The organism is Paraburkholderia sp. SIMBA_054, assembly GCF_046534875.1.
GTDB lineage: Bacteria > Pseudomonadota > Gammaproteobacteria > Burkholderiales > Burkholderiaceae > Paraburkholderia > Paraburkholderia hospita.
Window position 1 is genome coordinate 1 of sequence record NZ_JAWRXV010000040.1, and the last position, 57,671, is coordinate 57,671.

Here is a 57,671-nt window from a genome sequence, read left to right on the forward strand (position 1 = left end):
GGGCTACGGCTCATGCAAGGATGGCACTCTTCATATACGACATTAGACTGCGCAACTAATTTTATGACACAGTCAGACTAGGCAACGCCTAAGCATCAAGCATCCCGCGGGAACCCAGTACGTCACATGATCGTCGCAGACGTGAGCGTTCATCGTCGCGGACTGGAGTGGCCGTTTTTGGTGCGGAGCAGACCTCTGAGCGTCCGAGCAACGGTAGGAGCGAATGGCTCTTCGTGGCCGACTGTACTCATTCACAGAAGTCGCCGTAGAGCTGCCGTTGAAATCTTCAACGGCAGCTCTACGGCACCTTCATTGCACTGGACAACCTGCCGTTCAATGATCAGCGAAACATGCCGTTGGAGCGGCTGGAATACTAGCGGAAGCTGACGGATGAACTACGTAGACAATTCGGCTCGCCGAGCCGCCAGCGGCCGCCATATTCGTTTCCGAAGCAAGCCTAACAGCAAGACCAATAAGCCGCGCGCAGCCCTTGATTCATCTTCCGCGCGAATGATTCTTGTGAAAACGGCTCGTGAGCAAGGCGGTGCTCCCGTCGTCTACAGCCCACAGGCTGCTCACCCGTGCTGGGGCACCCGCTTGCAGAAAGCCGGCTGGTAAACCCAGATATTCATCCGGCGACTTGCTCACGTCGGTAATTCGTAAGCGACCGGCAATCCCGTCTTGACGCGGCGGCAAGACCTCGCCGCCACTGCTCGTGGTCCATAGCAGGACGGCGAGCGGAGCCGATAGATTCCCAGCATGTTCACTTTTCGTCCGCGATGGAAGGAAGGGCCTGGGAAAGCAATTGAACGCGAAGTTGCCGGTCTTCGCTATCCGGGGCCGGTGGAACTCAGAACAGACCGGCCCGCTGCTGGCGCCGGCCGCCGCCCTGGCCCTGCGCCAGCTTGCGCGCCTGCTCGATCTTGCGTGCGGTCTGAGTGAGCTCCGTGGTCGCCTTCATGTTCAATTCGAAGATGAACTTGCCCTTGTCGATGTCGGCGAAATCGATCATGACGATGTTGGGCATGAAGACCTTCAGCGCGACACCGTTCGTGTAGTCGGTCGACGAGACGTAGGTCGGCAGCCGCGATTCGATCGCCTCGCCGAAGCCGGCCATCCACAGCTCGGTGAGCGCGGTCGGACGGTTGTCCGGCCCCCACATGGTCGAGTTGCGCTCCCGGATGCTCCGCTTCAGGCCGGTGGTCGTCCAGTACATCATCCCCATCACCTCGGGGTCGGAGTTGAGGGCGCCGATCTGCATCAGCCCACTCTGCTTCTCGATGTTGGACGCGATCTTACCCATGTCGCTGTCGCCGTTGAGCGCGTTCGTGCCGCCCTTGCCGACGTATTGCAGGCCGTCGTAGCCGCTGCTGTAGCCGGTGCCGTCCGCGAGGCGCTTACAACCCCAGATCCCGGTCGACGAAAGGTAGCCCTGGCCGGCGACTTCGTCGATGCCCTTTTGGGTGAAGAGCACGACGACGTGCTTCTTCAGCTGGTCGAGCGTCTTCTCGTTGAGGCTGCCCGTGCCCGTGAAGAGAGCGGCGCCGAGCTCCCGCACGCAGATCTCCGCGATGATGGCCCAGTTCGTGCATTTGTCGAACTTCAGGAGCAGGAATTCGCTGGTGTTGTATTTCACGAAATCCTTCGCCTGTTGCAGCATGTCCACGAGCCGCATGCCGAACGCGCCGTCCAGCGGCAGCTTGGTGGTGGTGACGTCAACCTTCCTGCCGCCCAGGTCGAAGACGGTCTTGTCCTTCTTATCCTTCTGGTGCATCAGCTTCGGGTCGGCATGGAAGGCCTTCAGCATCACCGGCGAGGAGGACAGAGTCGAACTCTTGGTTGCCGCGATCCGCAGGTCGAATAGGCGCACGCCGGCCTTAGCCTGCTCGAAGATTTCGAGGTCCTGGGTCTGGACGTTGGCGTCGCCGCCCGTGATGCCCGCGTCGTGGCTGCCGGCGAAGACGATGTCGCAGAGCCGCTTGCCGCCGCCCAACGTGTGGTAATTGATCATGGCCGTCGTACCTCCGATAGAGAGAGTGCGCATTCCACGCAAACCGAACGCTCATTCCATGTGTAAGCGACCGTGCAATCCACAGTTATCCGAACGCGCATTCCACGCGTGAGCGAACGTCGGACGTGGCGATGCGGGTCTGAGCGTTTTTACTCCGACACTTCCTTGCTGGTCAAATCATTTCGGCGTTAGCTTGCCTCGGATTCACTGCCAAGATATTCGAGGACCTGCATTGCGAGATCGCCATGAGAGTCCGCTGAGTTTCGCACAAGAGGCTGGAACAAAATACCGCGAAAAGTGGGAACAAAATCGTGCACCAGCAACGTCACCACCACTGGTACGAAAGACCAGATGGCCGTTGCACTTTTGGAAGCAGTCATTGATACGGCGCTTGGTCTAGCGGCCGCTAAGGTTCGGTTTGGTCTGTTCGCCGTCGGCCCGGGGGCGGCGATTTCAGCCCGGTCGCTGCCCGATGATTGCAACTGCCCGGCTCCCCCCGAGTCGGGTGGTAGCCAAAGGCGTCACTGAGCGAAGTGGCGGCTCTCCGGTTGCAGCAGTATCGCTTTGATAACGTAACGGATCTGCACGCCGCTCGGTGGTCGGCACACTACGGTCTGCCCACATCGTGCACCCAAAAGTGAAATGCCGGCAGGCGACAGCACCGACAGATGTCCCATCCGATAGTCCGCCTTGTCGGGATAAACCAGCGTCCAGCGATGTGTGTCGGCACCGTCGAGTACCGCGCATTCAATCATCGTGTTCATCGTAACGACGTCAGGCGGTATCTGCTCGGGGGCGACAAGTAGAGCGGTGGCCTCAATCGTCTCCACCATCGCTCGCTGCTGCGATGTCGCCGTCGGCAGATTGATGCACGCTTTCAGTTGAGCCAGATCGCTTTCGGACACGATGCGCTCATTTTCCGCAAGCGTCTTCATATCAGTGAGAGAACAGGTTTGGGGGAACAGCACGATTGCCTCCGGCAAGAATAAAGATTGCAGATGTCTGAGCATCGACTGTCATCCCATATCTCCAGCCAGGACTCATCTTGAAAGATCAGCCGTGTGGCCGTGCCCGATCGATGCACGCGGCGCACGACATCCCGGTTCACGAACGCGCCAGGACGCTCATCTGAAAAGACCACCTGCATCAGTGGAGCCAGGCGCCGGGTGACCTCGGCAAAGCTCGCGTACGTCGAAGGCTTCGCGGCACCGAGCCAGTAGAGTAGTGCTGCTGTCGGGTTGCCTGCGTCCCGCAGCACAAAGCGAAGCGGCCGCGCGACCGACAGTGAGGTGAACGTTTGCATGAGGACTACTCCCCGCTTCCGCGAGCGGTGTCAGGTCTGCCGTCCATGATGTCGGTACCCATGGCTCGCTCCACCACTTTTTGCAGTCGGTGATCGACCCATATCCTTCCCCATCGTGTCGCATACCCTAGCGCCTCCGCCGCCGTGTAGAAATAGTCCAGGGCGCGAAATTTACATGATGAGGAGTCCGACTGTTCAATAACAAGGTCGGCGGCGTATAGATCGGTGTTCGCACGCCGCGCATGGACTGAAAGGCGGTAGCCCTTATATGTCGAGCAGTAACCCAATGGGGCGATGTGTCGCGCCTGCGGCGCAGGCCCCTGCATATCTGCAGGCCGATTTGCGAACTCGATCGCGAGTGTCTTCCCGGCTTGAACAGCCTGCAATGGATGCTTCGCTTGCATTCTCATGGCTTTCCCAGTTTTCCAGCACGTGGTTAGCCCCGCCGCAATCGCAGCGCGGCAGCAGGCCGCGTTAGCAGCGTGACGGGAGGCTGTTGGACGCGACACACGACTGCGCGCTACTTGCCTCGCCTGCCAGGAAAGGCGCGAAGCAATGGCGTCGTGTACCGTCAGGTCTGGTAGGAGGCCCGGCTCTTCGCTCTTATTCGAAGCGCCGGGCGAAGGGAAGTGCTGACTTGTCCGCGGGAAGAACGCGGCTCCGTGTGCGTTTCACAGTCCCCGGGTCTCGTTGCCCGCACGTCTCCTCTTCGGCTAGGCCCCGAGAACGGAAACACACCAGGACAGGAAGACTCAGGAAGAAATGCACTGTTATGGCCTCAATAGGATCGCTCGTAAGCGACCGAGGATGTAGACAGCCTCATTAAAACCCGACTGTCAGGAGTTTGCAAGCTTTGATTCGACTGCTCAATCACCGCTCAGCGTATCCGGCGGCGAATTTCGTTTGCGCGCTTCATCTTCTCTGCCAGATCAGCTTGCAACGATTCGGCCTTGAACGACAGTTGCGGAAACAAAGTTTGCACAACAGTTCTCCATCAATAAGTCACTGAGCCGCCTCGGACCCTATTGTTGCGGCTACGACGGGCTGAGAGGCTGAACGGATCGATCCGAGTCGGGCGCATGAGGCACAGTTCGGCCAGGAAGGGACGGTCGACGGCCTGCTCGAGATCGTCGACAATCCGACATTCTTGGATCAATAGGTAATGGAAAGATGCGGGTTATCGTTGCGCTGGTTGCTTTCCTGACCAGCGGCCTTGCCTGGGCCGGCTACGACGTGCACATAACCCGGAAGGCTTTCTGGGGGGATACGTCGGGCACGAGAATCACACTCGATCAATGGAAGGCGTACGTCCAAACCGACCCGCAAGTGGCGAATGATCCTGCGAATGGACCGGCGCTTTTGACGTAGAAAAATGGTTCAGGCCACACGCCATTTCATATCGCAATGCAACGAACCCGCCTGCAATCAAACCCTTACAGGCCTTCCACTACAAGTTGTCCACAGCTTCATCCACTTTTTCTGTGCACAACTTTCATCGAAGTGTCATGTGATAGGGAAAAATCCGGGCGAAACAGCTAGCTGCCAGCATGAAGTCAATGGAGATAACCTGGAAAGCCCGGCTCACGGCGGATCCCGGCCACAACGGCCGACACCGCATTCAAGATCTTCTTGATCTCAGTGGCGAATCCAGCTCCAGCCCTGCGCCACGAAAAAGCGAACACGCCAGTGCCGGGCGGTCCAGACATCCGGCTCGCAAAGGGCCGAATTGCGGGCGGAGTCCAGTGTTTTTCGAAGCTTCGCTTCGCCGAATTGAGGCCTAAGCTTTGGCTCAATTTCTGCACCGAAACAACGAAAAAACAGCGATGTCCAAACGACTTCACCGGGTGTCTCGCACGGTCGGTTTTGCCCTTGCCGCCGCGACATTCGTCATGTCTGGCACGGTGCTAGCCAGACATCCCACCCGGCTCTCCCCGTTTTCCGCCGACGATCAGATTTTCATCAAGTTGCATGATGCCGCCCGCGACAACGATCCCGCGCGTGCCGCGCAACTGGCGAGCCTGATCCAGAATTATCCGGCGCCGGCTTATCTCAGCTATTACCAGATCAAGCCGCGTCTGTTCAACGGCGCAGGGCATGCGAATCTCGACGCGCCGGACGCACCGGTGCTGTCGTTTTTGCAACGCTACGACGGACAGGCGATTGCCGACCGTCTGCGCAACGACTACCTGCGCGTGCTGGGCGCACGCCACGACTGGCACGATTTCGATTCGCAATATTCACAGTTCGTCCTGGACGACGACACGCAGGTGAAGTGCTATGCGCTCGAGTCGCGCGCCGCGCGGGGTGTGAACGTGGCCGATGCGGCGCGCGCGCTGCTCGTCGAGCCGAAGTGGTACGGCGACGGCTGCGTCGATCTGATCGCCGCGCTCGACCGTAACCAGCAGTTCACTTCGGAGGATGTCTGGCAGCAGATTCGCCAGGCCTATGAACAGGGCGCGACGACGACCGGCCGCAGACTGGTCGATGCACTGGGCGCGGCGCGCCCGGATCCGCTGCTCCTCGAGCAGGCGACGAACCAGCCGCGTCTGCTGCTCGCGAAAGGCGTCCAGCTTGACGCAGCGTCCCATCAAATCGCGCTGCTCGCCATCACGCAGGTGGCGGCCAGCGATCCGGCGGCGGCCGCGGCCACCTTCACCGCGATCGCACCGGCGCTTACCCTGGCGGAACGCGGTATCGGCTGGGGCACGATTGCCTATCAGGCGGCGGCCCGGCAGTTGCCAGGCGCGGTGGACTGGTACCGGCTGTCGGCGAACGCGCTCCTGTCGAGTCAGGCCTACGAGTGGCGCACGCGCAGCGCGCTGCTGGCCGGAGACTGGACGATGGTGCGCTGGTCGATCGAGCAGATGCCGGCCGCGCTGCGCGCGCAACCCGCGTGGGTCTACTGGTACGCGCGCGCGTTGAAGGAAAGCGGGGATGCGGCCGATGCCGCGGCGGCCAACCAGGCATTCGGGAAGATCTCGGGAACCTACACCTTCTATGGCCAGCTGGCATCCGAAGCGCTCGGCCAGAAGATCGTGGCGCCACCACAGACCAAAGTGACCGACGAGGAAGTTGAGAAGGCCGGCCAGACACCGGGCTTCGAGCTGGCAAGACGCTTTTATGCGCTGCAACTGCGCACGGAAGGCAACCGTGAGTGGAACTGGCGGCTGCGCGGCATGACCGACCGGCAACTGCTCGCAGTCGCCGAGTACGCACGCCGCATCGAGCTCTATGACCGGGCTGTGAGCACCGCCGACAGGACGCAGACCGAGCATGATTTTTCGCTGCGCTACCTGGCGCCGTTCCGCACGATTGTCGAGCGCGATGCGCAGTCCACCGGGTTCGGTGTCGAATGGGCGTATGGCCTGATTCGCCAGGAGTCGCGCTTCATCATCAATGCGCGCTCGGACGTTGGCGCAGGCGGCCTGATGCAGGTGATGCCGAACACCGCGGAGATGGTCGCGAGGAAGATCGGGCTCGGTACGATCTCGCGGGCGAGGATGAATGACATCGACACGAACATCCTGCTCGGCACGTATTATCTGTCGATGATTTACAACCAGCTTGACCGTTCTGCCGTGCTCGCGACCGCCGGCTACAATGCCGGCCCTGGGCGCCCGCGTAAGTGGCAGGCCAACCTGCCACGTCCGGTGGAAGGCGCGATTTTCGCGGAGACGATTCCGTTCAACGAAACCCGCGACTACGTCAAGAATGTGTTGTCGAACACGGTCTACTACGCGGCGCTGTTTGATGGCCGCCCGCAATCGCTGACGGAGCGCCTTGGCCATATCGAGCCCCGATGACATCGTGCGCAACGCTGCCGCGCTGACCGCACGTGCGCGGTGGTTGCGGCTACATACGCGACACTGAACAACGATCCATCTATCTCTTGATTGCCTTTCAACGGGGAACCGAGAAAGTGAAGTTGAATTCCGCGAGCCGCGACGTTGCGATACGGTATAGCCAGCGGTCTTTATATCAAGTGGCCGCATCCGACTCGCCACGCCCACCCTCCCCGGCGTCACCCGCAATGCCCGCTGGTCGGCCTTATGTAAAGCTTCCCATAAGGCCGAATCCCGGCCGCCCCTCGGAAAGACGGTAGGCTGGCGCACAGACTATCCGCCCGAGCCAACAGAGAATGGCCTTGACGGGGGCGTGCTTACATCCGCGTCTGGAGATCCCTGAGGTTCGTGGCCACGAAAGGAAAAATCATGAACCGTCGACTGATTGCCGCTGCTGTCTTTGTCATCCCGTCGGTGTCGCAAGCATTCCAGCCAATCCCTGTTCCCGAATGTCACGCGGCAGGCCGGGATGCTCCCGCTCAGGAGACGATAGACGCCGCAAAGTGTCGGGCTCGATGGCTGATTGCGGGGGCGTATAACCGAACGGAAGGCAATGCGATGAATGCCGTTTCAGAGTGCGCGGGCACATTCGACGAGGTTCTCAACCATCGTTTGACAGAGGGGGTGTCCCACGACGAACTGGTCGTGATGTGCGTCGACACTGCCATGCACATGGGCATCATAAAACCCGAGCAGTGAAGCAGATACCACCGCCCGGCGAGGTCGGTCAAATGCTGGATAAGCGTGACCAACGCTGCGAGAACATCGCCATCAAAGAGGCCCAGACACGGGAAATGGGCCGAAACCCCGGGTCATCCGGCAGTGGAGGGTCCGTCTCAGCACAAGTGTTGCCCAGCTCAGTTGCCCATCGACCGAAACAATGAGCCCACGTTGAAAACGAAATGAACCATCCCGCGAAACCGATTGATCCATTTCACGACGTCGATTTGAAAGAAGGCAAGTTCAACAAGACCACTGCCGCCGACGTCCGCAATGCCTTCAGAAATTTCAAAAATCACGGTCCATCTCGACACCTGTGCGTGTTTTTTCATGGCGGTCTCGTATCGGAAGCTGATGGCCTCAACGTCGCCAATCAGTTGATCGCTAACTACACGAGCAGTGACGCATACCCGTTCTTCTTCATCTGGCAGTCCGATCTCGTTACTACAATCAAAGCGATGCTCGAGACCTACAGCGACGATCCCGGTTTCGTGAACGCCGTTAGTCGCACCGTAAAGACGGTAGCCCTGAAGGTCACCGTCGCGCTCGACACTGATCGGTCGCTCAAGAATCGCAGGCCTTCGACCAAGGCTCGCGAGCGGGTGCCGATGACGCTCAAGGAGTCGGCTGCGTTCGCCAGGCCTTTCGATACCGCGTGGGAAAGACGCGCGGGCGCCCAACTCGCCTGCTCAAGTAGCGAACTGGATCAATTCGCACAATGGTTGGCGGAAGAAGGAAAGTCAGTCCAGCACAAGCGGCCGTTATTTCCCGTCAAGCGTCTTGGTGGCCCGCAAAATCCTCTTGCGAGGATCATTCGACGGCTCAATTCTGGACACGGTCACGGCCTGTACACGACGGTTGTCGAAGAACTCTTCGTTGCAGCGGGAGTCGCTGATGAGCTTGGCGCCCCGATCTGGGGGGAGATGAAGCGATTCATCGACAGTTCTTTCTCGAATGACGTCGAGGCTGGCGGAACCACATTTCTAAACCACCTATGCAAGGCGTGGGACGATAATCCGAAGCTGCGCGTTACTCTGATTGGTCACAGTGCTGGCGCGATATACGTGCAGAGATTCATTGAGGCGCTCGATGCGCGACTCGCGGCATCATCACCGCGACAAGTGCAAGTGATCCTTCTCGCTGCGGCCATTACATTCGAACGAATGAAGGCCGGATTACCGGCACTTCACAGACGAGTGAGTGGGCTTCGACTCTTCGGACTCGACAGCAAGACGGAGGGATCGTATTGGGAAGTGCCGCCGATCTACAACAAGTCGCTACTCTATATAGTCTCATCGCTCTGTGAGACGGACCCGAATGCGGATAAGCCACTAGTCGGAATGCAGCGATACTGGAGTGGGACTGCGCCCTACACGGACTCGGATATCCGGGATGTGCTCGAATTCGTACGCGTAAGAAAAGTCTGGTCGCCCACAAGCTCCGACGCGAAGCCAGGCTATCAGTCAGGGGCTAAAAAACACGCGGGGTTTCCCCTTGACAGTGAAACCAACAGCAGCATCTGCTTCATTTTGAAGAACGGTTTCTGATCGCTGCCGGAGCATGGAACCGCGCATATCCGCATGGCGCTGTTATCGCCCTTGACAGAAAACTTATGCGCTATGCCAGTACACCAAGCAAGCGGCTCCGTGTAAATGGAAGTACGCTGCCCCCAAGCGCCGGATCGATACGGTGCGACTCATCCAATTCAATGCCAGTTGCACTTTCTGACAGGCCTTATCGGCTTCGTCAGCGCCATTTATCTTCGTCACTTTCATTTTCGAACGCTCGTGGCCGGCCTCGGCGTGACCTGCGAGTTTCACCTGCGCGCCGCGGAAACGGCTCGGGGTCCCTTCGGTCGCCGCGCATGGCGCCGCTCTCCAGATGGTCCGCCTGCACGGTCCTTTTGCCTGGGAAATTCCGGAGAGCTTGCTCCGTCGGCGTCGTCGCTGCGGACGACCTCTCCCATGCCGCGTGGAGAACAGTGCGACCTGACCGAAGCAAAAGGCACTGACAAGCCCCCGCTTGCAAGCGCTTCGGCTTTGGCGAACCGCTACTGCGCATTCTGCAAATCCGCAATCGTCGCGGCCAGGAAGCGCGCCGCCTCGCCGCCAGTGACGACGCGGTGATCGAACGTCAGGCTGAGCGGCAAGATCCTGTGCACGGCAGGTACGCCGTCTGCCGCCACGACCTGCTCATGGATGCGCCCCGCGCCGAGTATCGCGACCGTCGGCGGCACGACAATGGGGGCTGCGTATTTCCCCGCGATCATCCCGAAGTTCGACAGCGTGATCGTGTTGCCGCGCATTTCCTCCGGTGGAATCTTGCGCGCGCGGATGTCGGCGCGCATCCGGTCGAGACCGCCGCGCAGATCCGCTGCATCGCGATGCGCCACGTTGCGCAACACCGGGACGAAGAGCCCGTCGGGCAGATCGACGGCGATGCCGAGATCGATCTTCTCCGGCACGTGGCGCCGCCCCGTATGTCCGTCGAACCACGCGTTCAATCCCGGCTCCGCGCGGCAGCCCGCGACCAGCGCGCGTATCAGCCGGATCGTAACGTCGGCGTGCGGCGGCCATGCGTGGATGTCGGCATCGTCGATCACGGTGGCCGCGGCGACTTCGTTCTGCGCGCGTGCCATGTTCTGTGCCATCGCGCGCCGCACCCCGCGCAGCACTTCAGGCGGCCCGAGCTCGCCGAGTATCTTCGCGACGCGCTGCACGTCCGCCGCCGTGATGACGCCTTCCGTTCCCGATGGCGTCACCATCGACAGATCTACGTCCAGCTTTCTCGCAAGCGCCCGCGCCGCCGGAATCGCCTTGATCACGCCACCCGCGCCCACGCCCGTGCCGAGCGCCGCGGGCGTTTCGTGCACGACGTGCTGGCCGACTTCCATATGGCCGACCACGGTGCCCGCGTCGGCATCGCCGCCCTCGCCTTCGAACGCGACGAGCGGCGCGCCCAGATGCACGATGTCACCCGTCTGGCCGAACAGCTTCGCGATGCGGCCGGATTGCGGCGACGGAATGTCGACGATCGCCTTCGCCGTTTCGACCGACAGCAGCGGTTGATCCGCACTCACCTCGTCGCCGCTCTTGACGTGCCACGCGACGATCTCCGCTTCCTGCAAGCCCTCGCCGAGGTCGGGCAGTTTGAAGATTTTCATGGCTTCACGACGCCTCCAGAGCTTGCCTGACCGCAGCGACGATGCGCGCGGCGCTGGGCATGTATTGATTCTCGAGCCGGTACAGCGGCACGACGACGTCGTAGCCCGTCACGCGCTGCACGGGCGCTAGCAGCGAGTAAAGCCCGCGCTCGGCGATGTTGGCGGCGATCTCCGCTCCGACGCCGCCCGTGCGCGAGCCTTCGTGCACGATCACACAGCGGCCCGTCTTCCCCACCGACGCGAGTATCGTGTTCATGTCGATCGGCTTGAGCGTCGCCACGTCAATCACTTCGGCCATCACGCCGTCCTGCGCCAGCAGATCGGCAGCCGCCTGAGCATCCTGCACCGCGCCGCCCCAGCTCACCAGTGTTACGTCGGAGCCGTCGCGCAACGTGAAGCAGGTGTCGAGCGGCAACGCTTCGCCGTTGTCATCCACCGTCTGCCGGAACAGACGATACAGGCGCGTCGGCTCGAAGAAGATCACCGGGTCGGGGTCACGAATCGCGGCAAGCAGCAGACCGTAAGCGCGCGCGGGCGACGACGGCGTGACGACGCGCAGGCCGGGAATGTGCGCGAACAGCGCCTCGGGACTTTCGGAATGATGCTCCGGCGCGTGTATGCCTGCGCCGCACGGCGCGCGGATCACGAGCGGGCATGAAAGGCGTCCGCGCGTGCGGTGCCTCAGACGCGACGCGTGGTTGAGCACGTGATCGATCGTCGGATACAGGAAGCCGCTGAACTGGATCTCGGCGACGGGTTTCAGGCCCATTGCCGCCATGCCGATTGCCGTGCCCGCAATCGCCGTTTCGGCAAGCGGCGTATCGATTACGCGTTGCGTGCCGAAGCGCGCCTGCAATCCGGCCGTCGCGCGAAACACGCCGCCGTTCACGCCAATGTCTTCGCCGAGCAGCACGACGGCGGGATCGTGCTCGAGTTCGTAGGCCATCGCCTGATTGAGCGCGTCCACCATGTTGAGATCAGCCATGGCCGTTCTCCTGATGGTTCGCCGCAGCGGGCGCGAAGCGCTGCGCGTTCTCCCGTTGCTCGCGCAGCGCGTGCGGCAGCGTTTCGTACAGGTGATCGAACATCGCGGTAATCTCGGGCGGCGCAACGGCGAGATAGGCTTCGACCGCCTGTTCGACCTGCTCATGACATGTCTTGCCGAGCTGCTCGTCCTGCGCCTTGTCCCAGACGTTCATACGCATCAGATACGTGCGCAGACGCAGCAGCGGTTCGTACTCCCACTGCTTGCGGATCAGTTCGGAATCGCGATAGCGGGTTGCATCGTCGGCTGTCGTGTGGTCGCCCAGGCGATAGCTGAGCGCCTCGACCAGCGTCGGGCCGTCGCCGCGCCGCGCTTTCGCCAGTGCCGCATGCATCACCTGATGCACAGCGATCACGTCATTGCCATCGACCTGCAGTCCGTCGATGCCCGCAGCAATCGCTTTCTGCGCGAGCGTCTGCGCCGCGCTCTGCGTGCTGCGCGGTACCGAGATCGCCCACTGGTTGTTATTGATGACGAGTACGAGCGGTGCCTGCCAGACACCCGCCATGTTCATCGCCTCGTAGAAGTCGCCCTTCGATGTGCTGCCGTCCCCGAAGATCGCAACGGCGACGCGCGGCTCGCCGCGCAGTCTGAACGCGTAGGCCGCGCCAGCGGCATGACACACCTGTGTGCCGATCGGCACGCAATTCGGAAAATCGTGGCGCGGCACGGCGAAATCGCTGCCGCGCTCGTCGCCGCCCCAATACAGCAAGCTTTCCGTCATCGTGACGCCGCGCAGCAATTGCGCCGCGTGATCGCGATACGAAGGAAACAGGACGTCGTCGGCCCGCATCGCACTGGCGACGCCCACGCCGATCGCCTCCTGTCCCACCGACGACGCAAACGTACCGAGCTTGCCAGTACGTTGCAGTGCAACCGCTTTGGTGTCGAACGCGCGGGTGAGGACCATCGCGCGATAGAGGGGAATCAGCGCCGCCGGGTCCCGCGCGAAGGCGGGCAATGACTGGACGGGGACGCCGTCGGGGCCGAGGTATTGCGTGTACCCGATGTGGAAACTGGCAGCCGTGGTCATGACCGCCTCCTTGTTCTTTCTGATATCGAATGCGTGCGGGAGTTCGCACGCGACGCGCAAATGCTGGCGCTCAAACCTGATCAGCAAACTCTATGATTGGACATGGGAAACGCGCAGATGGTGCTGCTTTCGGTGTTGACGTTTACACGGGGTAAACACGAAGCGTGCGGCCGCGTTGTCCCGATGCAATACAGAAGCCGACGAGCGCAGCACAATGCGTTTATATTCTGCGCTCGCGGCGTCAACAGACATTGAGAGGTTTCGTGGGTCATCGGGCTCAGCAAGGCTCAAACTGCAGATAACTCACAGATCTGAGCGCCAGGCTAAAAGGGAGTTCGAGGTTGCGCGGCCTGTTCTGGCAGACTCGCCTGGAACAGCTAGGCGAAATCCACTATCGTGTGAGTTGACGTGTATTGCACACGCGCGCGATCGTCGGGCGAGATGTGTCGCCCGACGATCGCAGGAACGAAGGGGTCCCTCGGAGGAGGGCACTGGCTGCGCTGCTGGCTTGTTAGCGTCGACGGACTGCACGCTCGATGCGTTCACGGTCGGTCGATCACGAATGGAGGTGTCTCATGGACACTAAGGGTCTGCTCGTCAGGTTGGAAGTCAAAACCGGCAAGGACGACGCCATGGCGGAAGACGTCCTGCGCTCGGCTCTCGCGATGGGGCGGGCGGAAGCCGCAACGACCACGTGGTTCGCGATCAGATTCGGGCGATCGGAGTACGGCATCTTCGACGTGTTCCCAGACGATGCCGGCCGCGAGGAGCATCTGTCGGGGCCAGTTACACAAGCACTGCTGGATGCCGGCGGCAGCGTTTTTGCCGGGGCGCCGCTGATTCAGGAGTTCGACGTCCTGGCCGACAAGCCGCCTGCAACAACATCGGGCGAGTCCGTCACGAAGGCACTGCTCATCACGTTCAAGGCAAAGGCTGGCCATGAGACACAGGTTGCTCAGTTCCTTCGCGACGCACAAGCGCTCGTGGAGCAGGAACCCAAGACTGTTGCCTGGTTTGCCATCCGTCTCGACGACGGTCACTTCGGCATCTTTGACGTCTTCCCCGACAACGGGGCACGGTTTGCGCACTTGACGGGTCATGTTCCTCGGGAACTCGCCAAGCATTCGCTGTCATTGCTGGGCAGCGTGCCGGACGTCGGAATGCTCGACGTGGTCGACACAAAATGGGCCGACCGGTCTACGAGATTGCGCTGAACGTTCAAGCGACGGCGAATGAGACCTGACAGGGGAGGTTCCCCACCGGTCGGAATCGGCCTGCGTGTCGTATCGTCAGTGATTGCACAAACAGCCTTATGGCGAGTCGCGTGGCGGTACCCGTCCCCTGAGAGTTTTCAGGCTATGATCGTCTGTATTCCGCGACCCCAAACAGACCTTCAGACTACCCGAAAGCGCCGGTTCAACGAAGATGGTCAAAGCCGGTTCTGAACGCGATTTTTCCCGAGGGGCTTCCAATGTGATTTCACCCGTTTGTGCGGGTGACCGGCACGCGGTAGCCAGCGTCGATCAGGGTGTGGCCGATCCCTGAGCCCAGACGCCGGGTGGTTTTGCGACGCTGCTTGCTGGATCCAGTCCTGAGAATGAATGTAGGGCCGCACGTACCGCTGTGACGCGTTGCTTCTGCCTCAAATCTCGCGTGAGTAAAACATTTAATTGTGGGTGCCACTCATTTCACCATCCACCGTCACAGCTTCATTGGTGGGGCTTTAGCGACGAGACTCAGGATCGTCAGACCGGATCGTAACAGTCGCATTGTGCTATCCGCTCCGCGGGTGCATGCTAGGTTTGGCCTGTGTGGGGTAGTACGCACATGACGGAACGCCTTCGCGATGCCACCCGTTGGCGTCGCGTTACAGAACACATCGAGCCTTGTCCATGATCACCCTAACCTGTTCCGAACTCAGGCTGTTACAACAGAGGCTCTGCGAGCGCCGTCGTGAACTGCTGGCGACGCTGCACGGCGAATACGGTGATCTCGCTGGAGCACGGCCGCCCGAAGAGCTGGGCCCCGAGTCGCATCCCGACGAGACCGCATCACGCAAAGCGACCGATCAGTTGCGCACCGCGCTCGCGCAGCACGATTTCGTCGAACTGCAGCAGATCGACGCGGCACTGGCACGCATCGCCGCCGGCCGTTACGGGGCATGCGTTGATTGCGGCGACCCGATCGGTTATGAACGCCTTGTCGCCGCGCCCTACACGGCCCGCTGCGTTTCATGCCAGACGGTGTTCGAACAACACCGCGCCACCCGTCAATAGGAAACCAATCAGGTATAAAACGTCTTCTTGTCGCGATAGACGCAATAGCCCGTCGCACCCATCTATGCGTGCGCGCGAAAATTCGTAAGATCTAAATCGGTCCAGGTCTTTTGTATTGGCGTTCAATCTCCAGGCCCGGTGCAACCTGGCATAGCCCGCGTGCACAGCCAATTCATTGGCATCCGGAAATCCCGTCGGTGTGGGCACCGCTGGCAGCGGCGAGGTGAGGCGGATTTTCACTCATACGGACATCGGAATTCGGGCTCCCGATGGACAGTGAAGTATTGCCAAAGTCACCTTTGTGCACCGCGGACGTTCAAGCACTCAAAAGCAAGACGTAACCAAACGCTCGATCCGCCCGCGCTACGCACCCGGAACGCCGACTTTGGAATGCGGCTCGGAGGCAGATTCCGCCGTCGTTCCTGCTGACGGAGCCGCCTCTGAAGTCGTACGCACCCGGTAAAAGCGCTCCACGGGAAGAACCGCGACGATCCCATCGTCCCTTGAGGCGCCGTGTGCGGCGATGATGCGTACACTGGCTATTAATGGCGTTTGCACCTTCGTAGTACCAGAGAAATTACCACTGCGCTCCCAACTGAGACTGACCGGTAGGCACGTCGCCAGACCCACACGCGACGACGCCGTTACCGGGAGAATTGCTCTACTGCTGATTGGCCCATTTCGGAGCGGTCGACTTCATGCGCGCCCGATTGCGCTCAATCGTCGCCTGACTTGGCGGATAGTCGGCGTGACCAGCCGGGACGAGCCCTTCGCGTCTAGCCTGAATCAGCTCCTGCACCACCTGCTCTCGGGTTTTTCCTTGTTGCTGTGGTTGGATGGCCGGAGTCGTCGCATCGGACGTCGGCTGACTGGCGCTGCTCGCGGACGGTAACGTGGTCGAAGCGGTCGATTCGGGGTAGTCGTGGTCTGCATCGGCAAATGCCAACGTGGCGAGCGTTGCAGCGATGAGCGCGGCGACGATAGTTTTGAGCTTCATATACTCCTCCAGAGCGATGTGAAATCGATAAGAGTCGATTCCGAACGGTTTCCATTCTGGAGAGTGAGGTCTGAACGAGCCGTGACACGAAAATGACTTTTTAGTCATACGAACTAAATGCTCAACGCATCATCCACGTCGGACGCAGCTCTGGCCTCGCGAACACGCATTCCGGTTACGACCCAGCAGAAAAAAAGGACCCAACGTGCTGTCGGGTCCCGAAAAAGATGGCCTTTACCTGAAATCAATCGAGGCAGGACGCAGCCCATATTGACCCTGCGGCGGTGACCATCTGCGTGGACGTGAGAAACAAACGGTACCGAAATCGACTACGAAGTACCAGGTAGTGGGCTGGAGACGAGTACCGCAGCGGCGACCAGTACCCCAGCCAGTACCGCAGATTCGATATGCAACACTGCGACAAAGCGTTTTAGAGGCTTCACTGGTGGCGTCGACGAGGCACTCTTCAATGATGCGAGCAGCTTGGGCATCTCGAAGAAGCGGTTGTGCCCTCCGAGGGCTGCAGCCACGAACACCAAGGCGAGTTTCAACAACAGAATCTGTCCGTAGCCCGATTCGAGAAGGTCGCCTGGCGACCTGACACCGCGCCAGCCGTTATAGGCGCCCGTAGCAAAAAGAATGACTAGCGCAAGCGTTGCGGCATCCGACAAGGACTGGATATACGCCGCGTTGTTGACATGCTCGCTGCCCGGAGCGTCGAAAAAACGCGGCGCAACAACATGTGTCGTGACCAGCACAAGTCCCACCCATGCGCTGATGGCGAGCAGATGGATCCAGTCCACCCATACGGGCAAGCTGAACAGGCCCGCATCGACCGGATGTCCTCCGTTGCTTCGTGCAAGGGCGACACCCGCCAGAGCCAAGCCGATGCCCAGCGGAAATCGAATCGACTTGCCTGTCTGGGTAAGCGAAAGAATAACTACGCATAGCATCAGTCCCGCGCCGACTAACCACGCATGACCAAAGCCGGTCTCCACGAGCATCGAGCGGACTGCAGGTCCCGCCTCCAGAAGCGTCGACTCACTCATCAACGCACAATGAATCCAGAAAGCAAACGCGCTGGACACCAGCACGCCGACCGACGCGATACGTAGCGCGCTAACCATCCGCCGACTGATTCCCTCCTGCCACGGTGAGTTTCGACGCGCGAGCCATCGGTCGCCAAGCAGTACGCCAACGACAACCGCAAAGCTGAGGTTCTGCAGGGCAACGAACGCGAGCCGCAGGATGCCAAGGAGACCGTCGTTCATCACTTCACCTGGAAGGTGTACGTGCCCTTGGTCTTGTGGGCGTCGTGCGTCATCACGGCCCACTGTACCGAGTAAGAGCCGGACGAAATTTTCGGGAGTGCGACCGTCAGCACGCGCGGATTGGAAGCGTCGACTTTGGCCTTTTCCCTGGTCACGGCGGCGCCGTTTGCATCGGACACTTTCACCGTGCTGAAAGTGGATTCGAGATCTTCATTAAAGGTAAGCCGCAATGCATCAGGCGCCGCATCGAGGGCGCTACCAGCCGCGGGGACTGCATTCTCGAGCTTGCCGTGTGCGAACGCGGCAGCCGGCACCAATGCGATGGCCGCTGCCGCAGCCAGCCGCGTGAGTTGCTTGCGATTGAACGTTTTCATGTCGTTGCGCATCCTGAATAGTGAAAGTGGGTGTTACCTGCGTTTGAGGGCAGCACCCCGTAAAAGCATTAATTCTTCTGCAGCTTCGTCACCGTCAATGCGCCGTCCACCTCTTCGGCCACGAAATCAATCTTGTCGCCGACCTTGACCTGCGAAATCATCGCCGGGTTCTTGACCTTGAAGACCATCGTCATGGCGTCCATGCCCAGGTTTTCCAGGGGGCCATGCTTGATGGTCAGCTTTCCGGAGGCTGCGTCGACTTTCTTGATTTCCCCATGCGACATGCCTGCTTTCGCCTCGCCGGCTTGCCTGGCGTCACTGCCACCCATGTCCATGTTGCCCATCTCGCCAGCCGCATAGGTCGATGCCGAAATTGCCAGGACGCAGCCAACCACAATCGATGCAAACACGTTCGTCATCACTCTTTCTCCTGCATTGAAATAAAAAGTTAAGCCGGACTTCAAAGTCCGACGAGACAGAAAATCAGCCGTCCGGCAACTCGCCGGTGTATTCGTACGCAACAGTGCCTTTGGGGTGTTTGAACCAGCCTGGGTCGCGGTAGTCCTTGCGCCCCAGTCCCTCGCGAACCTTCACGACGGTGAACATGCCCCCCATTTCCAGCGGGCCGAACGGACCGGTGCCGGTCATCATCGGCAGCGTGTTATCAGGCAAGGGCATTTCCATCTCGCCCATCGCGCCGCCCGTGCTGCCCATTGCCATGTAGTCGGGCACGAGTTTGTTGATACGTTTTGCGAGGTCTTTCTGCTGCACGCCAATCAGGTTGGGTACGGAGTGCCCCATCGCATTCATCGTGTGGTGGGACTTGTGGCAATGGAACGCCCAGTCGCCGGGCCGGTTCGCCGTAAATTCGATGGCACGCATCTGGCCGACGGCGACATCGGCGGTAACTTCGGGCCAGCGCGCAGACGGCGGAATCCATCCGCCGTCTGTGCCCGCGACCTCGAAGTGATAGCCGTGCAGATGGATGGGGTGATTGGTCATCGTCAGATTGCCGAACCGGATACGCACGCGGTCCCCGGCACGTACCGGCAACGGGTCGATGCCCGGAAAGACCCGCGAATTCCAGGTCCACATGTTGAAGTCGGTCATCTCGTTGACGCGCGGCGTGAAGCTGCCCGGGTCGATGTCATACGCGGACATGATGAATACGAAGTCACGGTCGACCTGCATGACGCTGGGGTCTTTCGGATGAACGATGAAAGTCCCCATCATCCCCATCGCCATCTGGACCATCTCGTCCGCGTGCGGGTGATACATGAAGGTGCCGTGCTTCTCGAGCTCGAATTCATAGACAAACGTCTTGCCCGGAGGGATGTGCGGCTGCGTGAGGCCACCCACGCCATCCATGCCCGACGGCAACAGCATCCCGTGCCAGTGAACAGTGGTGTGCTCCGGGAGCTTGTTGGTCACGAAAATGCGGACCTTGTCGCCTTCCACTGCTTCGATGGTGGGGCCGGGAGCCTGGCCGTTGTAGCCCCACAGATTCGCATTCATGCCCGGCGCCATTTCGCGCACCACAGGCTCAGCAATCAGGTGGAATTCCTTCCAGCCGTTTTTCATGCGCCACGGCAGCGACCAGCCGTTCAGCGTGGCAACAGGCGTATACGGACGGCCATTGAGAGGTGTGAGCGGCGGCTGCATGGTGGCTTTCGCCATCGTATGCGCCTCTGGCAGCGACGCAGCACCGGCCTTGCTCACCAATGCTGCTCCGAGCAGTGCGGCCCCCGAGCCGCCAAGAAAACTTCGACGTGACACCATTTCATTTACCTTCAGAATCTGTAGGCGACGCCGGTTGCGTCGTGGGTGCTGACGGCGCCGGGGCCATCGCGAGCGGTGGAAGACGGCCACCGACTGCCTGCTGCAGGTCGGTCTCCGCGAGCCAGTAGTCCTTCAACGCGTCGATATAGCTGTTAACCGCGCCGACCTGGTCACGCGAATCGGACAGCAGTTCGAACACGCTCGCGAGCATGCCGTTGTAGCGAAGCAGCAGCTCATCCGAAATGGTTTTCCGGATTGGCACGACTTCGTCGCGATAGTGCTTTGCGACGTCGTAGTCAGTCACGTAGGCCGAATACGACTCCCGCACTTCCGACCGAGCGTTAATCGCGGTCTCGGCGACGCGGTTGACCGACTGCATGTAAATCGCTTCGGCGCGCGCAACCTTCGCGCCGCCCCAGTTGAAGACAGGAATCTCGACGCTGATTTCGTAGCCCTGCTCATGGCCGTCGGAGGTCGTGAAATTGTTCTGATATCCGACGTCAAGCGCGTTGATAAAACGCGTCGCCTTGCTGAGACCCAACGAGCTCGCGACACTCTGCGTCTGCAGCTTCGCCGCCTGGATGTCCAGCCGGTTCTGCATCGCGAAGCTCTCGAGGTCGTTCAGTTCGGGACGGTTCTTGGGCAGGTCTGGCAGGCGTTCTGGAAGCGTGTACTGAGTCCCGGCACCCCACAGGCCCATCGTGCGCGTAAGCTTTTCCCGTGCGGACACAGACTGCTGTCGCGTTCTTGCGAGTTGCGCCACCGCGTCTGCGTAAAACGCCTGCTCGCGAGCGTAGTCGAGCTTGCTGAAGTTGCCGGCCTGTTGCATCCGCAACGCCAGTTCGGCACCAGCTTCCGCCGAATCCTTCACCTGCGCGGCATATGCCGCAGCCTGCTCGGCGGCCACCGCGTTGACATAGGCCCGTCGTGCGTCGGCGGCTACCTTGAGCATCGCATCTGCCGCCAGAAGCTTGGTCTGCTCAAAGCGGCGGCTCTCGATGCGCGTCGCCAGCGGCAGTGTGAGCGCGTTCAACAGTCCGAGCGTGAACGTGCGGTTGATGCTCAGGTCGTTGCCCCCGTGAGTGCGGCTAAAACTGAAGCCGGGGTTCGGGAGCCGTCCGGCCTGAACCAGGTCCGCCTCGGAAATACCGAGCTCTCCGTACGAGGCCTGCAGGCCCCGGTTGTTCAGCAGCGCAATCTGGACTGCGTCATCCATGCCCAAAGGCCTGGAAAGGAGTTCCTGCGTTCGCTTCACGACGGCGTCCCGGTCTTGGTCTGTCTTCACCAGTACGGCGTCTTTCCCGAGGCGCTCGGAAGCGGTCGTCGAAACGGTATTGAAGCCGCCGTCCTTCGAAAACGTCGTGCAGCCGGCGAGAAACACCAGCGCGCTGGCAACAGCAAGGGCGCGGCTACTCGAAAAGAAATGCCGCGTCATTTCGCCGGTTCCTCGTGTCTGGAGCTGTGTTCGCTATTTTTTGCGTCTGAGCTGTTGGCGGCCTGCATGTTGCCGTGGCCTATCCCTTTCATCCCCGATGAACTCGTCACGGAACGATTGAGCTCCTGCCAGGTGGGTGCTTTCTGGTCCCGGTATGGCTGGTAGTCCGCGAACGCGGACGGCACGCTGACCGTCGGAACCGATGCGGCAGCGTCGGCCGGGTCAGGAAGTGTGGTGATGGCTTGCACGAGCGCCGGCAACAATGCCGCCGCGCTGAGCAGCGCCGCGATAAACATTCGCATGGATTTTTCTCGTCGTAAGTCACCTGGATGGCCGACGCGCGACCATCAGGGCGAAATTGCGCATCGCAGCCTGAGGCTGCGACAAAGGACTAGACGAGAAAGGTTCGGGGAGGTCGTTCGATGCCGCTAGTCAGAAACGACACGACGTCGGCCGCGGGAGGAAGCGGAACCGCCAAGTGAGCTATGACGGTGGGCGTTGCCACTGTCGGGACGGCAGGTAACGCAACACCGAAGCAACAGGATGCGCACGTCGCGCAAGAATGCGCATGATGTGCGCCTCCATGCTGATGGCTGTGATGAGGTCTATCAGCCATCGCCATACTGCGCATATCATGACCGTTAATCGATTCAGCCTCATGTGCGTGTTGCGCGAACGTCATTTCACCCACGAAATTCGATGACTCGCATTTCATGAAGTTGGCCGCGAACGACTGAACCGGAAGGTTCATTGTCAGCAGCACAATGACGAAAAATTTGCGCCAATACGACATGGTTGCGAAGTCTAGCAGGCAGATTAAGAAGGCTGTAAGGTCAGGAATGCGTCATTGCGTACCCGCGCCCTCTTGGGGCGCAGCGGCTCGCCGTGTACACGCCTCGAACCTTATCGTCGAGTACGTGACGAAGGGGTGGCCGGGACATGACCAATTTTTCATGTTGGCCGAAGATGAAAGAATTGTCATTTTCCCGTCATTTTCGATACACCTTCCCGGCACTACGCTGAGTACACTGATTTGATGCTCATTACTGGCGACGCCTCCCAAAGCCGCCCCCTCCCATGCGGATACTGATAGTCGAAGACGAGCCGAAAATGGCTTCCTACCTGCACAAGGGACTGACGGAGGCCAGCTACACGGTCGACATCGCCGATAACGGCAAAGACGGCCTCTTTCTTGCACTACACGAAAACTTCGACCTGGTCGTCCTCGACGTGATGCTTCCGGAACTTGGCGGTTTCGAAGTACTTAAGCGCCTCAGGGCGCAGAAGCAAACCCCGGTGCTGCTCCTGACAGCTAGAGACACCGTCGAAGACAAGGTAGAAGGTCTCGAGCTTGGCGCCGACGACTACCTGTCAAAACCCTTCGCCTATGCGGAGTTTCTGGCGCGCATTCGCTCGCTGCTGCGGCGCGCCCCCCGCGGGGTTCGGGACGTGCTGGTGATTGCCGACCTCGAGGTCGACCTCATCAAGCGAAGGGTTCGGCGAGGCGACACCCGCATCGACCTTACCGCTCAGGAGTTTGCGCTGCTTCAGTTGCTGGCGGAGCGGCAAGGCGAGGTCCTGACTCGCACCTTCATCACGTCGCAAATCTGGGATATGAACTTCGACAGCGACACGAATGTTGTCGACGTTGCCGTCAAGCGCGTGCGCGCGAAGATTGATAACTCGTTTGATAAAAAACTGCTGCACACGGTCCGAGGCATGGGGTACGTGCTCGAGGACCGCTCGTGACAACCGGTACGTCCTCGTATTCCCTGCTCAAACGATTGACCCTGGCGTTCTCAACGGTCGCCATCCTGGTCTTCGCGCTGACAGGCGCATTCCTGTACCACGCGCTGTCGACCGAGTTGCAGCGACGCGATGACATCGAAATCAGCGGCAAGCTCAGCCAGTTTCTCCAACTGGCACGAGATGCCCGTTCGGCGCAGGCCGTGCGCAATAATCCCTCCGTGTTCCACGAGGTGCTGCTTTCCCACCCCGGCGTCTATCTCGCCATATTCGACCGGCAAGGCGCCGTGCTGCTTCAGCATTCGGACAGGTCGTCCGTCGACCTGACGGCTACGCCAGTTGCCCACCGTCCGAACGCACCGTATGCCTGTGAGCCGCCAGGCATTGGTCCATCCCGCTGTGTCTTTGCAGATGAAACGTTGCCGTATGGTGATTCGGTTCGGGTATTGCTCGTTCGCACGGCGGCCGACCGCCAGTCATTGCTGGAAGGTTATCGTATAGATATCTGGCTTGCGGTGGCCGTCGGCGCGGCACTCGTCGGCGCGTTGGGCTACGCGGTCGCCCGGCGCGGGTTTTCGCCGGTTAGAAGTATTGGGCGTCAAACTTCACGGATTGAAGCTCACAATCTGAGCGAACGGCTCGATATCGAGGGCGGCCCAATCGAGCTTCAGGATATCGCGTTCTCGGTCAATCGCATGCTCGACCGGCTTGAGCGCGCGTTCGTCCGTCTTTCGCAGTTTTCGTCCGACCTTGCGCATGACATGCGCACGCCTCTCGCCAACGTTATCAGCTCATCGCAGGTCACGCTGTCACGTACCCGAACCACCGACGAGTACGAAGCGCTCATTGACTCCAATATCGAAGAGTGTGAGCGACTTCAGCGAATGATTGAAAGCATGCTGTTCCTCGCACGTACAGACAGCGCGCAACAACTCATCAAGGTCGCAGAGTTTGACGCGCAAAGCGAATTGCGCCGGCTCGCGTCCTACTTTCAGGGTCTTGCCGAAGAAGCGGGCGTGCAAATCGCTGTAGAAGGGAACGCCCGGATATCTGCGGATGGGACTCTGTTCAGGCGTGCCGTAAGCAATCTGATTTCAAACGCACTCGACCATGCCTTCGCTGGGTCGTCCGTCGAACTGTCGTCGTTCGATTCGCCGGAGTATGCCGTTGTCGAAGTGACGAACCAGGGACATGCAATTGCGCCGGAACATGTCGACCGGATTTTCGAACGTTTCTATCGAGTCGACGCGTCACGGCACGGTTCGGCCCGAAATGCGGGTCTCGGCCTTGCTATCGTGAAATCCATCATGGAACTGCACCGTGGGAAAGTCGACGTTGCGAGCTATGGCGAACGGACGACTTTCACCTTGTATTTTCCGCGTTCGGTCCCGGTCTAGGCGGTTCGAACGCGAATCAGCAGCAGGCGCGTCACGCAGGCACTTGATCTTCCTGCCATGGGTTCATGCTAAAGGTTCTGGTTTGCTACTGGAGGCGAAAATGGAATTCGAGGTTAAGGATATGTCATGCGACGGGTGCGCCAACTCGATTACGCGCACCGTCACCAACGTCGACCCGGCAGCGAAGCTCGACATCGATGTCACTACCAAAATCATGAAAATCGATTCAGCGATGCCGCCAGAACGTCAGGCCGCTGTGGTTGTGGAAGCGGGATTTCACCCGACAGTCAACGCGTAACCACATCGTCCGGTTCTGTCGCAACAACGCTGTCTGATAAGTTGATGCGGTGAAAGCCGATGCGACTAGAGCGATGAACGATGGTGTGACTTCGGCGATCAGGCAAGTGCCCAAGCGGCTGCACTATCCGCTGGACGTGATGCTGCTGTGCGTGCGCTGGTATGTCGCCTATCCGCTGAGCCTGCGCGATCTTGAGGAGATGATGTCCGAACGGGGCCTGGCGGTGGATCACTCGACGGTTCACCGGTGGGCGCTTAAGCTCTTGCCCATACTGGAAAAGCTCTTTCGGCAGCGCAAGCGCCCGGTTGGCCGCAGCTGGAGGGTGGACGAGACCTACATCAAGGTTAACGGCCGGTGGACATACCTGCACCGGGCAGTCGACAAGGACGGCGACACCGTTGACTTCCTACTGCGGGCGCACCGGGACAAGGCTGCGGCCCGGCGTTACCTTTAGAAAGCGATCCGGTACAACGGCGAGCCCGGGACAGTGACGATCGACAGAAGCGGAGCGAACTTGGCGGCACTGGACGACATCAACTCCAGGCGCGAGCAGCAGATCAAGATCCGTCAGGTGAAGTACCTCAACAATATTGTGGAGCAGGATCATCGCGCGATCAAACGCCGCACGCGGCCAATGATTGGATTGAAGAAGTTCTGATGTGCGCGCATCCTGCTCGGCGGCATTGAGTTGATGCACATGATCGCCAAAGGGCAGATGAAGGCCGATGGCAGGAACAAGACATCTGCAGAGCAGTTTTACTCGCCGGTTAGATAAGGATTGCTACTTGTTTCAGGAAAAGTCCGTCTAGACCTACCTAACGCGACAGAACCCTTGCGCGCGCACTACGGTCTGGGATCGACGCCAGCATGTCGACTTTCTTCTTGAAATCATTCCGGCGGGGATAAAAGCGTGAGATGCGAAGCCACTACGTGAAAAAAAGCCGCGTTTTGCTGTAACCCGCTCTCGCCCTATCCCGATCTATCAGATAGCCAGCCTGAATCGGCGGCAGCACGATGAGAACCTTGTCGGTTGCATCGAAATGCCACGCCGATCAGGCGGCGCATCGGCGACACGGCCTAGTGAATGATGCCACATTCAGACGGCTCGCATTTCCGCTCCCCCGCGTCGCGCCGTACATCAACTCTTCAGAGGATTCAACATGCGAGTTCGCAAAGTGATGGCCACATGGGCAATGAGCGGACGAGCAACAAAGCGACGGATCGCGCGGGCTTGAAGTTTGCGGATTGTACCCCCTTCGCAGGTATGGGCGGCGTCCCCCACTACCCGGAGCCCGACGGTTGCAGAGCGAAGAGACATCCGTTTTCAATGAACTGGGAATATTCAGACGCTCCGATGTGTTGACACAGGTGAATCGCAAACAACACACACCGCCAAATTTCTCTCCCGGATGTGAGACGGCAACCGGAGTTTCTTCCTGCGGAACCATCGAATGGATCATCTGCTTTCTATTAGGGCGTTCGTCGCCGTCATCAAGTTTCAAAGCTTCACGACAGCGGCGAAACATTTGGGGATGTCGCCCGCTACGTTATCCCGTGCGATCACGAGCCTGGAGTCGCATACAAGCACCAGATTGGTCAATCGGTCAACACGCCACGTCTCGCTCGCAGACGACGCCCGAGCGTACTTCGCTTCATGCGCGGAGATTCTGGACCGGCTCGATCGCGAGGAGTTACGGCTTGCAGAGCAGCGCAACACCCAAAAGGGCGTACTTCGGCTCGCCGCCCATCCATTCGCGGTCGAGACTGGTCTGTCACAACTCATTGATGAATATCTGTTGGCGACGCCCGACATACGCGTTGCGGTAACGACAACCGGCGAGCCTTTGCGCCTCGAACACGGTAACTATGATGCGGCAATTTATCCCGCTTTTCTGGTTCAGGACGCAGCTGCAATTTGCCGTCCGCTCGTTCGTTCCAGTTCAGTGCTCGTCGCAACACGCGCGTATCTCGATGCAGGTCCACCCGTACCATCATCGCTCGATCTTACGGGTCATACATTCATCAATACGCGAGCAAGCAAATGGGATCCCGAATGCGGTTCGGTTAAAGTAGCAGGGATTTCGCTCCCGCACAACGCACGGCTTCACGCCGTGATGGATGAATGCATCGCCGTGCAGCTTGCGTTAAACGGTTATGGCATCGCACTTTTGCCTACGCGCATCGCTCAACGGTATATGAAGAGCGGACGTCTGGTGCGTGTGCTGCCCGAGTACGAGTTGACCGATCCCGTGGCCGAGCTCGATATCGCATTTGTACATCGTCGTACTTTGCCCAGGCGGGTGAGGGACTTCGTGGATCACTGCGTTTCCTTTTTTCGGGAATCTGAGCAGCCAGACCGACGAGTATCGCCTCGCTCACGCAAAATCGTGCTAACTGGTTTGAGAGACGCCAACGCCGAGGATGCGGCGATTCTGGAACACGCGTCCCGATGACGACCTCAAACACTCTCACCATCGTTCTAAGGGCGACAATTAGCCTTGGGACGACGCAGGAGCTAGCTCGGATTGGTCGCGTCCGTTGCGCCTCCGCATTTCCGCTCTTTAACGGAACCGCCTGCAACGTGTAGCCCTCACCGCCCTTCCCGTCCGAATAGCGCGTTCATTGAATTGCGGACGTCAAACCCTGATTTGCTCGCGGTGCGCGGCACCCCGGACATGATGAACACGTTCGGCAGTGTCCCGAGCACGATGCCGCAGTGGCGCGTCTGGTGCCACACTTTGCACGATCGCGCGGCAAGAAACAGCTCATCTTCTTCCCATCCCGATATAGACTGAAACTGGACCTGCTGCCGGGTTGTCCCAATTGAGAGCCCGGTGCTGCGCAGGCTTGCGCGATTCATCCTCATTGGAGGCGCACATGTCGACTGCAATCATCACAACACAGAATGACGGCCCGTACCACATCACAGGTGACTTCCAGATTACCACCCAGAGCGGGCAACCAATCGCCGCGGGCAAGAACGAAGTCTGGCTATGCCGGTGCGGTCAGTCGAGCCACAAGCCACTGTGCGACGGCTCACACAAGAAAGTTAGGTTCTCGAGCAATCTCGACGAAGAGCCGCAAAAAGGGCAAACACCTTGATGCGGTGATTGTACTTCTCATGCAGAATCTAGCGGTCGCGGAGCCGCGAGCCGCCGCCCGCAGCAAGGGTTCGCGGTTCAGCGAACATTGCACGATGGCGAGCCGCGCGAGTCATTGATGTATTGGCTATTTTCCGTAGAAACCGCCAGAATTTACTGAGATGGACCCGACGCCCCCTTCGGGGACACTGACGATCCCGAAATCTGACGTGTAGATGCCCATCATAAATCGACATCCTCGGTATTGATCTCGCAAAGCAAGGATGTCGAACTCATGCGCCCGGCGACGGACATGTTCAAGCCTCGCGAGGTGCGGCGCAAGCGGATCGGAAATGGACGGATCCAGGCGTAGCCAATGCGGCCAGGCCGCATCGAATTGCGCCCGGGTGTGCGAGTCGCCGCTCGCGAACAGCGTGACGTCGTGGCCGATGTAAAGGAGCGATCTGTGCAACACGCATTGGGCAACTCCCTCGTGTGCTGATTCCACGCGAGCACGAGGGAAACCAGGAGATAGCGCAACGCAGTCCGTTGATCCGACCTGCTCGAACCGGGCGCGGGCGTCTGCTGCGACGACCGGCTGGTTACGAATCGCATACGGCGTTCCCGACGATCGCGCTCGCGCGGGAATCGGCGATCCGGCCTGCAGGCTACCCGAGCACCAACGTGTCTCAGGGGCGCCCACAGTCGGCAGGGCAGACGTGAGCTATATCACGAACCTTGTTCGCCCCCCACTGAGAGGACCAGCAGAATCCGGGAGCGGCCACCGCGCAGGTATTATCAGTGCGCGTCTTCAGATGAACCGCGTGTGCCCATCCAACCAGGCATCAATACGATCACCCTCGGTACCGCAACAGGTTAGCGAGGGCGAACGCTCAACGCCGGGCGCTGCCCCAGTCCCACCAGTCGCGATGGTAATCCAGTCGTCCGAGCAGTTTTCGGTGCATCTGCTCCCGGTGATAGTGAACGGCGACGAACGCCGTTGCAGACTAAGAGGCGCGCTGGCGATTGTCCGTAAAGATCAGCGCATGGTGCGCAGGGTTGAATCCAGAGTTCCACGTTAGAACTCCTGCAGCGTACGCCGAGCAGGAATATAAGGCATGTGCGGAACGGACTCAGCCATTGTTCACGAAACCGCCGCCCTGGAGCCTCGTCTCATCGCGCTGCATGCGCTCGATCGCCCAGGATCCAGCTTCAGACATTGCCTCGTCGCGACTATCGAATTCGGCGAGGATTCGGTGCTTAACAGAAGGCGTAAATTCCTTCGCATGGCGAGCACATCGGACGCCGCGCTCGACGATCCAACGGTCCGTCGGTGCCGTGGCTTCGCGAAGCTTTGGGACTGCAATGGCCTCGCCGTCGCGAGCCTGTATGCGCTGCGCTCGACCAACCCAGCCGCGCTGTGGGCGCATCACGATCCAGTCCGCCCCGACAACGACAGACCGTTGGATCGTCGCGCGCGAATACAGTGACGTCGTGTGCGCGTGGGGGTCGAATGCCAAGCCTCAGCGCGCCGCTCGTGTCGCCAGCATCCTGACCGGCGCTGGCGCGCGCTCTGGTGTCTCGGCACGACGAAGGACGGCTCGCCTCGCCATCCGCTTTACGTTCGCGCCGACCAGCCTTTTATCAAGTGGACGCCCCCCAATACGCAGCCCGCGAGAGTGCTGAAGGAGGTGCAGCGTGAACCTATCGCGGAAAACCGCCCTTAATCGCATCGCGTGCTCTGCGCTCGCAATCCCGGATCGCACCCTCTTCGTTGCGGAAGAGTCGCCCGAACCCTGTCACGATCCTACGGCCAACCCGACGTCGAATTCAGGAGGCGCCGTCTGTCGGGCGAGCGCCGGAGCCTGACAAAATAAAGCAAAGAACCGGGTCAGCACCACGTCGAACCGCTCGTCAGGCAGATTGCACGAGTCAGCGGCGCGACTGCATTCCTTCGCGCAACGCCACCAGGCCAAGCGCTAGCATCTCCGCCGCAAGCGGCAACTGCGCTCCGGTGCATTCTGCGATCGCCGAAATGCAGCCCGCCATATGCTCCTGCCGCTTTCGAAACAGTGAGCAGAACTTCGCGCGGAACCGCTAGTCTCGGGCCGAGTGCAGTTTCGCTTCCATCCACAAGAGATACGACTCGGGCAGGTCGTTCAGCCTTCGAAAGCAGTCGAGAGATGCTGCCATCATATCTTCGCCAGTGGTGCACCGATCAAAGATCCACTGTGCTTCAGCTTCGACATCGTCGTGATCGCGCTGAAGCAATTCGAGCAGCAGATCTGTCCTGCCTTCGAAGTTCGAATAGAACGCGCCGCGCCAGTATCCGGCTGTGGCCGCGATATCTTCGACGCTCGCCTCAATGAAACCCTTCGTCGAAAAGATATCGCGCGCTGCATTCAGCAGACGTTCGCTCGTCTGCTCCTTGCTTTGCTCTCTGGTCAGACGCTTCGGCTTCACTGGCGGAAGATCTCGTTGGAATGTGCGGCGCGCAATATGCTATGCCGCCTTCATCATGTGCTCCACCACCTTCTTCGCATCGCCGAACACCATCATCGTCTTGTCCATGTAAAACAGTTCGTTGTCGAGACCGGCATAACCCGGCGCCATCGACGCAGGACATCGTACAGCTCGTCGGTGCGCCGACAGGTTGTTGCTCAATGACGTCGCGAACGTGTTACCCGCTACCCCCGCCTTCAGTTTTTGTCACCCTCTCAGGGCCTGACGTACATTGCCCCTGGCCGCCGCCAGGCGCACCTTAGCCGCCTCCGCATCAATGCCACATTTGAGCGCCACAATCGCCACCTTTACCTGATATCCGCATAAGACAAGCGTATGGCGGGCAATTTCCTCCGATACGCCCGTCGCGTGCATGGTCAGGCTGATGGCCCGGTGCACCAGCTTTGCATTGACCGGGCGCAGGTCGACCATAAGGTTTCCATATACCTTGTTCAATCCCACCATCAAGGCACTCGAGAAACTGTTCAAGGCAATCTTCTGCGCCGTCCCGGCCTTCAGACGCGTACTACCCGAAATGATTTCCGCCCCGGTCACAAGCGCAATGCCGATTTGTGCGGCAGTCAGCACCGGGGCGTTCGGGTTATTTGCGAATCCGATCGTGAGTGAACCGCTGGCCCGTGCCGCACGCAGCGCTCCCAGCACGTAAGGGGTACAACCCGACGCCGCAATTGCGAGCACCACGTCGTTGGCTACCGGCCGCACAGCCAGCAGATCCGCCTCGCCTTGCTGATCGTTGTCCTCGGCGCCCTCCACTGCATCGGCAAGTGCGTCGGCACCGCCAGCCACCAGAGCAATCGCGCGGGACCGAGGCCACGAGAAGGTTGGATACAGTTCTACCGCATCAAGCAGTCCAAGACGCCCAGAGGTGCCGGCACCCACGTAGATGAGACGGCCTCCTGCCGCAATTCGGGGGATCGATTCACGTACCGCTTCGGCCAACCGTAGGCGGACAGCCCAGACCGCCTGAGCGGCGTTAAGCTGATCCTCAACCAGAACCTCGACCAGCCGATCGACAGGGTACAGGTCAAGGTCGGGATGCTGCGGGTGCGGATTTTCTGTACTGTTTTGCATCGCGATTCATTCCGGGCGAAAATGCGGTCGCCAAAGACGGAGTTGTCCACATAACCACGGGTCACCCATTCATTACACCCTTTCCTAGATTAATCCGATTCAACAACTCCCAAAAGGCTTGTTTGCGCAGCATCCTTCGCGCCTCGTAAAGGGCTGGTTTTTGTGATGTTTATCTCCGATTCCATCTATCCGTGCAACAACCGTCTGCGGTCCGCCGCACGCTTTCTCTTAGGAATAGCTGCGTTTTTGCCCAATTAACGAGAACTCGGGGGACGAGCAGGTAACGATCGTGGCGCAAACGCTGCACTACTATTCAACCCATCATCATTATTGGTGCGGCGAGATGCGCTGATGCCTTCAATCCGTGATAACTGCCTCCTTGAACTAACCCGCTGACGCGGGAGACGGCGGTCGGCCAGGGGCATCGGCTCCGGGACCGTCAACGATGAACCCCGCATGCGCGTCTTTCGCGATCCGTGGCTCACGCAGTCGTTTCCCTCCATAACCGCTTCGAAGTGACTCCGCCCGCCATCTCCATTTTGACTGATCTGAACAGTATATTCACGCGACGTGATCCGGGATTGTGTTCACGATCATTGAATACAGATGGTCGAGATCACCCTCGAGTTCGCTGCTGTCGAACGGGTCGCGATTGGCGCCAAACGCTTCATCCAGTTCTATCCAATCCGCAGTGGTAAGGCATCGCAGCGCAGCGGGCAAAACCACTTCCTCTTCCAGCCGCCTGTGGTTACCGTAAAACGCTGCGTATTCCTCGACCATCTTCCGCAATGCAGGAACCTCTGAATCACCGGCCACCTCATATCGCACCAGGGCACGTTCAAGATTTCGCACCCGCGCTTCACCCTGTACATGCTGCGCCTCCAGTTCGTCGATGACATCGTCCAGTTCATTCGTGCGCAATCGCAAGCGCATGAATAAATATTTGTCTTCCTTAGGGTGATGCACCTGTTCCGGATATTCCCGAATGTAGTAAAGCATGGCCCGCAACACCATAGGTCCGGGCGCATGTGCACTCGCGTCCAAGGAGTCCACAAACCGCGTCATCCCGTTGACCACTGTCGAGAGCTGCTGATGCTCGTGGATGATCGTCTGTACCGCCCTTCGCGCTAATGGTTGTTGCATGTCATTCTCCGCCTATAGGCCGTAGCAAATGCGTACCATTTGCTGCGTCATTTCCACTAACCCGGGCATAAACTAGCGCATCCGTCCGACTGATCTGAGTATTGAGCGGCCTTGTGGAGTCAAACGCACATGTGCGTATCCTGAGGCCAGCTTTTCTAGCGAAACAAGCTGACGCTCGCACAAGGCACCCAGATCCTCAAGATCCAGATTGTTCGAATTCTGGTTAGTCTCAAGCAGCATGAGCGCTGCAATCTCATGTGGGCTGAGCATTGTCGTCTCCGTTGATCAGAGTCCCCGCGCTTCGGGTCACGTTTCAAGAATAGATGCTCACCAAAGGTTGTCGACGCGCATTTTGTCGCATGCTGCTGGACTTCAAGTCGAAAAGCGCAATAGATGTCTTCGGGAAGACAACTGACGAATGCGATCTCCCCGCCTTCGCCGTTACGGCAGCACCTGCAGCGCGAAGTCGCAAGCAAGCACCGTAGCCGACAACAAGAGACCAAGTGCGATATTGGGAACGCGGCGCCCGAGGTCGGGGTGTCCGCCTGCCCACGCTAAGAAGAGAAAACAAGATTCGATGACGATCTGCGTTGCAAACAGCACGAACATCAATGTGAACTCATAGCCCATCTCCTTGAACACCGATAAATTCAGACCGTAGTTGACGACCCAATATGCGATGCGATAAACCTCATAGACCGCAAGGAGTATCGGAAAGAAATAGTTCGCCACATAGGTCGGGAAGGTGGCGTGCCGAAAGTGAAGATGAAAATTGGGGGCGAGTTGCATGAACCTGCTCCTCTGGGAACCCGTCTCTATTCCCACCGCGCAGGTGGGTAGTCTGGTCACGGCGTCCCGGCGCGCCACCACGTTGAACACCTAGCCGTTGCCCTCCTGGCCCCGTACCAGGAGCACTGGACATGTTGCGATGCGCACGAATCTTTCCGCGACACTGCCCAGCATTAGGCGGCGTACGCCATTTCGCCCACGCGTACCGATCACGACAAGATCTGCGCCGTATCCATCCACCCGGCGTAGAAGGCATGAGGCGACATCATCAGAGAGGCTCTCGAGTCCGGTCACCGAAACGTCGCCGGTGACGCCGCCCTCACTGAAGTTTCTTCGCGGATTCGCGACAACAAGTCTGGCCTCTTCATGTGAGACGGCCTGCATCGCTGCCCGATCACCGCAGTATTCGTACATGGTGCTGCGCAATTCGCATGTATGGCGCTTGTGCCAGTACTACTCGATTACGTTCGGCGGCTTCACGGCCCTGTCTCTCTGGATACCGCAGTACCTGAAGGCCGAGTATGGGATGTCGCTAGTAGTGGCGTCCGCGTTCACCACCGGCTTTTCGCTCCCGGGGTCGGTTCTGCGCGCAGTGGGAGGCGTGCTCGCGGATCGCTTCGGCACGCATAGCGTGACGTGGTGGGGCCTTTGGGTCGCGTGGATCTGCCTGTTCCTGCTGTCGTATCCTTCCACCGATTTCGTCATTCACACGATAACGGCACCGTGAGCCTCCATATCGAGGTCACGCTGATCGTACTTGTCCTGCTGACGTTTGCACTTGGCGCCGAGTTTGCGTTCGGGATGGCGTCGACGTTCAAGTATGTTGCTGACGACTTCGCCGATAACATGGGCGTGGTGACGGGTATTGTCGGCCTCGCAGGCGGGCTTGGCGGCTTCTTGCTGCCGATTTTGTTTGGCTTGCTGCTCGACTTCTTCAGGGTCCGCTCGACGTGTTTCATGTTTCTTTACGGCGTCGTCTGGGTCTCGCTGGTCCTGATTTATCTGTCGGAAGTCAGGCGAACGCCCGCCGCCGGACGAGCAACCGGTTAGCTTTCGTCCCTCTCCGGACCCATCTGAGCAGCTGAGTCGGACCCGCCTGGCTTACGAACCAATGCGCACCAGTTGGACGAGGGACGCCTGTTGCGGGAACGTCGAATCGAGCCTGCCCAGGCGGATTTCCCGCCTCTCGCTCCAATAGGCGGAAACAATATTCCATCTGCTTGAGCGAGTGTTCTGCGCCGCTCGATCTGCACCGGTATTCGCAAGACCGTCGATAAGTGTCCGCTGCTGGAACAGATGGTCACGAAATAAACGGACCGACGCCCGCGTTGCGGCTTCAAAGTCCACCTGTCATTCGTGTTCATCAATCTTTCTAGTGCAACCACCTGATCAGGACGTCCTTGGCAATGGCCGTAACTAACCTATGAGCGGACTTCTATGGCGTAAAGCCTAATGTCCGTACATGGCCGGACTGAGACCCGGCCGCTTCGCGCTCACGTGCACGCACGGCCGCGCAGCCTGTCGTGTTGAAGCATAGAACAAAGCAGTTCCCGGTCCGGCACCCGCCCTTCAGGCCCTCTGTAGTATGTCGATTGCCTGTTCGGCATCATCTAACGAGTCGACCGCGATATAAGCAATGAACTGTGTGCCAAGTACAGCGGCGGAAACGCCGCGGAGGTTGATCCCCCCATCTGCCAACATCCGGGTCAACTGTGCGATGATCCCCAGTTGGTCCAGGCCCATTACACGGACGGAGTGAAGGCTCGGGGTAACGTTGAAGCCCACCTGTGTCGCGGCACGGATCTCCTGTTCCCCCTGCAGCGGTGCGACAAACACGACCCCCTTGCCCGATGCTTCCGGCGCGCGACGTGCGACGACGAACTGCAAGTCTGCGCCAGCATCCCGCAAAGCGCTTAATACCTGCGCCAGCCCGCCCGGTTTGTCCTCGATGGTAGCAGCCCAAACATCGACGCGTTCTACGCTCAGTTCCATGGCAGTCCCTCCCGCCTGATGCATCTCCCAATAAAAATCTACGTCACCAACGGCACGCGAGCAAGGTCGGCAGCGTAAGCGACACACGGGAATACCGGAACCCCGGACCGGAACCATGAAGTTTCACGCTATGCAACGCCGGCACTGTGCGCCCGAGAAACACCCGTTTCGGTTTGTCGTCATGCGACGCTTCTTCCGGCAATCGGCCGATATTGTCGCGCGCTGACCATCCCGATAGCAGACGAGAATCTGCGGCGTGCCAGTTCGCAAGGGATGCGGTACATCATGCAACGCTCGCGCGGGGGCGGAACCAACGATTGTGCGCGGCCACCCATGCCATTCTTCTCTCGCGTAACTCCGATCTGCCTGCAGAGTGACAAGGTCGAACGGGCTCGCCAGATCAGTCAGGCGTTCGCCGCACAATGGGCCAACTTCATCCAACGGTCGCGTCTCGACCCACTTCGGCCTTTTGGACTGCGAACGTCCCAAGCTCGGTCGATCTGTGACACTTGAAAGGCCATTCATCGCCGTTTATTTCCATATGGTCCATACACTCGCCGTTGAGCCGGCGTGCGTCCGCCGAACGGCGCATCGCGGGGTAGCGCGCTGAGTAATGTGCAGAAGAAAGTCTGTGGGCAGGAAGGGCCCGAGCAACTGGTGCCCTGCTGAGCGCCAGCAAACGAGTCAGAATGATCGGGCATGCACGACGCGACCCATATGCGCCGCCGCATGCGACCAAAGGTCAATATCGGTATTCCCAGCCAACCTGTACCCTACTTCCTGGACGTGGGGTATCGTGCATTCGCGGACGACGCGCACCAGGAAATCAGGAGCCACGTCGTCACTCGCGGAAAACGATGATCCCTGACCGGCCCGGCTGGCGAGCGCCCGGCCCGGCGACAGAACACCGGGCACCAGGGCAGTGGCAGGAGAAAATCAGGCCGCGAGGCATGCCGGACTGCTCCTTTCCAGCGGACCCGGAGGATTGAACGGTGAACGACCTCGTCATCGCCTTGATCGTGTTTGCCTGTGTATTCGGCAGTGCAATGCTTGGCTTGTTTCTGCGCGCCATGCTGCCGGAGCACCACCTTAGCGAGGAATCAATCGGTGTCGTCAAGCTGGCAACTGGCCTGATCGGCACGATTGCCGCGTTAGTGCTTGGCCTGCTGATCTCGTCGGCGAAGAGTTCATTCGATACGGTGAACAGCGAGCTTGTGCGCAATGCTGCCAGCATCATTCTCCTCGATCGCGTACTGGCCAAATATGGAACGGAAACGCAGGAAGTCCGTGGCTTGATCAAGCAGAGCTACGGCAGGTCGATCCAGATACTCGCTTCCCGCGATCCTGCGGAGCTTGCAAGACTTCGTGGCTCCGAGGTACTTAAACAGATGGAAAGCCTTCAGCGCAAGCTGGAGGAACTTTCGCCGCGCACCGAGGCACAGCGTCAGCTGCAGGCGAGTGCCATCCAGATTGCCGCTGAAGTGCTGGCTGTGCGCCGGCTGGCCTTGCTGCAATCGGCGGGCTCAGTCCCCATAACGCTTCTGATAATCCTGGTGTTGTGGCTGTCCATTATCTTTGGCGCGTTCGGCACGTTCGCTTCACCCAACGGGTTCGTCATTGCAGCGTTGCTTCTGGGTGCGCTATCCGCTTCCGCGGCGATTTTTCTGATCCTGGAAATGAACACGCCGCTCGATGGGGTGATCAGCATCTCGCTTGCGCCTATGCGCGAGGCGCTCGCCATGCTCGGCCAGTAGCGGTTATAGGTGTCGTCATCGTCAACCTCAGCGACGATTTGGTAGAGGTTGACCCTATGACGACGCGATCTCGTCAGGCTTTACGGCAAGTGCGTTGGAAAGGCACCGGATACCTGGCGCATCGGTAGCATCTGCCGATGCCTGAAAGCGAGCCGGCATAGCGACCGCTTTGCGTTTCGTCTTCGGCCATTCATAGTGACCGCGTGAATGTCGCTTGATGGCCCAATTGTCGCGCGAGCCAGGGCAGCGGAATTGCCGATTGTTGCTGTAAGTGGGGAAGTTTCGCGTGCTACAGATCTGCTATAGCAGGGGTGGCAACCCATATCTGACAGGCCTTGCGCCTGTCATTCCACCCCCTGAACTATCGCCGCCCGGGAAGGCTCGGCAAAGTCATTTCGAACGGCCCAGTTCCGACCCGATCCGGACTGTCGACCTAACGGAACATTGATGGCTCTTTGCAAAGTGAAGCGGACGTTCGTCGGACGAAGCCCTTGAACAGCTGAGCGTGTGTCGGACACACCAGAGTCGAGCGAGCCAAGTTTGCACGACCTGCCTCAGACTATTCGTCATAAGCGCTCCATCTGAAGTAGCTCCAACTTTACACGACCCGGAAAGCCATAGCGGATAAGGGACTCACAGGGGGAGAGCCTAGGCAACGTCTCCAGCTTGTAAAACAATTTCATACAACCTACCCTTGATTGACCTGATGCGGGCAGAAAGGGGCAGCAGCAATTCCACGCGCGCCCATGACGTGCCCACTTATGAGCTGTGCGGTCCGAAGCCTGGCGGATTCATTGCTCTGGCGCCGGTGTTTCACTCAAGCCTCGAGGCTCCGATGTCACAGCGCTCCTTGTCTCGATTTTCTAAGGCACTCGGCCTTCTCGTCGTCGCATTGGTTTACGCGACCTCAGCCGGTGCGACATGCAGTGACACTCGAATTAAAAACATGGCTGAAGAGAAAACGATCGCGGAGATTGCAAAAAGTTGCGAGATGGATAAGGACGAGGTTTACAAAGTTTTAAACGGAAAAGCGAGCAGCATCGCGGCGGCACCGAGCGACGGAGCTAACACAGCCAGTCTTCCACCAGGGACGCCCTTGGAAGAGTGTGGATGCTGGGGAAAACTTGATTCTTCCGTTCGGCAACCACTGCCAAGATGCCGAAGTGGGTACGCCCAAACTAAGCGTTGCGGCGGCTTTTGCGCGTTTTCGGGATTCTATGAGTCGCAACGCGTATGCACTGAATGAGTCCGCGCAACCCGATTTGAAAGAGGTCTGGGAGCAAATACATCAACTAATGGTTATTGGATTTGGCTATGCGTCGTCTGTGTGTAGCATGGCGTGGGTGCGGTTACGGCATCGATCGTGAATAAGTCCAAAGCGGGGCTTGCCCTGGCGTGCCGATTGCTTCGCGTCGAGACGCCGGCGTCAGTGATTGCCTATCGGACTTTGGTCTTATTTTGGCCCTTTATTCTTTTGCGAGGTTCAACCACCACGCTGGCTCTGGAAACAAGTGGTCCGCGAAACCTGCCCTGAGTCAACGGTTCCTCTCAATCGCGCTTTCCCGCGCAAGGTTGCCGAGCAACGGCAGGACTCTACCGCTCCCGGCACCTCGGGCAAATGACCCCATGTTCATCATTGTGCTCGTTGATCGTTCTGTATCAATGCTTTTCAGAGGGAGCACGCGCGCCGCGCTCCGCATCGAAGCCCGACGACCTTCACGGGAGTCTGAGCCATGCAACGAATCGCCCGCCTGTCAGTCGGCCTCACGCTCGTCTCGCTCGGCTGTGCGGCAGCGGCCCAGCAGCCGATCATCTATCCGGCGAGAGGGCAGAGTCCGGCGCAGCAGCAAACCGACACCGCCGAATGCCGCTCGTGGGCGCAGCAGACCACCGGCGTCGATCCGGTCGCGCTAGCCGAGCAGATGTCGAGCGCCCCGCCACAGCCGGAGCGGCGCGGCGGCCTCTTTCGCGGGGCCGGGGGCGGCGCGCTGTTCGGCACACTGATCGGCGGCGCGGCCGGCGGCCACTGGGGCGAGGGCGCGGGTATCGGCGCGCTCGTCGGCACGATGGGCATGGGCATGCGAATGCGGCGCGAGCAGCAGCAAATGGAAATGCAGCAAACGGGCATGCATCAGCAGGCCTCGGGCCAGCTTGCGACCTACAACCGAGCCGTCGCGGCGTGCATGACCGGCCGCGGCTACACCGTCGAGTAGACAGGGCGCCGGCCTCGCCCGCGCACCAGCTGCGGAGCGCGCGCTCACGAGACGGTCCGCGACAAAAAGGAGGTCACACCATGCCGAAGCCTTTGCGGGCCACCGCCCTTGCGATCCTCGTCGGCCTGGCGCCGTCGCTGGGGCTCGGGGCGGACTTCGACGGCAGCAAGCCGCTCCTCTGCGCAACGATCGACGCGCACTTCTGCGACATCGGCGAGGTGTGCTTCCGAACGCTGCCCGGGATCCTGGGCGCGCCGGATTTCGTCCATATCAACTTCGCGAAGAAGACCATCGTTGGGTCGTCGCAACGCTCGACCGCGATCCGGTACATGGAAAGCGGCGAAGGCCAGTTGCTCATGCAAGGCACCGAACTCGGCTACGGGTGGACCATCGCGCTCGACACTAAGTCGGGCGGCATGTCCGTGACGCTCGTCAACCGCGACGACGTGTTCGTGTTGTTCGGGACCTGCACGCCGTCGTAGCTCGCAGCGGCGACGCCGGTGTGCCGCGCCCCGCGAACCGTGGGTCATCGCCTGATTGCGTCCTGTCAGAGCGCGCACATCGCCCGGCTCCCGGCGGGGCGCTCAAAGGTTTTTTCGACGTTACGAAACGCAAGCCGTAAATGGTCCTTCGTCACCTCGCGTTCGTTCTTGTCGACTGCGATCATTGCAAACTCAAAGATCATCCGATTCCCCCCAAAACCAGTGCGAGCGGATCCGGGAAAACGCCGCACGCCGTCGACTCGAGTGAGGCGTTGGACAGTGAGCGCTTTGGCTTAAAGCACGACCCGCCTCGGATAGAACGTCCGCCATTGACAGCGACCGTTCGCCTAGGCACGCCGACGAGTCATCGGGTTCCCTTACCCTCATTCACACAAAGGGTTGGCCCTGACCCACTAGTCGAAGGTCCGGCGGAAAGGACTCTCCAGCGGTTCTAGACGCGCTTGAATATGCGCATCCGACGAGGAAAAGTCTACAATTCGATTGCCGAACGTCGTGGCCGCTGGTCATCAACGTCGGGGTGCTCATTTTTCGCCGCACTTTGATCGATCAGCGATCTTTTCGAGTCTCTCCCACCCAGTTTTGCTATCCACCTGAAGGAGAAGAGATGAAATCCATGAAGACCTACGTTGCCACAGCGATCGCCGTCAGCGCTATTGTTGCGATCGTGCCCGTTGTTAATGCACAAGAGACGACTGCGGCAGCTTCAGCAACAGCTCCCTCTCGTTCGTCGATTAGAGCAGCAAATAGGGAGTTGGCGAAGCGAGTTCAGACGGCGTTGTACAAACAAAAGGGCTTGGCGACGACTGATCTTCACGCCATCGCTCGTAGCGGCAAGATCACGCTTGTAGGAATGGTTGCAGATCAGGCGCAGATAGATCTCGCAGGGAAAGTTGCTGAGAGTGTTCCTGGAGTTACGTCGGTCAAGAACAATTTGACAGTGGAAGAAGAAGGAAATTAATGTTTGAGTCCAACCGCATCCTTTGACTGCACTGGCGCGCCTTGAGAACAAGAATGTTACGTTCTCAACGGCGACGCCTTTGCCGGGGAAAGCACTTGCATGGCTGAGTGAAGACCGTGCTCCGCTCGATATTGGCCCGGTGTCGAATCGCGTGCAAACGGGCAGGTTCAATGACAAGCGGGTTGAATATCTGTATTCGCGAGGATGAATGGCCGAAGGCATCCGAACGCGGTCCGATGCTGAACTTGCAACATCGAATGGCTGTCGCCTGTCCTCGATCGATGGTTCGCGACCAAAGGTGTGTGAAAACGCGAAATCACCCGGTATTAGGGTGTCGCTTCACCCTTCCCGAGTCGTCACCAAGCCAACACAACGCGATCTGAAGGTCGAGTTTTTCGATCGGCCCGCTTGACGTTGGTTTTCACACACCCTCGACTCAATACCGCCACGCGGTACGAAGCCAAGTTAATGGCCGCTTCGTGAGCCGAACCGTCGCTCGAATGGCGACATCACCGACGCAGCCAACGACAGCTACTGGCCGAGGTTATGTGGAAACGGGCGAAGGTGTGCCTCCATTGAATCCTCGCGCACGCCCAAGCGTAGGGCTTACAACTCCCGGGCTGCGTTGCGCAAAATTTCCTGGAGCGCGTTGGGCAATCGGTGGAAGCTATACGACTTCCTCTAGTCGCAACTGTAGAGGAACTCGATTGGCTTCCAGAAAATTACCCAAATAACTTCCACTTTGGTCCGTTTCAGACGTCAAAAGCCGCTTCCTTCACACGGTCTATTACTCAAATAACTTCCGAGATCGACAAGTTTCAACCATAAACCTTCCATCGTTGCAGCCTATAGTCAGCTGACACTGCAGACGTCCAGCGTGAGCCGCACGACGGCGGCGAGACAATGACGTCCCACTCGAGCGTCTCAAGATCGGCCATTGCTGACGTTGGCGTGTCGGCCAGTGTGAGGCAGCTGATAGGCGCTTTGCCGCCGTTCGCGCCGTCGAAGCCTCGAATGTCAGGTGCCGATGCGAGTGAACGAGTACTCACGACCCAATATGTCCGTTCGATTGGGTTTGACGCTACCGTCAGCTTTCTGGCGGCGGATTCAACCGATCGATGCAACACAATGATCGCTGCGTGAGCAGCGGGAGTGTTGCAAATGAAACAGCGACGCCGGATCTATTACAGCGAAACGCAGAAGGCGCTGATGTGGGAACGTTGGCGCAAAGGCGAATCTTTGCAGAAGATTGCTCAGCTTTTCGACCGAAACCACTCGTCGGTGCAGGGAATTCTCGCTGAAACAGGTGGCATCCAACCATTACAACGGCATCGATCGAGATCGGCACTGACTTTGGAGGAGCGCGAGGAGATTTCGCGAGGGCTTGTAGCGGATGATTCTATCCAGACAATTGCGAAGCGGCTTTCCCGGGCACCGTCCACCATCTGCCGTGAGATCAGGCGTAACAGTGGACCAGAAGGCTATCGGGCAAGCCGCGTCGATCAGCTCGTATGGGATCGCGCGCAGCGCCCCAAAGCATGTAAACTCGTTCAGCACCGGATGCTGGCGAACATCGTCGCCGGCAAGCTCCAGTTGCAGTGGTCACCCCAGCAGATTGCCGGATGGCTCAAGCGGGCGTATCCAGATGACGAGGACTACCACGTGTCTCACGAGACCATCTATCGCAGTCTCTTCATACAGGCACGTGGCGCCCTGAAGAAAGAGTTACTGGAGCACTTGCGGCGCACCCGCACCATGCGCCGTTCTCGTCACCACACCCAGAAGACAGGCGATCACGGCAGGATTCGTGACACGGTACCGATCAGCGAACGCCCCGCTAGCGTGGAGGACCGCGCGGTGCCGGGCCACTGGGAAGGTGATCTCCTGTGCGGTAGTTCCAGCAGCCAGATTGCGACCCTCGTCGAGCGTCAAACCCGCTATGTCATGCTCGTCAAGATAGCGAATAAGAACAGCGAGACGGTCATCAACGCACTCGTCAAACACGCCTGCAAGCTGCCGCAGGAACTCTATAAATCCCTGACATGGGATCGGGGAACCGAGATGGCCGCGCACAAACGATTTACCGTGGATACGGATATACAGGTCTATTTCTGTGATCCCCAGCATCCATGGCAGCGCGGATCAAATGAAAATACAAACGGGCTCTTAAGGCAGTACTTTCCCAAGGGTACCGATCTATCGGTGTACTCGCAGGCTAAACTCAACGCTGTGGCTCGACGGCTGAACGAGCGACCAAGAAAGACCCTCGGTTACGAAACGCCAGCCGAGCGATTCCAGCAAACTATTGCGTCGATCGGTTGAATCCGCCGGGTCGAGCAGCCGTCCGTGGTCGCCAGACAACGGATCCGAGAAGCGTTACGGGTTTTAGCGGATCGGGCTGATCACTACCCGACTGGCACCGGGGGGCATTTCTTGACCGGCGCCAGCAGCGCTCTCCCCATTTCTAGTGGAATACAACGCCGGTGGTGCCATAGCCGCCAGGCGCGTGCCTTCGCGGCCTGGACGAGGCTGTTGACGGCCTCGACGTGGCCGTTATGCAGGTGCACGGCGCCGAAGGTCTTGAGCGCGCTGCTCCAGTGGGTCAAGAGGGTCACGGCAAGCTGAGCGGGTGCCGCGGCCCATTTCGCTGCGCAGGCAAGTGTGCGAGCTTGCATACTCAAAGTGGCGCTTTCCGGCCACTCGCCTATCACTGAAACTCAATGCGCTCGGAAGTGATCACGATGCTGTCCGACATGTCTTCGCGGGGTATGTTTCTCATCGGCGTCGCCTCGTTGGCGCTTCCGGCTGTGCTGGCATTGGCTGCGAAGGCGCTTTTCGGTTGGCGCTATGGAAACACCGTCGAACGCCACATGAATCAGCGGGGCAGCGGTCTTTCCAATGACGCGGTGGTCGCCAGCACACAGGAGGAATCGGGGCCGGCTCGCCAGTCGCTTACCTTGCGTCAGGTCGAGGCGCCGGCGCCCAGCACTTCCATCGCCGACGACCGTCGTCGCGAGGCGCTACAAACCGCCATCCGAGTGCGATGGACATTCGCCGTGGCTGGATGCGTCCAGATGGCATCGACCGCGATGGTGATGCACGGGATTCTCTCCGGCAGCTCGGCAGCGCTGGTGTATCCGCCTGTGCTGACGGCCTACTTGACGATGCTTCCGGGGGCAGTGCTGCTCGCCGCCTTCGCCGTGCGGGAAACACGTTCGCGGGTGGCTTTTCTGGCCACCTATTTGATCGTGGGTGTCGGCGTGTTCGTCCTCGGGCCTGATCACATCCTGGCGAACGGTCCCAACGTCGTGATTTCGCACTTGCGAATCGCCCTAAGGAATTCGGTGATGCCTTTGCTTGGCGTGGCCCTGCTCATGGCGCGCCGGCTGCGACCCATTCTGCTGGCGGTGGCCGCGTACGGCGTCTATTTGCTGATCGGGACGGCGGTGTTCGGATTCTTTTTTGGCAGGGAGGTGATGAACACAGATCCAAGCCTCATTCCGGCGTCGGCCCTGTGGTTGGGGCTTGCCAATCTCTGCTTTGGGGCGGCCGTGCTCTTCTGGCTCCTGCGCCAGCATCGGCCTATCGTGCCGATCGTGGCCCTCTTGGCGGTGATCGTCATTGTTGCCTGGGCTGTCGATCGCTGGCTTTCCCTGAGCTTCCCGCTGGGGCAACTTGCGCTCGGTAGCGCGTCGAACGTGCTGCAATGGTACGTGTTGTGGCTGATCTTTCAAGGCTTCATCCGGCTGCAGGAGCAGCGCGTCATTCCGAGCGAGATTCTTCACTGGGACCTTTGCTGGCTGTTCCTGGCTCTGGTCACGAAGCCAGACATCGGCGTCTTCCTGAGCCTTCCCGACGCCGACCTCTTGAACTCGATTGGTCAGGGCCAGCTGTTGGCTCTCGCTCCCTTCGCGTGCAACGTCCTCGTCCTGCACACGGCGCTTCACCATCACCGCAGAGTTCACCCAGATCGACCGGGCCGAAGATTGCTCCTGCTGCGCGTGTTCGGCGACACGGCGAGGCGGGTGCGCCTCGTGGACATGCTCGGTGAGGCGTGGAGGCGCGCCGGTCGCGTAGACTACATTGCGGGCACGGATCTGGCGCAGCGGCACGTTGCCGCTCGTGCCCTGGAAGCGTTCGTCCGGGGGCGGCTCCAGACCCTTTTCCTGAAGTCGCGGGACGAAGTCGATGAAGGTGTGGGCTCCCTGCGCGAGCGCCGCGAAATGGATCTTCGCTACCCGATCAACGAGTTGTACTGCTATGCCGATGCATGGCAATACGCGGTGCGGAGTCTCGCGCCCGAGTCGGATGCCGTTCTCATGGATCTGCGCGGCTTCACGTCGCAAAATCTAGGTTGCGTCTTCGAGCTGGGTGTACTGGTTCAGACCGTGCCGCTCAAGCGGATCATCCTGCTGACAGATTGGACGACTGATATGCGCGCGCTGTCCGACGCGATGCAGAGCGCATGGCAAGTTGCGCCGGCGGGCAGCGTCAACATCCACCTTGCACAGCCGACGGTGATCGTCATTCCGTTCACCGGAAAGACTCAGGCAGATAGAGAACTACTCGAGTCCTGGCTCTTTTCGATCGTGTTCGGAGCGACTGCCACATCCGAATTGCCTTTCAGTCGAACGTGACGGCACGGTCGGTCGCACAAGGTGATCGCCAGGCAGCTTGGGCTTTCGCCGACCACGGTGCGTAATGTCCTGCAGCACGTTTACGCCAAACCCGGGATTGGTGACAAATCTTAGCTTGCCGTGCTCGACCTTACGCTCAGATGGGGCGCGAAAATTGTGTGACCGGCTCCTATCGGAGTACAGCGGTCGCATGAATGACCGGACCGAAGGAACGACCAGCGGCAGCTATTGGCCGTTCTGCGACAACCGGGTAGCCACTATCATCTCGCCGCTTTCACTGCGCCGCACAATGGCAAATCAACCGCGGAGTGCAGATGCCCATCTTTTTCTGCCCTATCCTGTGGTCTGGCGTCAGAAGGACCCTTCGATGAGGTGTGCGTCATGGTCGACAAAATCGACGATCTGCCGGTTATGGTGTACGACTGGAAGGACGAAAGAATTCGGCAGATTGCGGAGAATATCTGGCATGCCCAGATGGCAGGCTGGCCGGCGATTCTGACATATGTTCGCCGGCCAAAGAAGTATCTCATCAGGGGAAAATCGCTGCGCGGCATTCCAAACATCGAGAGCCGCGACGAATATCCGTTTGCAAGCACGCTGGAAAATGAGGGGAGCGTGTGGGTTGGTCACGCACCTGGAGAGCAGCAGGACGAGCAAGGTAAATTGATCAGCGCGTTTTATGGTCGCCACGGCGCCTATAGGAGGGGCACCACTTTCAAATTTCGTGTAAGCGTTATCAACTTTCCAACATCGAGGTGACGAGCGGCAAAGTATGTCGCTCGCAGTTCACCTATGCCAAAGGCATAAAGCGACCCACTTCGGCCGAGCGACTCAACGCGACGATAACGGCGGCTTCCAGCGTTCAACGGCCGCTCGCGAATTGGCCGAGTACCGGACACGCGAGTACGCCCGTCGCGAAACCAAAGTCCTTGCGGGCCAGCCCTGCTGCATCTGCAAACGGAGGGGTCTCCCCGCGGCAACAATCGGCGCGATTGTGAACATTGGCGTGAGCGTGGTTTCTGAACCTTTTTATCCCTTGCATGCCGCTTCCAATGGCAGCGGGAACCGACGAGTGACTAGCTAAGTGCTGGCTGCTGAGACGGAACGGTTACTCTTCGATTTTGAGCCGCAACCATCGATCGGTACCGTGGTCGATCTGCACGATGCGGACCACGTGCTCCAAGGAGAACTACGTCTGACGTCTGTTCCTGAGAGCGGAGAAACGAGTGGCGGATTGCGGCTCGCATTAGTCTGCATGTGCTGTCGGTGGCGCCCTATAACAAACAAGCTACAAGTTCAACGCGAACGCATATGACTTGGGGCGGCTTCGAGGAGAAAACCCATGCTACCGATTGGATCCCTGGCCGACGCAGAGGCCGAGCTTGCTGCCACCTTCCGGGGGCAGATTCTGAAACCCATGGACGCCGGTTATGAAGATGCGAGAAGGGTTCACAACGGCCTGGTCGACAAGCGCCCCGCCTTGATCGCCAGATGTCACGGCGTGGCCGACGTTGTCGGAGCCCTCGATGTCACCCGCAGGCTCGGCCTTGAGGTTGCAGTTCGCGGCGGCGGGCACAACGTGGCGGGACGGGCGACGATTGATGATGGGGTGGTGGTCGATCTCTCGTCGATGAAAGGCATCCACGTCGATCCAGAAAGCAGAACAGTCTGGGCGCAAGGCGGCGTTACCTGGGGCGAGCTCAATCGCGAGACGCAGTTGCATGGCCTGGCCGTCACCGGTGGCGTCGTCTCAAGCACGGGCATTGCCGGGCTTACTCTCGGGGGCGGGGTGGGCTGGCTGATGGGCAAATACGGCCTGGCACTCGATAATCTGCGAGCGGTGGATCTCGTCACAGCCGACGGCAAGGTGTTGCGGGCGAGCAAGGACCGGGAGCCTGAGCTGTTCTGGGCTCTTCGAGGCGGCGGCGGAAACTTCGGGGTCGCCACGAGCTTCGAGTATGAACTTCACCCGGTTGGACCGACCATTATGGGCGGCCCGATCGTCCACCCGATCGAACGCGCGCGCGCCCTGCTGGAATTTTTCCGCGACATTGCGCCATCGCTATCGGATGAGCAGACGTTGTACGCAACACTGACGCATGCGCCGGACGGGTCCGGCAAGGAAGTGGCTGCCTTGGTCGCTAGCCATTGTGGGTCGTTGGAAGACGCCGAAAGAGCCATGCGGCCGCTGAAACAGTTCGCGCATCCTATCGTGGATGCCGTTGGGCCGATACCTTACTGCCAGCTCAACAGGATGCTTGACGCCAATTTCCCGAAGGGCGCTCTTAACTATTGGAAGTCCAGCTTCCTCACAGAGCTGAGTGACGCTGCGATTGATGCCATGATCAGATGCTTCGCGCGATGCCCGACGACGAAGGGTCAACTGCTTCTCGAACATTTCCACGGCGCGGTCACCCGTGTAGATGTTAGCGATACCGCGTTCCCGCACCGCCGCGAGGGCTATAACTTCCTGGTGCTCGCTCAATGGATGCAACCGGAGGAGTCCCGCGCATGCGTCGCGTGGGCTCGCGAAACGTACGAAGAGATGCAGCCTTTCTTTGCGGCGGGTCGCTATGTCAACTATCTGGACGACGATGACACGGGCGAGCCCATTGCAGCATACGGTCCCAATTACCGACGGCTTCAGCAGATCAAGGCCAGGTACGATCCGACAAACTTCTTCCACATGAATCAGAACATCCGGCCGCTGGCCTGATGGGGGGCGTGGCGGGCAAAGCGGAGGAAAGCATGGCAGACCATCATCTCAACACGAATGAGATTTCGCGAACTGTCGCAGATCTGCCTGGCCCACCCGGCTTGCCCCTGCTGGGAAACCTGTTTCAGATGGCGCCCGCAAAACTCCACTTGACCCTGGAGCGATGGGCCAGGCAGTACGGTTCACCGTTCAGGGTCCAACTCGGCACAATTCCGATAACAGTCTGGACGGAGGCGGACCTGTTTCAGACTGTCATGCGCGAGCGTCCGAGCCTGTACCGGCGTTTTTCGCCGATAGAATCCGCAATGACAGAACTTGGCGGAAACGGGCTCTTCTCTGCCGAAGGCCCGGCTTGGGAACCGCAGCGCCGGCTAATCATGCGTGCGCTGTCCTTTTCCAATATCAAGGCGTTCTATCCGGCGCTATCGTCGATTACCCAGCGTTTCCTCGTTCGCCTCCAGAGCGCCGCAAAGGAGAATAGAACGCTAGAAATGGCGGACGAACTTAAGCGCTATACCGTGGACGTGACAAGCACGCTCGCCTTCGGCGAGGATCCGCATACGCTCGAGCAGGAGCGCGGTGTGATACAGGAACAGCTGGCGCTGATACTGCCGGCGCTCATGAGACGTGTCACAGCGCTATTTCCATACTGGCGCTATGTCTCGCTACCGGAAGACCGGCGGCTCGCGCGTGCAATGGTGGAAGTGCATGGTTACATTAAAAAAATGATTGAACGAGCACAGGACCGTATGCGACAGTCCCCTGATTCACCGCCGCACAATCTGCTCGAAGCCATGCTTGCGGCGCGCAATGAGCCCGATTCAACGGTAACCGACGAACTGGTCTCGGCCAACGTCCTGACGCTGCTGGTCGCGGGCGAAGATACGACGGCAAATTCAATTGCCTGGGCGCTAATGTACATTGCTGCGGATTTACCTTTGCAGCATCGGCTCTTCGAACAATCATCTGCAGCACTCGGTGGGTCCCCGGTCTGTCCGGACTACGATGCATTAAAGCACCTCGATCTTTGTGAGGCGGTGTGCAGCGAGGCCCTACGACTGCGGCCCGTTGCAGCGATACAGACGTTCGAGCCGCTATCCGATGTGTGCTTGGATGGCGTTGCCATACCTGCGGGAACGCGCATGTTCTTCCTAACGCGCCCGAGCATGCTGGACCCGCAGAATTTCGTGCATCCGGAGGTATTCAACCCTGACCGCTGGAAGCATCCCCGGGATCCGTCTGACGGTGCGCATGAACAGAAGGCTTACCTGACATTCGGCGCGGGCCCACGAGTTTGTCCGGGCCGCTATCTGGCAGGCGTCGAGATGAGACTCGTGATATCAATGTTGATGAAGCATTTCAGAGTCGAACTGGCAATCGACCCGGAGGAAATTGAAGAGATTTCTGCCTTTACGATGGTGCCGAACAGAATGCCAGTGAAGCTTCACCCCGTCACCTGAGTTGCCGACGGCTGACAGAGATCGGCTGAATCATGCCTCGGCTCACGCCACGTACTCCAAACCGTTGGACCTAGGGCAGTTCAGACTCACGAAGCTCGATGAGGGAAAATCTGGCATCGCAAACCTGCGATTCATCTAGTTGCTGGACTGAAGTCAGCAAAGCCCGTCAAGGCCGTCGGCGAATGGTCGCGCCAGCGGCTGCTAAGGCCGAATCGTGCGCGTACCTCGTCCGTCAGGTTCCGGAGTAATGCGGCCATTCCAACGGCAAGTTTCCCCGCTCGCCGAACGTCTGGATGTGGCCGGTAGTACCCGTTCAGACCAGATGCCAGTGAGCAGCCATTGAGGATCTCAACGACCGCTTCGCAGAGCGTTCTCGAATTGGTACTACCGGCCAACAGCCGCCGTTCAACGGGAGCATCACAACGACCGCTGTCGGTGGGCGGCCGGTGCGTTCTGTCATTGCGTTGGCAATGCGCCAGTTCTGGATGCTCGAGACCATCGAAACGGCGATGATATGAGTTTGCTGTTCTGACCAGAAAGCAATGTCAGGGCTTGCGCCTTGCCACGCTTGGTGCGAAGCGGCACGTTGCCAACGGGAGAACGGCCAGAACGGCTCCGCCAAGGAATGTGGCAGAGGCGCCATGCCGATCCCACAACCAGCCGACGATGACGCTCGCAAGCAGCATGCAGATTCCGCCCGCAAGATTGAAAACGCCGAGCGCCGTGCCTCTTAGCGATTGCGGGGCCGTTTCCGCGACCATCGCGGCGAGTATGCCTTGCGTGAAGCCCATATGCAGGCCCCACAGCGCGATGCCGATAAGAACGGCGATGATCGATGCACTCGCGCCCAATACCAGGTCCGCCGCGATCAGCATGACGATTCCGAGCGCAAGCAGAACGCGGCGGTCGCTTCGATCGGAGACGACTCCGGCGGGATCCGCACTGAGCGCGTAGGCGAGACTCATGACGACCATGACGCCGGGAATCCAGCCGATATTGATGCCCGTCTGCTGCGCGCGCAGGACTAGAAATGCCTCGCTGAACCGCGTGAGCGTGAAGGCAGCGCCCATCGCTACGACGAACCATTAGCGGCCCGAAAATTCCCGCAACGCCGCCCAGCGCAGCGGCGACTGGAAGCGGCGAGACTCGTGTTCGTGCGCGGGCTCCTCGATGCCGAACACGATCACGCCGAAGGCGATCACCACGGGCACGACAGCAAACCAGAGGACCGTACGAATGTGATCCGAGAACAGGAGCATCAGTCCGATTGCGACAAGCGGTCCGGCGAACGCACCGATCGTATCCATCGATTGTCTGAGGCCGAAGCACGCGCCTCGAATCTCCGGCGGCGCGACATCGGCGACGAGCGCGTCACGTGGCGCACTGCGAATGCCTTTGCCAGACCTGTCGATGAGGCGCGCTGCCACGACGACCGCAGGCGTAGCTGCCAGGGGAAAAAGCGGTTTGGAAAGCGCGGCCAGTCCATAGCCGAGCAACAGCAGCGGCTTGCGCCTGCCAAGCCAGTCGCTCACGGGGCCCGAGAAGATCCTCACGATCATCGCCGTCGCCTCGGCAGCCCCTTCGAGCACGCCAAGCGCACTCATGCTCATGCCCATCGTGGTGACAAGAAATATGGGTAGCAGTGCGTGAATGAGTTCAGACGATAGATCCATGAAAAGGCTGACGAGTCCCAGCATTCGCACAGCGCGAGGAACAGGAATGCGTGCGTCGGAGCGAGTCTCAGATCTCATCGTTTTCTATCTCAAATGCCGCGTCGCAGATATCGGTACTCGTCCCACGTAAGGGCGATGACAACCATGTCCAGTGCCGTCACCAGCAGTAGCCAGATTGAATGGGTGTATGTGTAACGATAGCCCTAACAGCGCGAAGACAACGATCGAGACGGGAAAGTACCAGAGCCTCTCGCGCAGCAGGCCGGCCACGAGCCAAAGCTTGATCACCCCGTGACTCATCAGATAGAGTCCGGCGAATCGCTGGGAGTCAACGGACAGGTGCTGCACGATGTGAAGAAGGACGTTTGCTACCGGATCGTGCGGATCTTCAGCGAACTCATCCCGGGTGACCCACAGCGCCAGCACCAGGAAATACCGTTGCGGCACCAGGCAGGTGGCGACGCCGGCCACCATTTCCGCAAGCGCAAAGATTGCCTTGAGCCCCAGGCCCAATTCGAAGATCCGGTGCAGGCTCTTCTCATTCGGGAGCCACCGCGTAGCCGACTCACGCATTCGCGGTCCCCGGTTCTGCGATTTCGTCGCGTTTGCCGGAAGCTCGTTGCACGGCTGTGGTCGAAATGGACCACACCTGGTGACCGGGCATCTATTCGGTAGCCGCCATCACCGATGCACCGCCCCTATCGGGCTGTGGTCGGGCAGGAGCAGACGATCGACATCCCTCTCCGAAACGTCCGCGACTTCTCGTCGATACGTGTAACCCGTTCTGGGCGGGCCAAACATAAACTTCTGACATCTCATTTTCGGGAAAGCGAATGTTTCGTTTCTTGAATTCGGGAAATAGAACAATGAATTGTATTCCATCAATCTTAGGTTTTGATTAAGAGGTGGACGCATTTCATGGTATTTGATGTATATTTTTATATTTCGGCAAGCATTACGTGAATCATTCGATAAGATCATTAAAGAAGGCATTATTTCTTGTTGCAATGTCTTATCTAGTCAATGAACGGATCAGGTGCCAGGCGTTTTCCCTGACCTTCGATGTTCTTTCCGCCGCGTTTTTCTCTGCTCACTGAAATTCACGCTTTCTACTTCATAACCTAGCCTTACAGAGCCGCGAGACCAAGGCGAAGTACAGCATGTCAATGTCTACACGGTAACTTGACCGCAGGCTGTTCCCAGTCGAGCACCACTTTCCGCAATTCCACCAACGATATAAATGAATGCGGCAATGCCGCATAAGTTCTGTTGTCGACGTGCTTGCATCGCTTCTCATTGTTATTCAGCGTCTTAAACGGGAATCCAACATTACGAAAATATCGACAAGCAAGTGAATGAATATTTCGTTATCCATACATTCATTCGTATCTCTCTATATAAACCATCAAATTATTTTCTGTGCATTCTTTCCACTCCTTCCTCATCCTTACCACCGGAACGAAGCATTGCACACAGCACTCAAGCGTTTCTCTCACCTGTTTTGCTGCTCAAAGGAGCCGACTGATGAAAAAACCGTTACTGGCCGTTCTACTCGTGGCGACGGCCGTGCTTGCAGCGTGCGGAGGAGGAGACAACTCCACTTCGACGCCGACTTCATCGACACCCGCCCCCGCGCCGTCCAAGCTGTTGACGACCATCGCCGTGCCAAATTCCACGACGCCGGCGTTCAGTTTCGATATCGGCTACACGGAAGCAGGCAGGTACTATCTGGCGGACCGAAACAACAAATCCGTCGACGTCGTCGATACGAAATCGAACACGCTGATCGCGCAAATTACGGGAGGTTTTACGGGCGCAGGCGCGAGCACGGATGCGTCCGGGCCCGACGGCATCGTCGGTGTGACGGGAACGAACACGCTGTATGTGGGCGACGTCGATTCGGTGAAAATCGTCGATACGGCCGCGATGAAAACGGTCAAGACGATTCCGATCAGTGCGTCAGGTTCGCGCGTCGACGAAGGCTGTTATGATCCCGACGATCATCTCATCATGTTCGCAAGCCCGGGCGAGACGCCGCCGTACGTCACGTTCATCTCGACGACGACGCAAGCAGTCATATCGAAGCTGACCTTCACCGGCTCATCGGGACTGGAAGCTTGCACGTATGACGCGGCGTCGAAGAGTTTCCTCATCAACAACGACGGAACGACGGCTAATCCGACGGGCGAACTCGACGTCATCACAGCCAGTTCCGTCACATCGGGTACGCCTGCTGTCAGCAAGGCATTTTCACTCGGCAAATGCGAGCCGTCTGGCATTGCACTCGGGCCTAACAGCGATGTGCTGATCGGCTGCGATCCGTCCGCGGGTAATCCGCTGATCACGTTGATTCTCGACCGCAACACGGGGGCCCAACTTGCGTCGATACCCTTTGGCGGAACGGACCAGGTCGCATACGATCCCGGCTCGAATCGCTATTTCCTGCCGGCGCGCCATTGGGTGACGAGCGGAACGGCGGCGGCATCGGGCTTCACACCCCAGATGGGCGTGATCGACGGCGCGACGCGCAAGCTGCTCTATACCGTCGCGGTAGGCACCGGCGCGCACTCGGTTGCAATCGACAGCGGCCTCGGCCAGGTCTATGTGCCGTTCCAGCCAGGCGCCGCCGCGTTTCCGAACGGCGGAATCTCGGTCTTCGCGACGAAGTAGTCGAGTCCTCACGTAGACGGTCTCTGCACGAGATTCCGGTCGTCGTAGTGTTCAGCCAGTGGACAAGAAATTGTGCGCTGGCTTTTTCGCTTCATTGACATATGACTGGTTGACTGTCGCGGCGTTATACCGCGCAGCGTCGGCGCGCAGTGTAGTCCGTCCGAAAGGTTGTCCAGCGACAATGGGGCAGGCATCGCTGCTCATACGCCGAGCAAGGTGTTGCAGCCGCCTTTTCCAAGTCGGTCTTTCCAACACCTCGATTTCTGGAGCATTTGTCATGGACATGCAGCAACTGGTTTCTGAATTTCTCGCGTCGGAACATGGGAGTCAGGCAACCCAGGCACTAGCCGATCAAGGTATCAATGCCGATGACGCCCAGCAGATGCTGGGACAGGTGGCCGAGACGGCGCATGCTCATGTCGAGGAGCAGGGTGCCGGCCTGCTGGGCGAGCATCCGGGCAAGAGCTTCTTTGCGGCGTTTGCCGCTGGGCTGGTCAAGGGCGATGGCGTTTTCAAATCGCTCGAAGAAGGCGGAGAAGGCGTTCTGACCGGTCGCGTGGCCGAATCGCTGGCGGCACGTATGGGCATCGATCCATCGACTGCATCGACGATCGCGGCCGCCGCTACGCCTTATGTGGTTGCGTTTCTCAAGGAAAGGCTCGGCTGAATCGTTGCGCCTCGCGGCCTGATGTCCGTCGACCGGGTTCATCGCGGGGCGCTGTTTGCGTCCGCTCGTCAGCGAGCGGGCGCTCGAATCACATGAGACATACGAAGCTAGAAAGCACGGTTCGCTATCTCGGCATCGAGGTCGACGATGCCCTTGAAATGGCGGAGCAAACTGAGGTTTGATGCGCCCAGCGAGCGGTCGCTTGCCGGGGCCAAATATCTGCCGTTCGACGGCATTGCATAGATTGCGACAATCAACGGCGACATCCAAAGACTGAGTAGGTGCTCCCATTGCCGCTTAGTGAAGAACTATTCCACCATCGGCAACTGCGATCCGTGAGCGATCCTAATTCGCATGCTGGAATAGGGATGCTGGCGGTTGAGAACCGGATCAACCGTTGTTCATCTTCTCCAGCAATCGAAACCCTTCGCGCCAATTGCCCAAGTTGCTGTCGGCGTTGAGATGTCCCTGTGCGCCAACTTCGACGAGTTCGCTGCCCCAGGCAGTTGCGTAGGCGCGTGCGTGGTCCACGCTGCCATACGGATCGTTGGTGCTGGATACGACCACCGTGGGAAACGGCAACCACTCCGATGGCAGGGGTGCGAATCCGCTCGCGGCTACTCGGGGAAATGCCGGTGATGCCGGGTCCGGCACGGCCACAAGCAGCGCGCCACGAATCTCCCGCGCATACCGGGTAGCCCAATGGACCGCGGCCAGACATCCGAGGCTGTGCGCCACTATGAAAGTCTCCCTCCCATTTGCCGCTAGCTGCCGTTCTATGGCCGATACCCAGTCATCGCACACGACGTAATCCCAATCCTCGACCACGAGGCGTTGCCAATCCGGATGCGCGGCCTGCCATATGCTCTGCCAGTGCAAAGGGCCGGAGTTGCCGATGCCAGGAACAACAAGAACGGGGTAGTCCATCTGCCAGATCTCCATGAGTAAACGAGCATCCAGTGTAAAAGCTCGTGAATTAAGGCAACATTGCAAGCCAAATGGATTGACGGTCATGCACGAACGAATTGACGGAAATCGAGGGTACTCACAAATGAAAGCTAAGCCGGTAACGTTGGACAGACTCGACTGGCGAATCCTGGAGGCGCTTCAGTGCAATGCACGCGTCACTAACACGGAACTCGGGAAGCAGATCGGGCTTTCTCAGCCGGCTGTCACCGCCCGCATCAGGAGACTCGAGGAGCTTGGGGTTATCGAGGGCTACGCGGCGCGGATAAATCCCGGCCTCGTCGGTCGGGGCATCAGCGCGATCGTGCGAATTCGCACCACCCACGCTGAAATAAAGCGTTGTCTGAGCGCCTTCGAAGCGATGCCTGAGATCGTCGAGGCGCACCGGATCACCGGCGAAGACTGCTTCATCGTTCGGATGGTGGTTGAAGAGATGGCCCAACTCGAAACCGCGATCGACGCGCTTGCCAGATTCGGGCCCGTGACCACTTCTGTCGTGCTAGCGAGCTATCCGCCGAAGGCGATCCTCGGATCACAGATTTGACAGGCTGCTTTCTAGAAATCTGGATGACCGCTCGAGGTCGTTCACTGCCTTTGCGAAACGGGCATCGCTGCCATTCGCACGAACTGCGTGTCGGTTGGCGGCTTAGCGACGCATTACGGCCGCTGACCAGCCCACCCATCAACGTCCGCAATGGCCGACGTGCGACTCAAGTCGGTGCCTGAAGGTCGCTGTTTAAGTGTACAGGCCGCCTGCGTGACCTTGTGACCGCGGCGGAGAACGATAGCAAGTGTACGGACCCAGTAATTCGAAGCGAGGCAGCGCACCGGCACCGCCGGGTCGCGTATCGGCAACGCGCACCGTCGAGTCCCGTTACACCAGCCGATTGGCGGTACGCTTCGGCCTGATCTGCTATCAGTGTGAGTGCGGCCGACCACGCAAGCACGTCGAGTTGCTGGTCGATCTCGGCGTCAGTCTGACGCGCGGCTATCTCACATACTTCCGGTGACGGATAGCGCAGCCGCGTCCCTCCCGCGAGCGCCTGAACCTGCGCTCAACGAGCGACCTCGGTGATTATGATAATACCGTATATACGGTTTATAAAAAGCCGCGTCTGCCGGGGCTCGAATGCCTCTGAAGCCGGCTCATCTGCGCGAGTAAGACAGCAACCGGTTAGGCCATCTCCAAAAGGTTCATGGCTCCAAGACACCGTCGTGTCCGACTCCCGCGACGGCCCGAAGCAACGGCGGGTGACGGGCCACGGTCAAGCCCGTGTAGACATCGAGGTATCGCAGCGCCATCGTCCTGGATGTGAAGCGAATTTCGAACTGATCCCGCACTCTGCTACGCGAAAGACCATCGAGTTGCGCCACTGCGCGCACTGCTTCGGCTACATCGCCCACAATGTATCCGGTCACGCCGTGCTCAACCACTTCCGCTGTCGAACCGCGATTGAACGCGATAACGGGTGTGCCACACGCCATCGCCTCTATCATCGCCAGACCGAAGGGTTCGGGCCAGTCAATGGGAAACAACAGCGCACGGGCGCCCGACAGGAACGCGGGTTTCTCGGCCTCATTTATCTCGCCGAGGAAGTCGACGTGAGGCTGCGCCAGCAGCGGCTCGATCACGCTGCGGAAATAGGCTTCGTCAGCCTTGTCCACTTTCGCGGCAATCTTGAGAAGCATACCGGCCCGGGAAGCAATTTCGATAGCCAGATCAGCGCGCTTTTCCGGACTGATCCGGCCCAAGAAGGCCAGATACATTGGCTGCACGTGCGGCAGCGGCGTCAGCAGCGACGCTGGCACCCCGTGAGGGATCGTATCAAGCCAGTTTGCGCTGGGAAGCGGCGCCCGCTGCGACTCGGAGATTGACACTACCGGTGCCTCGGAAAATACATCGAACACTGGCCGCAGTTCCGGCAAATCGAGACGGCCGTGCAATGTGGTCAAGAACGGTGTACCAAGCTGCGAGAAGACCGGGAACGGCAAGTAGCTGAGATGGAAATGCAGTATGTCAAAGTCGGGAGCTTTGCGACGAACCTGTTCAAGCATCACGAGGTGCGGCGCAAGCGGATCGCAAACTGACGGATCGGAACGTAGCGACTGCGGCCAAGCTACCTCGAGGTGTGCCCGGGTGCGCGAGTCGCCACTCGCGAACAACGT

Annotated in this window: 49 protein-coding genes, 6 pseudogenes and 1 riboswitch (1 of these 56 running past the window's edge); of the genes and pseudogenes, 27 read left to right on the top strand and 28 right to left on the bottom strand. The window is 59.3% G+C overall.

Going from position 1 to position 57,671, the window contains the following annotated elements:
* Window positions 1–495 precede the first annotated feature (495 nt).
* From SB822_RS36285 to SB822_RS36300, 4 genes are all read right to left on the bottom strand, one after another.
* Window positions 496–648 carry a CHAT domain-containing protein gene (locus tag SB822_RS36285; protein ID WP_165904605.1) on the bottom strand — a complete coding sequence of 51 codons (153 nt, stop codon included), beginning with the start codon at window positions 646–648 and terminating at the stop codon, window positions 496–498.
* 202 nt (window positions 649–850) lie between these two features.
* On the bottom strand, window positions 851–2,011 hold the full coding sequence (locus SB822_RS36290; protein ID WP_410856828.1) for a hypothetical protein: 1,161 nt from the start codon (window positions 2,009–2,011) through the stop codon (window positions 851–853).
* 521 nt (window positions 2,012–2,532) lie between these two features.
* Entirely contained in the window at window positions 2,533–2,916 is a 384-nt protein-coding gene (locus tag SB822_RS36295; protein WP_410856829.1) for a GreA/GreB family elongation factor, read from the bottom strand.
* Window positions 2,917–2,942: 26 nt separating this feature from the next.
* Window positions 2,943–3,314 (bottom strand): hypothetical protein, encoded by a 372-nt coding sequence (locus SB822_RS36300; RefSeq protein WP_007734358.1) that lies wholly within the window; start codon window positions 3,312–3,314, stop codon window positions 2,943–2,945.
* A gap of 1,823 nt (window positions 3,315–5,137) precedes the next feature.
* Between SB822_RS36300 and SB822_RS36305 the strand changes: the two genes are divergently transcribed.
* The 3 genes from SB822_RS36305 to SB822_RS36315 all read left to right on the top strand — a co-directional run bounded on the left by SB822_RS36305 (window position 5,138) and on the right by SB822_RS36315 (window position 9,423).
* Window positions 5,138–7,117, top strand: a complete 1,980-nt coding sequence (locus SB822_RS36305; protein ID WP_410856830.1) for a transglycosylase SLT domain-containing protein — start codon at window positions 5,138–5,140, stop codon at window positions 7,115–7,117.
* A gap of 408 nt (window positions 7,118–7,525) precedes the next feature.
* The gene (locus tag SB822_RS36310) at window positions 7,526–7,855 is read left to right on the top strand and encodes a hypothetical protein (RefSeq protein ID WP_007589549.1); all 330 of its coding nucleotides are present in this window, start codon (window positions 7,526–7,528) and stop codon (window positions 7,853–7,855) included.
* A 203-nt stretch (window positions 7,856–8,058) separates the two neighbouring features.
* Complete coding sequence (locus SB822_RS36315) at window positions 8,059–9,423, top strand: hypothetical protein (protein WP_086919305.1); 1,365 nt, start codon at window positions 8,059–8,061, stop codon at window positions 9,421–9,423.
* Window positions 9,424–9,761: 338 nt separating this feature from the next.
* A riboswitch (glycine riboswitch) is annotated at window positions 9,762–9,851 on the bottom strand.
* 75 nt (window positions 9,852–9,926) lie between these two features.
* Here the strand turns inward: SB822_RS36315 and SB822_RS36320 are convergent.
* Genes SB822_RS36320 through pdhA form a run of 3 tightly spaced genes read right to left on the bottom strand, consistent with a single transcriptional unit; the run spans window position 9,927 to window position 13,117 of the window.
* Entirely contained in the window at window positions 9,927–11,039 is a 1,113-nt protein-coding gene (locus SB822_RS36320; RefSeq protein ID WP_007589554.1) for a dihydrolipoamide acetyltransferase family protein, read from the bottom strand.
* Between the two features lie 4 nt (window positions 11,040–11,043).
* Entirely contained in the window at window positions 11,044–12,024 is a 981-nt protein-coding gene (locus SB822_RS36325) for an alpha-ketoacid dehydrogenase subunit beta (RefSeq protein ID WP_094297989.1), read from the bottom strand.
* Window positions 12,017–13,117, bottom strand: coding sequence for a pyruvate dehydrogenase (acetyl-transferring) E1 component subunit alpha (gene pdhA, locus SB822_RS36330; protein ID WP_007589557.1), 1,101 nt, complete (start codon window positions 13,115–13,117; stop codon window positions 12,017–12,019). Before pdhA ends, SB822_RS36325 begins: the two co-directional genes overlap by 8 nt.
* Window positions 13,118–13,692: 575 nt before the next feature.
* Between pdhA and SB822_RS36335 the strand changes: the two genes are divergently transcribed.
* Both SB822_RS36335 and SB822_RS36340 read left to right on the top strand, forming a co-directional pair.
* The gene (locus SB822_RS36335) at window positions 13,693–14,331 is read left to right on the top strand and encodes a putative quinol monooxygenase (RefSeq protein ID WP_007589559.1); all 639 of its coding nucleotides are present in this window, start codon (window positions 13,693–13,695) and stop codon (window positions 14,329–14,331) included.
* A gap of 678 nt (window positions 14,332–15,009) precedes the next feature.
* The gene (locus SB822_RS36340; RefSeq protein ID WP_410856831.1) at window positions 15,010–15,393 is read left to right on the top strand and encodes a TraR/DksA family transcriptional regulator; all 384 of its coding nucleotides are present in this window, start codon (window positions 15,010–15,012) and stop codon (window positions 15,391–15,393) included.
* A 661-nt stretch (window positions 15,394–16,054) separates the two neighbouring features.
* On the opposite strand, the gene SB822_RS36345 is transcribed toward SB822_RS36340, so the two are convergent.
* The 7 genes from SB822_RS36345 to SB822_RS36375 form a co-directional block, all read right to left on the bottom strand.
* Window positions 16,055–16,390, bottom strand: coding sequence for a DUF4148 domain-containing protein (locus SB822_RS36345; protein ID WP_007589563.1), 336 nt, complete (start codon window positions 16,388–16,390; stop codon window positions 16,055–16,057).
* A 329-nt stretch (window positions 16,391–16,719) separates the two neighbouring features.
* The gene (locus SB822_RS36350) at window positions 16,720–17,661 is read right to left on the bottom strand and encodes a copper resistance D family protein (protein WP_007589564.1); all 942 of its coding nucleotides are present in this window, start codon (window positions 17,659–17,661) and stop codon (window positions 16,720–16,722) included.
* A complete protein-coding gene (gene copC, locus SB822_RS36355; RefSeq protein WP_007589565.1) occupies window positions 17,661–18,035 on the bottom strand; it encodes a copper homeostasis periplasmic binding protein CopC in 375 nt (124 codons plus the stop codon). Before copC ends, SB822_RS36350 begins: the two co-directional genes overlap by 1 nt.
* A gap of 68 nt (window positions 18,036–18,103) precedes the next feature.
* Window positions 18,104–18,454 carry a copper-binding protein gene (locus SB822_RS36360; RefSeq protein ID WP_007589566.1) on the bottom strand — a complete coding sequence of 117 codons (351 nt, stop codon included), beginning with the start codon at window positions 18,452–18,454 and terminating at the stop codon, window positions 18,104–18,106.
* Window positions 18,455–18,518: 64 nt separating this feature from the next.
* Complete coding sequence (locus tag SB822_RS36365; protein WP_007589567.1) at window positions 18,519–19,814, bottom strand: copper oxidase; 1,296 nt, start codon at window positions 19,812–19,814, stop codon at window positions 18,519–18,521.
* A gap of 1 nt (window position 19,815) precedes the next feature.
* Window positions 19,816–21,249: a TolC family protein gene (locus SB822_RS36370; protein ID WP_410856832.1), complete on the bottom strand. Its 1,434-nt coding sequence runs from the start codon at window positions 21,247–21,249 to the stop codon at window positions 19,816–19,818.
* On the bottom strand, window positions 21,246–21,551 hold the full coding sequence (locus SB822_RS36375) for a hypothetical protein (protein WP_007589570.1): 306 nt from the start codon (window positions 21,549–21,551) through the stop codon (window positions 21,246–21,248). The genes SB822_RS36370 and SB822_RS36375 overlap by 4 nt, the downstream gene beginning before the upstream one ends.
* Before the next feature lie 775 nt (window positions 21,552–22,326).
* Between SB822_RS36375 and SB822_RS36380 the strand changes: the two genes are divergently transcribed.
* The 6 genes and pseudogenes from SB822_RS36380 to SB822_RS36405 all read left to right on the top strand — a co-directional run bounded on the left by SB822_RS36380 (window position 22,327) and on the right by SB822_RS36405 (window position 27,792).
* Complete coding sequence (locus SB822_RS36380; protein WP_007589572.1) at window positions 22,327–22,998, top strand: heavy metal response regulator transcription factor; 672 nt, start codon at window positions 22,327–22,329, stop codon at window positions 22,996–22,998.
* On the top strand, window positions 22,995–24,392 hold the full coding sequence (locus tag SB822_RS36385) for a heavy metal sensor histidine kinase (RefSeq protein WP_410856833.1): 1,398 nt from the start codon (window positions 22,995–22,997) through the stop codon (window positions 24,390–24,392). The genes SB822_RS36380 and SB822_RS36385 overlap by 4 nt, the downstream gene beginning before the upstream one ends.
* A 100-nt stretch (window positions 24,393–24,492) precedes the next feature.
* The gene (locus SB822_RS36390) at window positions 24,493–24,690 is read left to right on the top strand and encodes a heavy-metal-associated domain-containing protein (protein WP_410856834.1); all 198 of its coding nucleotides are present in this window, start codon (window positions 24,493–24,495) and stop codon (window positions 24,688–24,690) included.
* Window positions 24,691–24,763: 73 nt separating this feature from the next.
* A pseudogene (locus tag SB822_RS36395) lies at window positions 24,764–25,465 on the top strand (IS6 family transposase).
* A gap of 676 nt (window positions 25,466–26,141) precedes the next feature.
* The gene (locus SB822_RS36400) at window positions 26,142–27,143 is read left to right on the top strand and encodes a LysR family transcriptional regulator (RefSeq protein ID WP_007732453.1); all 1,002 of its coding nucleotides are present in this window, start codon (window positions 26,142–26,144) and stop codon (window positions 27,141–27,143) included.
* Between the two features lie 424 nt (window positions 27,144–27,567).
* Window positions 27,568–27,792 (top strand): CDGSH iron-sulfur domain-containing protein, encoded by a 225-nt coding sequence (locus SB822_RS36405; protein WP_007732454.1) that lies wholly within the window; start codon window positions 27,568–27,570, stop codon window positions 27,790–27,792.
* A gap of 240 nt (window positions 27,793–28,032) precedes the next feature.
* On the opposite strand, the pseudogene SB822_RS36410 reads toward SB822_RS36405, so the two are convergent.
* Window positions 28,033–28,278, bottom strand: a pseudogene (locus SB822_RS36410) (hypothetical protein); the annotation flags it as partial.
* Window positions 28,279–29,056: 778 nt separating this feature from the next.
* On the opposite strand from SB822_RS36410, the gene SB822_RS36415 reads away from it, so the two are divergent.
* Window positions 29,057–29,260 (top strand): DUF1643 domain-containing protein, encoded by a 204-nt coding sequence (locus SB822_RS36415; RefSeq protein WP_410856835.1) that lies wholly within the window; start codon window positions 29,057–29,059, stop codon window positions 29,258–29,260.
* A gap of 607 nt (window positions 29,261–29,867) precedes the next feature.
* Here the strand turns inward: SB822_RS36415 and SB822_RS36420 are convergent.
* The 7 genes from SB822_RS36420 to SB822_RS36450 form a co-directional block, all read right to left on the bottom strand.
* Window positions 29,868–30,233 (bottom strand): TetR/AcrR family transcriptional regulator, encoded by a 366-nt coding sequence (locus tag SB822_RS36420; protein ID WP_318268127.1) that lies wholly within the window; start codon window positions 30,231–30,233, stop codon window positions 29,868–29,870.
* 39 nt (window positions 30,234–30,272) lie between these two features.
* Window positions 30,273–30,473 (bottom strand): NAD(P)(+) transhydrogenase (Re/Si-specific) subunit beta, encoded by a 201-nt coding sequence (locus tag SB822_RS36425; RefSeq protein WP_410856876.1) that lies wholly within the window; start codon window positions 30,471–30,473, stop codon window positions 30,273–30,275.
* A 6-nt stretch (window positions 30,474–30,479) separates the two neighbouring features.
* Window positions 30,480–31,364: an N-acetylmuramic acid 6-phosphate etherase gene (locus SB822_RS36430; RefSeq protein ID WP_007732467.1), complete on the bottom strand. Its 885-nt coding sequence runs from the start codon at window positions 31,362–31,364 to the stop codon at window positions 30,480–30,482.
* Between the two features lie 561 nt (window positions 31,365–31,925).
* Complete coding sequence (locus SB822_RS36435) at window positions 31,926–32,507, bottom strand: hemerythrin domain-containing protein (RefSeq protein ID WP_007587545.1); 582 nt, start codon at window positions 32,505–32,507, stop codon at window positions 31,926–31,928.
* A gap of 72 nt (window positions 32,508–32,579) precedes the next feature.
* Entirely contained in the window at window positions 32,580–32,777 is a 198-nt protein-coding gene (locus SB822_RS36440) for a hypothetical protein (RefSeq protein WP_007732468.1), read from the bottom strand.
* 171 nt (window positions 32,778–32,948) lie between these two features.
* Window positions 32,949–33,296 (bottom strand): hypothetical protein, encoded by a 348-nt coding sequence (locus tag SB822_RS36445; protein ID WP_410856836.1) that lies wholly within the window; start codon window positions 33,294–33,296, stop codon window positions 32,949–32,951.
* A gap of 90 nt (window positions 33,297–33,386) precedes the next feature.
* Window positions 33,387–33,710 carry a universal stress protein gene (locus SB822_RS36450; protein ID WP_410856837.1) on the bottom strand — a complete coding sequence of 108 codons (324 nt, stop codon included), beginning with the start codon at window positions 33,708–33,710 and terminating at the stop codon, window positions 33,387–33,389.
* On the opposite strand from SB822_RS36450, the pseudogene SB822_RS36455 reads away from it, so the two are divergent.
* Window positions 33,703–34,346, top strand: a pseudogene (locus tag SB822_RS36455) (MFS transporter); the annotation flags it as partial. The gene SB822_RS36450 and the pseudogene SB822_RS36455 sit on opposite strands and share 8 nt — an antisense overlap.
* 51 nt (window positions 34,347–34,397) lie before the next feature.
* Here the strand turns inward: SB822_RS36455 and SB822_RS36460 are convergent.
* Both SB822_RS36460 and SB822_RS36465 read right to left on the bottom strand, forming a co-directional pair.
* Window positions 34,398–34,643, bottom strand: coding sequence for a hypothetical protein (locus SB822_RS36460; protein WP_410856838.1), 246 nt, complete (start codon window positions 34,641–34,643; stop codon window positions 34,398–34,400).
* Between the two features lie 222 nt (window positions 34,644–34,865).
* The gene (locus SB822_RS36465) at window positions 34,866–35,288 is read right to left on the bottom strand and encodes an ACT domain-containing protein (protein ID WP_007587547.1); all 423 of its coding nucleotides are present in this window, start codon (window positions 35,286–35,288) and stop codon (window positions 34,866–34,868) included.
* A gap of 992 nt (window positions 35,289–36,280) precedes the next feature.
* On the opposite strand from SB822_RS36465, the gene SB822_RS36470 reads away from it, so the two are divergent.
* The 10 genes and pseudogenes from SB822_RS36470 to SB822_RS36515 all read left to right on the top strand — a co-directional run bounded on the left by SB822_RS36470 (window position 36,281) and on the right by SB822_RS36515 (window position 49,529).
* Window positions 36,281–37,042 carry a DUF4239 domain-containing protein gene (locus tag SB822_RS36470; RefSeq protein ID WP_007587550.1) on the top strand — a complete coding sequence of 254 codons (762 nt, stop codon included), beginning with the start codon at window positions 36,281–36,283 and terminating at the stop codon, window positions 37,040–37,042.
* A gap of 1,733 nt (window positions 37,043–38,775) precedes the next feature.
* Complete coding sequence (locus SB822_RS36475; RefSeq protein ID WP_007587551.1) at window positions 38,776–39,255, top strand: glycine zipper family protein; 480 nt, start codon at window positions 38,776–38,778, stop codon at window positions 39,253–39,255.
* 80 nt (window positions 39,256–39,335) lie between these two features.
* On the top strand, window positions 39,336–39,737 hold the full coding sequence (locus SB822_RS36480) for a hypothetical protein (protein WP_007587553.1): 402 nt from the start codon (window positions 39,336–39,338) through the stop codon (window positions 39,735–39,737).
* A 625-nt stretch (window positions 39,738–40,362) separates the two neighbouring features.
* Entirely contained in the window at window positions 40,363–40,716 is a 354-nt protein-coding gene (locus tag SB822_RS36485) for a BON domain-containing protein (RefSeq protein WP_410856839.1), read from the top strand.
* Window positions 40,717–41,877: 1,161 nt separating this feature from the next.
* Window positions 41,878–43,038, top strand: coding sequence for an IS30 family transposase (locus tag SB822_RS36490; RefSeq protein ID WP_410856840.1), 1,161 nt, complete (start codon window positions 41,878–41,880; stop codon window positions 43,036–43,038).
* A gap of 398 nt (window positions 43,039–43,436) precedes the next feature.
* Window positions 43,437–45,353, top strand: coding sequence for a hypothetical protein (locus SB822_RS36495; RefSeq protein ID WP_410856841.1), 1,917 nt, complete (start codon window positions 43,437–43,439; stop codon window positions 45,351–45,353).
* A gap of 18 nt (window positions 45,354–45,371) precedes the next feature.
* Window positions 45,372–45,467 (top strand): annotated as a pseudogene (locus SB822_RS36500) (helix-turn-helix transcriptional regulator); the annotation flags it as partial.
* A gap of 267 nt (window positions 45,468–45,734) precedes the next feature.
* On the top strand, window positions 45,735–46,112 hold the full coding sequence (locus SB822_RS36505) for a hypothetical protein (protein ID WP_410856842.1): 378 nt from the start codon (window positions 45,735–45,737) through the stop codon (window positions 46,110–46,112).
* Between the two features lie 583 nt (window positions 46,113–46,695).
* Window positions 46,696–48,069 (top strand): FAD-binding oxidoreductase, encoded by a 1,374-nt coding sequence (locus SB822_RS36510; protein WP_410856843.1) that lies wholly within the window; start codon window positions 46,696–46,698, stop codon window positions 48,067–48,069.
* 32 nt (window positions 48,070–48,101) lie between these two features.
* Window positions 48,102–49,529, top strand: a complete 1,428-nt coding sequence (locus SB822_RS36515) for a cytochrome P450 (RefSeq protein ID WP_410856844.1) — start codon at window positions 48,102–48,104, stop codon at window positions 49,527–49,529.
* Between the two features lie 545 nt (window positions 49,530–50,074).
* Here the strand turns inward: SB822_RS36515 and SB822_RS36520 are convergent.
* Window positions 50,075–51,280 (bottom strand): annotated as a pseudogene (locus SB822_RS36520) (MFS transporter).
* 6 nt (window positions 51,281–51,286) lie between these two features.
* Window positions 51,287–51,775, bottom strand: a complete 489-nt coding sequence (locus SB822_RS36525) for a DUF2127 domain-containing protein (RefSeq protein WP_410856845.1) — start codon at window positions 51,773–51,775, stop codon at window positions 51,287–51,289.
* Window positions 51,776–52,726: 951 nt separating this feature from the next.
* Here SB822_RS36525 and SB822_RS36530 point away from each other — a divergent pair.
* From SB822_RS36530 to SB822_RS36540, 3 genes and pseudogenes are all read left to right on the top strand, one after another.
* On the top strand, window positions 52,727–53,872 hold the full coding sequence (locus tag SB822_RS36530) for a YncE family protein (protein ID WP_410856846.1): 1,146 nt from the start codon (window positions 52,727–52,729) through the stop codon (window positions 53,870–53,872).
* A gap of 277 nt (window positions 53,873–54,149) precedes the next feature.
* Window positions 54,150–54,539 carry a hypothetical protein gene (locus SB822_RS36535; RefSeq protein ID WP_097220124.1) on the top strand — a complete coding sequence of 130 codons (390 nt, stop codon included), beginning with the start codon at window positions 54,150–54,152 and terminating at the stop codon, window positions 54,537–54,539.
* A gap of 98 nt (window positions 54,540–54,637) precedes the next feature.
* Window positions 54,638–54,721: pseudogene (locus SB822_RS36540) on the top strand (integrase); the annotation flags it as partial.
* 208 nt (window positions 54,722–54,929) lie between these two features.
* On the opposite strand, the gene SB822_RS36545 reads toward SB822_RS36540, so the two are convergent.
* On the bottom strand, window positions 54,930–55,466 hold the full coding sequence (locus SB822_RS36545; protein ID WP_410856847.1) for an RBBP9/YdeN family alpha/beta hydrolase: 537 nt from the start codon (window positions 55,464–55,466) through the stop codon (window positions 54,930–54,932).
* A 124-nt stretch (window positions 55,467–55,590) separates the two neighbouring features.
* Here SB822_RS36545 and SB822_RS36550 point away from each other — a divergent pair, with 124 nt between their 5' ends.
* On the top strand, window positions 55,591–56,049 hold the full coding sequence (locus SB822_RS36550; RefSeq protein WP_091782217.1) for an Lrp/AsnC family transcriptional regulator: 459 nt from the start codon (window positions 55,591–55,593) through the stop codon (window positions 56,047–56,049).
* Between the two features lie 650 nt (window positions 56,050–56,699).
* Here SB822_RS36550 and SB822_RS36555 read toward each other — a convergent pair.
* Window positions 56,700–57,671, bottom strand: partial view of a glycosyltransferase family 4 protein gene (locus SB822_RS36555; RefSeq protein ID WP_410856848.1) — the 3' portion only. 117 nt of this gene lie beyond the right edge of the window; 972 of the gene's 1,089 nt are visible here — the last part of the coding sequence; its start codon lies beyond the right edge, outside the window; its stop codon occupies window positions 56,700–56,702.

Excerpts from the sequence above, each read along its gene's own strand:
- SB822_RS36535 (WP_097220124.1), top strand. The coding sequence starts at position 54,150 with ATGGACATGCAGCAACTGGTTTCTGAATTTCTCGCGTCGGAACATGGG.
- SB822_RS36415 (WP_410856835.1), top strand. The coding sequence starts at position 29,057 with ATGGCGAGCACATCGGACGCCGCGCTCGACGATCCAACGGTCCGTCGG.
- SB822_RS36550 (WP_091782217.1), top strand. The coding sequence starts at position 55,591 with ATGAAAGCTAAGCCGGTAACGTTGGACAGACTCGACTGGCGAATCCTG.
- SB822_RS36290 (WP_410856828.1), bottom strand. The coding sequence starts at position 2,011 with ATGATCAATTACCACACGTTGGGCGGCGGCAAGCGGCTCTGCGACATC.
- SB822_RS36350 (WP_007589564.1), bottom strand. The coding sequence starts at position 17,661 with ATGAACGACGGTCTCCTTGGCATCCTGCGGCTCGCGTTCGTTGCCCTG.
- SB822_RS36475 (WP_007587551.1), top strand. The coding sequence starts at position 38,776 with ATGCAACGAATCGCCCGCCTGTCAGTCGGCCTCACGCTCGTCTCGCTC.
- SB822_RS36375 (WP_007589570.1), bottom strand. The coding sequence starts at position 21,551 with ATGCGAATGTTTATCGCGGCGCTGCTCAGCGCGGCGGCATTGTTGCCG.
- SB822_RS36365 (WP_007589567.1), bottom strand. The coding sequence starts at position 19,814 with ATGGTGTCACGTCGAAGTTTTCTTGGCGGCTCGGGGGCCGCACTGCTC.
- SB822_RS36310 (WP_007589549.1), top strand. The coding sequence starts at position 7,526 with ATGAACCGTCGACTGATTGCCGCTGCTGTCTTTGTCATCCCGTCGGTG.
- SB822_RS36370 (WP_410856832.1), bottom strand. The coding sequence starts at position 21,249 with ATGACGCGGCATTTCTTTTCGAGTAGCCGCGCCCTTGCTGTTGCCAGC.
- SB822_RS36545 (WP_410856847.1), bottom strand. The coding sequence starts at position 55,466 with ATGGACTACCCCGTTCTTGTTGTTCCTGGCATCGGCAACTCCGGCCCT.
- SB822_RS36510 (WP_410856843.1), top strand. The coding sequence starts at position 46,696 with ATGCTACCGATTGGATCCCTGGCCGACGCAGAGGCCGAGCTTGCTGCC.
- pdhA (WP_007589557.1), bottom strand. The coding sequence starts at position 13,117 with ATGACCACGGCTGCCAGTTTCCACATCGGGTACACGCAATACCTCGGC.
- SB822_RS36450 (WP_410856837.1), bottom strand. The coding sequence starts at position 33,710 with ATGTACGAATACTGCGGTGATCGGGCAGCGATGCAGGCCGTCTCACAT.
- SB822_RS36305 (WP_410856830.1), top strand. The coding sequence starts at position 5,138 with ATGTCCAAACGACTTCACCGGGTGTCTCGCACGGTCGGTTTTGCCCTT.
- SB822_RS36490 (WP_410856840.1), top strand. The coding sequence starts at position 41,878 with ATGAAACAGCGACGCCGGATCTATTACAGCGAAACGCAGAAGGCGCTG.
- SB822_RS36430 (WP_007732467.1), bottom strand. The coding sequence starts at position 31,364 with ATGCAAAACAGTACAGAAAATCCGCACCCGCAGCATCCCGACCTTGAC.
- SB822_RS36485 (WP_410856839.1), top strand. The coding sequence starts at position 40,363 with ATGAAATCCATGAAGACCTACGTTGCCACAGCGATCGCCGTCAGCGCT.
- SB822_RS36495 (WP_410856841.1), top strand. The coding sequence starts at position 43,437 with ATGCGCTCGGAAGTGATCACGATGCTGTCCGACATGTCTTCGCGGGGT.
- SB822_RS36480 (WP_007587553.1), top strand. The coding sequence starts at position 39,336 with ATGCCGAAGCCTTTGCGGGCCACCGCCCTTGCGATCCTCGTCGGCCTG.
- SB822_RS36505 (WP_410856842.1), top strand. The coding sequence starts at position 45,735 with ATGGTCGACAAAATCGACGATCTGCCGGTTATGGTGTACGACTGGAAG.
- SB822_RS36300 (WP_007734358.1), bottom strand. The coding sequence starts at position 3,314 with ATGCAAACGTTCACCTCACTGTCGGTCGCGCGGCCGCTTCGCTTTGTG.
- SB822_RS36360 (WP_007589566.1), bottom strand. The coding sequence starts at position 18,454 with ATGACGAACGTGTTTGCATCGATTGTGGTTGGCTGCGTCCTGGCAATT.
- SB822_RS36515 (WP_410856844.1), top strand. The coding sequence starts at position 48,102 with ATGGCAGACCATCATCTCAACACGAATGAGATTTCGCGAACTGTCGCA.
- SB822_RS36530 (WP_410856846.1), top strand. The coding sequence starts at position 52,727 with ATGAAAAAACCGTTACTGGCCGTTCTACTCGTGGCGACGGCCGTGCTT.
- SB822_RS36390 (WP_410856834.1), top strand. The coding sequence starts at position 24,493 with ATGGAATTCGAGGTTAAGGATATGTCATGCGACGGGTGCGCCAACTCG.
- SB822_RS36435 (WP_007587545.1), bottom strand. The coding sequence starts at position 32,507 with ATGCAACAACCATTAGCGCGAAGGGCGGTACAGACGATCATCCACGAG.
- SB822_RS36445 (WP_410856836.1), bottom strand. The coding sequence starts at position 33,296 with ATGCAACTCGCCCCCAATTTTCATCTTCACTTTCGGCACGCCACCTTC.
- SB822_RS36405 (WP_007732454.1), top strand. The coding sequence starts at position 27,568 with ATGTCGACTGCAATCATCACAACACAGAATGACGGCCCGTACCACATC.
- SB822_RS36335 (WP_007589559.1), top strand. The coding sequence starts at position 13,693 with ATGGACACTAAGGGTCTGCTCGTCAGGTTGGAAGTCAAAACCGGCAAG.
- SB822_RS36345 (WP_007589563.1), bottom strand. The coding sequence starts at position 16,390 with ATGAAGCTCAAAACTATCGTCGCCGCGCTCATCGCTGCAACGCTCGCC.
- SB822_RS36525 (WP_410856845.1), bottom strand. The coding sequence starts at position 51,775 with ATGCGTGAGTCGGCTACGCGGTGGCTCCCGAATGAGAAGAGCCTGCAC.
- SB822_RS36325 (WP_094297989.1), bottom strand. The coding sequence starts at position 12,024 with ATGGCTGATCTCAACATGGTGGACGCGCTCAATCAGGCGATGGCCTAC.
- SB822_RS36440 (WP_007732468.1), bottom strand. The coding sequence starts at position 32,777 with ATGCTCAGCCCACATGAGATTGCAGCGCTCATGCTGCTTGAGACTAAC.
- SB822_RS36400 (WP_007732453.1), top strand. The coding sequence starts at position 26,142 with ATGGATCATCTGCTTTCTATTAGGGCGTTCGTCGCCGTCATCAAGTTT.
- SB822_RS36465 (WP_007587547.1), bottom strand. The coding sequence starts at position 35,288 with ATGGAACTGAGCGTAGAACGCGTCGATGTTTGGGCTGCTACCATCGAG.
- copC (WP_007589565.1), bottom strand. The coding sequence starts at position 18,035 with ATGAAAACGTTCAATCGCAAGCAACTCACGCGGCTGGCTGCGGCAGCG.
- SB822_RS36340 (WP_410856831.1), top strand. The coding sequence starts at position 15,010 with ATGATCACCCTAACCTGTTCCGAACTCAGGCTGTTACAACAGAGGCTC.
- SB822_RS36315 (WP_086919305.1), top strand. The coding sequence starts at position 8,059 with ATGAACCATCCCGCGAAACCGATTGATCCATTTCACGACGTCGATTTG.
- SB822_RS36320 (WP_007589554.1), bottom strand. The coding sequence starts at position 11,039 with ATGAAAATCTTCAAACTGCCCGACCTCGGCGAGGGCTTGCAGGAAGCG.
- SB822_RS36380 (WP_007589572.1), top strand. The coding sequence starts at position 22,327 with ATGCGGATACTGATAGTCGAAGACGAGCCGAAAATGGCTTCCTACCTG.